The 56203-nt window shown below is 63.3% G+C and carries 51 protein-coding genes and 1 pseudogene (1 of these 52 cut by a window edge); 25 read left to right on the forward strand and 27 right to left on the reverse strand.

Annotated features, from left to right (window positions below):
• The first annotated feature begins 10 nt into the window (after positions 1-10).
• Both AC1MHZ_RS12050 and AC1MHZ_RS12055 read left to right on the forward strand, forming a co-directional pair.
• Positions 11-2665 (forward strand): DUF4118 domain-containing protein, encoded by a 2655-nt coding sequence (locus AC1MHZ_RS12050; RefSeq protein ID WP_482966392.1) that lies wholly within the window; start codon positions 11-13, stop codon positions 2663-2665.
• Positions 2662-3357, forward strand: coding sequence for a response regulator (locus tag AC1MHZ_RS12055; protein WP_084854691.1), 696 nt, complete (start codon positions 2662-2664; stop codon positions 3355-3357). The genes AC1MHZ_RS12050 and AC1MHZ_RS12055 overlap by 4 nt, the downstream gene beginning before the upstream one ends.
• Before the next feature lie 102 nt (positions 3358-3459).
• Here AC1MHZ_RS12055 and AC1MHZ_RS12060 read toward each other — a convergent pair whose 3' ends face one another.
• Both AC1MHZ_RS12060 and AC1MHZ_RS12065 read right to left on the reverse strand, forming a co-directional pair.
• Complete coding sequence (locus tag AC1MHZ_RS12060) at positions 3460-3636, reverse strand: DUF3077 domain-containing protein (RefSeq protein WP_416767663.1); 177 nt, start codon at positions 3634-3636, stop codon at positions 3460-3462.
• A gap of 68 nt (positions 3637-3704) precedes the next feature.
• Positions 3705-3945: pseudogene (locus AC1MHZ_RS12065) on the reverse strand (hypothetical protein).
• Between the two features lie 859 nt (positions 3946-4804).
• On the opposite strand from AC1MHZ_RS12065, the gene AC1MHZ_RS12070 reads away from it, so the two are divergent.
• Positions 4805-5533 carry a carbon-nitrogen hydrolase family protein gene (locus AC1MHZ_RS12070; protein ID WP_324818297.1) on the forward strand — a complete coding sequence of 243 codons (729 nt, stop codon included), beginning with the start codon at positions 4805-4807 and terminating at the stop codon, positions 5531-5533.
• Between the two features lie 536 nt (positions 5534-6069).
• Positions 6070-7080, forward strand: a complete 1011-nt coding sequence (locus tag AC1MHZ_RS12075; RefSeq protein WP_368830119.1) for a serine hydrolase domain-containing protein — start codon at positions 6070-6072, stop codon at positions 7078-7080.
• A 205-nt stretch (positions 7081-7285) separates the two neighbouring features.
• On the opposite strand, the gene AC1MHZ_RS12080 is transcribed toward AC1MHZ_RS12075, so the two are convergent.
• Positions 7286-7525, reverse strand: coding sequence for a hypothetical protein (locus AC1MHZ_RS12080; protein ID WP_043209625.1), 240 nt, complete (start codon positions 7523-7525; stop codon positions 7286-7288).
• 371 nt (positions 7526-7896) lie between these two features.
• Positions 7897-8358: a GFA family protein gene (locus AC1MHZ_RS12085; protein ID WP_368830120.1), complete on the reverse strand. Its 462-nt coding sequence runs from the start codon at positions 8356-8358 to the stop codon at positions 7897-7899.
• A gap of 286 nt (positions 8359-8644) precedes the next feature.
• Between AC1MHZ_RS12085 and AC1MHZ_RS12090 the strand changes: the two genes are divergently transcribed.
• Both AC1MHZ_RS12090 and AC1MHZ_RS12095 read left to right on the forward strand, forming a co-directional pair.
• Positions 8645-9655, forward strand: coding sequence for an aldo/keto reductase (locus AC1MHZ_RS12090; RefSeq protein ID WP_324818284.1), 1011 nt, complete (start codon positions 8645-8647; stop codon positions 9653-9655).
• 72 nt (positions 9656-9727) lie between these two features.
• Complete coding sequence (locus AC1MHZ_RS12095; RefSeq protein ID WP_368830121.1) at positions 9728-10138, forward strand: SRPBCC family protein; 411 nt, start codon at positions 9728-9730, stop codon at positions 10136-10138.
• Between the two features lie 141 nt (positions 10139-10279).
• Here AC1MHZ_RS12095 and AC1MHZ_RS12100 read toward each other — a convergent pair whose 3' ends face one another.
• Positions 10280-10735: a winged helix-turn-helix transcriptional regulator gene (locus tag AC1MHZ_RS12100; protein ID WP_324818279.1), complete on the reverse strand. Its 456-nt coding sequence runs from the start codon at positions 10733-10735 to the stop codon at positions 10280-10282.
• Positions 10736-10881: 146 nt separating this feature from the next.
• Between AC1MHZ_RS12100 and AC1MHZ_RS12105 the strand changes: the two genes are divergently transcribed.
• Positions 10882-12135, forward strand: a complete 1254-nt coding sequence (locus tag AC1MHZ_RS12105; RefSeq protein ID WP_324818276.1) for an MFS transporter — start codon at positions 10882-10884, stop codon at positions 12133-12135.
• A gap of 40 nt (positions 12136-12175) precedes the next feature.
• Here AC1MHZ_RS12105 and AC1MHZ_RS12110 read toward each other — a convergent pair whose 3' ends face one another.
• The 7 genes from AC1MHZ_RS12110 to gloB form a co-directional block, all read right to left on the reverse strand.
• The gene (locus AC1MHZ_RS12110) at positions 12176-13786 is read right to left on the reverse strand and encodes an ABC transporter ATP-binding protein (RefSeq protein ID WP_482966393.1); all 1611 of its coding nucleotides are present in this window, start codon (positions 13784-13786) and stop codon (positions 12176-12178) included.
• Position 13787: 1 nt separating this feature from the next.
• The gene (locus AC1MHZ_RS12115) at positions 13788-14807 is read right to left on the reverse strand and encodes an ABC transporter permease (protein WP_084854701.1); all 1020 of its coding nucleotides are present in this window, start codon (positions 14805-14807) and stop codon (positions 13788-13790) included.
• Position 14808: 1 nt separating this feature from the next.
• Positions 14809-15882 (reverse strand): microcin C ABC transporter permease YejB, encoded by a 1074-nt coding sequence (locus AC1MHZ_RS12120; RefSeq protein WP_084854702.1) that lies wholly within the window; start codon positions 15880-15882, stop codon positions 14809-14811.
• Between the two features lies 1 nt (position 15883).
• Entirely contained in the window at positions 15884-17725 is a 1842-nt protein-coding gene (locus tag AC1MHZ_RS12125; RefSeq protein ID WP_482966394.1) for an extracellular solute-binding protein, read from the reverse strand.
• Positions 17722-19551 carry an extracellular solute-binding protein gene (locus AC1MHZ_RS12130; protein WP_482966395.1) on the reverse strand — a complete coding sequence of 610 codons (1830 nt, stop codon included), beginning with the start codon at positions 19549-19551 and terminating at the stop codon, positions 17722-17724. Before AC1MHZ_RS12130 ends, AC1MHZ_RS12125 begins: the two co-directional genes overlap by 4 nt.
• A gap of 225 nt (positions 19552-19776) precedes the next feature.
• Complete coding sequence (locus tag AC1MHZ_RS12135) at positions 19777-21201, reverse strand: lytic transglycosylase domain-containing protein (protein ID WP_368830125.1); 1425 nt, start codon at positions 21199-21201, stop codon at positions 19777-19779.
• 100 nt (positions 21202-21301) lie between these two features.
• The gene (gloB, locus tag AC1MHZ_RS12140; protein WP_084854745.1) at positions 21302-22069 is read right to left on the reverse strand and encodes a hydroxyacylglutathione hydrolase; all 768 of its coding nucleotides are present in this window, start codon (positions 22067-22069) and stop codon (positions 21302-21304) included.
• 83 nt (positions 22070-22152) lie between these two features.
• On the opposite strand from gloB, the gene AC1MHZ_RS12145 reads away from it, so the two are divergent.
• From AC1MHZ_RS12145 to AC1MHZ_RS12160, 4 genes are all read left to right on the forward strand, one after another.
• Entirely contained in the window at positions 22153-22911 is a 759-nt protein-coding gene (locus tag AC1MHZ_RS12145) for a class I SAM-dependent methyltransferase (protein ID WP_084854706.1), read from the forward strand.
• Between the two features lie 32 nt (positions 22912-22943).
• Positions 22944-23390: a ribonuclease HI gene (gene rnhA / locus AC1MHZ_RS12150; protein WP_084854707.1), complete on the forward strand. Its 447-nt coding sequence runs from the start codon at positions 22944-22946 to the stop codon at positions 23388-23390.
• 183 nt (positions 23391-23573) lie between these two features.
• Entirely contained in the window at positions 23574-24329 is a 756-nt protein-coding gene (dnaQ, locus tag AC1MHZ_RS12155) for a DNA polymerase III subunit epsilon (protein WP_324816617.1), read from the forward strand.
• Between the two features lie 115 nt (positions 24330-24444).
• Complete coding sequence (locus AC1MHZ_RS12160) at positions 24445-26706, forward strand: Orn/Lys/Arg family decarboxylase (protein ID WP_482966396.1); 2262 nt, start codon at positions 24445-24447, stop codon at positions 26704-26706.
• On the opposite strand, the gene AC1MHZ_RS12165 is transcribed toward AC1MHZ_RS12160, so the two are convergent.
• Positions 26690-26908 carry a hypothetical protein gene (locus AC1MHZ_RS12165; RefSeq protein ID WP_368830128.1) on the reverse strand — a complete coding sequence of 73 codons (219 nt, stop codon included), beginning with the start codon at positions 26906-26908 and terminating at the stop codon, positions 26690-26692. The two genes, AC1MHZ_RS12160 and AC1MHZ_RS12165, sit on opposite strands and share 17 nt — an antisense overlap.
• Positions 26909-27063: 155 nt before the next feature.
• On the opposite strand from AC1MHZ_RS12165, the gene AC1MHZ_RS12170 reads away from it, so the two are divergent.
• Positions 27064-27624 (forward strand): NADPH-dependent FMN reductase, encoded by a 561-nt coding sequence (locus tag AC1MHZ_RS12170; protein WP_084854711.1) that lies wholly within the window; start codon positions 27064-27066, stop codon positions 27622-27624.
• 115 nt (positions 27625-27739) lie between these two features.
• On the opposite strand, the gene phnX is transcribed toward AC1MHZ_RS12170, so the two are convergent.
• Together phnX and AC1MHZ_RS12180 are read right to left on the reverse strand one after the other, a co-directional pair.
• Positions 27740-28567 carry a phosphonoacetaldehyde hydrolase gene (gene phnX / locus AC1MHZ_RS12175; protein WP_084854712.1) on the reverse strand — a complete coding sequence of 276 codons (828 nt, stop codon included), beginning with the start codon at positions 28565-28567 and terminating at the stop codon, positions 27740-27742.
• Positions 28568-28604: 37 nt separating this feature from the next.
• Positions 28605-29711, reverse strand: coding sequence for a 2-aminoethylphosphonate--pyruvate transaminase (locus AC1MHZ_RS12180; RefSeq protein WP_084854713.1), 1107 nt, complete (start codon positions 29709-29711; stop codon positions 28605-28607).
• Positions 29712-29823: 112 nt separating this feature from the next.
• On the opposite strand from AC1MHZ_RS12180, the gene AC1MHZ_RS12185 reads away from it, so the two are divergent.
• The 7 genes from AC1MHZ_RS12185 (at position 29824) to AC1MHZ_RS12215 (ending at position 37590) form a co-directional block, all read left to right on the forward strand.
• Entirely contained in the window at positions 29824-30687 is an 864-nt protein-coding gene (locus AC1MHZ_RS12185; protein WP_324816612.1) for a LysR substrate-binding domain-containing protein, read from the forward strand.
• Between the two features lie 151 nt (positions 30688-30838).
• On the forward strand, positions 30839-31867 hold the full coding sequence (locus AC1MHZ_RS12190; RefSeq protein WP_482966397.1) for an AraC family transcriptional regulator: 1029 nt from the start codon (positions 30839-30841) through the stop codon (positions 31865-31867).
• 167 nt (positions 31868-32034) lie between these two features.
• A complete protein-coding gene (locus AC1MHZ_RS12195; protein WP_482966398.1) occupies positions 32035-33681 on the forward strand; it encodes an AMP-binding protein in 1647 nt (548 codons plus the stop codon).
• A 12-nt stretch (positions 33682-33693) separates the two neighbouring features.
• A complete protein-coding gene (locus AC1MHZ_RS12200) occupies positions 33694-34461 on the forward strand; it encodes an SDR family NAD(P)-dependent oxidoreductase (protein ID WP_084854717.1) in 768 nt (255 codons plus the stop codon).
• A gap of 12 nt (positions 34462-34473) precedes the next feature.
• Positions 34474-35667 carry an acetyl-CoA C-acyltransferase gene (locus AC1MHZ_RS12205; protein WP_084854718.1) on the forward strand — a complete coding sequence of 398 codons (1194 nt, stop codon included), beginning with the start codon at positions 34474-34476 and terminating at the stop codon, positions 35665-35667.
• An 8-nt stretch (positions 35668-35675) separates the two neighbouring features.
• Positions 35676-36803 (forward strand): acyl-CoA dehydrogenase, encoded by a 1128-nt coding sequence (locus AC1MHZ_RS12210; RefSeq protein ID WP_084854719.1) that lies wholly within the window; start codon positions 35676-35678, stop codon positions 36801-36803.
• Between the two features lie 13 nt (positions 36804-36816).
• Complete coding sequence (locus AC1MHZ_RS12215; RefSeq protein WP_482966399.1) at positions 36817-37590, forward strand: enoyl-CoA hydratase; 774 nt, start codon at positions 36817-36819, stop codon at positions 37588-37590.
• A gap of 35 nt (positions 37591-37625) precedes the next feature.
• Here the strand turns inward: AC1MHZ_RS12215 and AC1MHZ_RS12220 are convergent, their stop codons facing one another.
• A complete protein-coding gene (locus AC1MHZ_RS12220; RefSeq protein ID WP_482966400.1) occupies positions 37626-42170 on the reverse strand; it encodes a hypothetical protein in 4545 nt (1514 codons plus the stop codon).
• Positions 42171-42495: 325 nt separating this feature from the next.
• Here AC1MHZ_RS12220 and AC1MHZ_RS12225 point away from each other — a divergent pair, with 325 nt between their 5' ends.
• The 3 genes from AC1MHZ_RS12225 (at position 42496) to AC1MHZ_RS12235 (ending at position 44019) form a co-directional block, all read left to right on the forward strand.
• Positions 42496-42900 carry a TraR/DksA family transcriptional regulator gene (locus AC1MHZ_RS12225; protein WP_084854722.1) on the forward strand — a complete coding sequence of 135 codons (405 nt, stop codon included), beginning with the start codon at positions 42496-42498 and terminating at the stop codon, positions 42898-42900.
• Between the two features lie 445 nt (positions 42901-43345).
• Positions 43346-43816, forward strand: coding sequence for a hypothetical protein (locus AC1MHZ_RS12230; RefSeq protein ID WP_084854723.1), 471 nt, complete (start codon positions 43346-43348; stop codon positions 43814-43816).
• Positions 43813-44019, forward strand: a complete 207-nt coding sequence (locus tag AC1MHZ_RS12235; protein ID WP_084854724.1) for a hypothetical protein — start codon at positions 43813-43815, stop codon at positions 44017-44019. Before AC1MHZ_RS12230 ends, AC1MHZ_RS12235 begins: the two co-directional genes overlap by 4 nt.
• Before the next feature lie 31 nt (positions 44020-44050).
• Here the strand turns inward: AC1MHZ_RS12235 and AC1MHZ_RS12240 are convergent, their stop codons facing one another.
• The 7 genes from AC1MHZ_RS12240 to AC1MHZ_RS12270 all read right to left on the reverse strand — a co-directional run bounded on the left by AC1MHZ_RS12240 (position 44051) and on the right by AC1MHZ_RS12270 (position 51209).
• The gene (locus AC1MHZ_RS12240; RefSeq protein WP_084854725.1) at positions 44051-44416 is read right to left on the reverse strand and encodes a Na+/H+ antiporter subunit G; all 366 of its coding nucleotides are present in this window, start codon (positions 44414-44416) and stop codon (positions 44051-44053) included.
• The gene (locus tag AC1MHZ_RS12245; protein WP_482966401.1) at positions 44413-44691 is read right to left on the reverse strand and encodes a K+/H+ antiporter subunit F; all 279 of its coding nucleotides are present in this window, start codon (positions 44689-44691) and stop codon (positions 44413-44415) included. The genes AC1MHZ_RS12240 and AC1MHZ_RS12245 overlap by 4 nt, the downstream gene beginning before the upstream one ends.
• Positions 44688-45176 (reverse strand): Na+/H+ antiporter subunit E, encoded by a 489-nt coding sequence (locus AC1MHZ_RS12250; protein WP_084854727.1) that lies wholly within the window; start codon positions 45174-45176, stop codon positions 44688-44690. The genes AC1MHZ_RS12245 and AC1MHZ_RS12250 overlap by 4 nt, the downstream gene beginning before the upstream one ends.
• Positions 45173-46852 carry a monovalent cation/H+ antiporter subunit D gene (locus AC1MHZ_RS12255; RefSeq protein WP_482966402.1) on the reverse strand — a complete coding sequence of 560 codons (1680 nt, stop codon included), beginning with the start codon at positions 46850-46852 and terminating at the stop codon, positions 45173-45175. Before AC1MHZ_RS12255 ends, AC1MHZ_RS12250 begins: the two co-directional genes overlap by 4 nt.
• On the reverse strand, positions 46849-47193 hold the full coding sequence (locus AC1MHZ_RS12260) for a Na+/H+ antiporter subunit C (protein ID WP_084854729.1): 345 nt from the start codon (positions 47191-47193) through the stop codon (positions 46849-46851). Before AC1MHZ_RS12260 ends, AC1MHZ_RS12255 begins: the two co-directional genes overlap by 4 nt.
• Positions 47193-50108: a monovalent cation/H+ antiporter subunit A gene (locus AC1MHZ_RS12265; RefSeq protein WP_084854730.1), complete on the reverse strand. Its 2916-nt coding sequence runs from the start codon at positions 50106-50108 to the stop codon at positions 47193-47195. The genes AC1MHZ_RS12260 and AC1MHZ_RS12265 overlap by 1 nt, the downstream gene beginning before the upstream one ends.
• Before the next feature lie 150 nt (positions 50109-50258).
• The gene (locus tag AC1MHZ_RS12270; RefSeq protein WP_084854731.1) at positions 50259-51209 is read right to left on the reverse strand and encodes a DMT family transporter; all 951 of its coding nucleotides are present in this window, start codon (positions 51207-51209) and stop codon (positions 50259-50261) included.
• Positions 51210-51292: 83 nt separating this feature from the next.
• Here AC1MHZ_RS12270 and AC1MHZ_RS12275 point away from each other — a divergent pair, with 83 nt between their 5' ends.
• The gene (locus AC1MHZ_RS12275) at positions 51293-51856 is read left to right on the forward strand and encodes a helix-turn-helix domain-containing protein (protein ID WP_482966403.1); all 564 of its coding nucleotides are present in this window, start codon (positions 51293-51295) and stop codon (positions 51854-51856) included.
• A 5-nt stretch (positions 51857-51861) separates the two neighbouring features.
• Here AC1MHZ_RS12275 and AC1MHZ_RS12280 read toward each other — a convergent pair whose 3' ends face one another.
• Positions 51862-52419: a cysteine hydrolase family protein gene (locus AC1MHZ_RS12280; protein ID WP_084854733.1), complete on the reverse strand. Its 558-nt coding sequence runs from the start codon at positions 52417-52419 to the stop codon at positions 51862-51864.
• Positions 52420-52501: 82 nt separating this feature from the next.
• On the opposite strand from AC1MHZ_RS12280, the gene AC1MHZ_RS12285 reads away from it, so the two are divergent.
• Complete coding sequence (locus AC1MHZ_RS12285; protein WP_084854746.1) at positions 52502-53485, forward strand: GlxA family transcriptional regulator; 984 nt, start codon at positions 52502-52504, stop codon at positions 53483-53485.
• A gap of 6 nt (positions 53486-53491) precedes the next feature.
• On the opposite strand, the gene soxR is transcribed toward AC1MHZ_RS12285, so the two are convergent.
• On the reverse strand, positions 53492-53950 hold the full coding sequence (gene soxR, locus AC1MHZ_RS12290; RefSeq protein ID WP_084854734.1) for a redox-sensitive transcriptional activator SoxR: 459 nt from the start codon (positions 53948-53950) through the stop codon (positions 53492-53494).
• Between the two features lie 87 nt (positions 53951-54037).
• On the opposite strand from soxR, the gene AC1MHZ_RS12295 reads away from it, so the two are divergent.
• Positions 54038-54418 (forward strand): antibiotic biosynthesis monooxygenase, encoded by a 381-nt coding sequence (locus AC1MHZ_RS12295; protein WP_084854735.1) that lies wholly within the window; start codon positions 54038-54040, stop codon positions 54416-54418.
• Here the strand turns inward: AC1MHZ_RS12295 and AC1MHZ_RS12300 are convergent.
• Both AC1MHZ_RS12300 and AC1MHZ_RS12305 read right to left on the reverse strand, forming a co-directional pair.
• Entirely contained in the window at positions 54397-55167 is a 771-nt protein-coding gene (locus tag AC1MHZ_RS12300) for an alpha/beta hydrolase family protein (RefSeq protein ID WP_084854736.1), read from the reverse strand. The genes AC1MHZ_RS12295 and AC1MHZ_RS12300 overlap by 22 nt on opposite strands.
• Positions 55151-56203, reverse strand: partial view of a DUF3182 family protein gene (locus AC1MHZ_RS12305; RefSeq protein WP_368830135.1) — the 3' portion only. 60 nt of this gene lie beyond the right edge of the window; the window shows 1053 of its 1113 coding nt (coding positions 61-1113); the start codon falls outside the window, past its right edge; it ends in the stop codon at positions 55151-55153. The genes AC1MHZ_RS12300 and AC1MHZ_RS12305 overlap by 17 nt, the downstream gene beginning before the upstream one ends.

The raw sequence follows: 56203 nt of genomic DNA on the forward strand, positions 1-56203 counted from the left end.
AGGATGAAACATGAGTAACGCCACCCGCGCCGATGCGCTCTTGGCGAGCCTGCCGCGCGAAGGTCGCGGCAGGCTCAAGGTATTTCTCGGCGCCGCCCCGGGTGTAGGCAAGACGTTCGCCATGCTCCAGGCTGCCCACGCCCAGCAACGCCAGGGTATGCGGGTGCTGGCCGGGGTGGTGGAAACCCACGGCCGCGCCGAGACCGAAGCACTGCTCGGCGGCCTGCCGCAACAGCCTTTACTGCGCAGCGAATACCGCGGCGTCACCCTCGAGGAAATGGACCTCGATGGCCTGCTCAAGGCCACTGCATCCCTGGTGCTGGTCGACGAGCTGGCCCACACCAACTCCCCTGGCAGCCGCCACGCCAAGCGCTGGCAGGACGTCCAGGAATTGCTGGCCGCCGGTATCGACATCTACACCACGGTCAACGTCCAGCACCTGGAAAGCCTCAACGACAAGGTCCGCGACATCACCGGCGTGCAAGTGCGCGAAACCGTGCCGGACTGGGTGCTGCAGGAAGCCTTCGAACTGGTGCTCATCGACCTGCCGCCCCGCGAGCTGCTGGAGCGCCTGCGCGAGGGCAAGGTCTACGTGCCGGAGCAGGCGAGGGCGGCGATCGATGCCTTCTTCTCCCAAACCAACCTCACCGCCCTGCGCGAGCTGGCCATGCAGACTGCCGCTGCCCAGGTCGACGCGGACCTTGCCAGCGGCTACCGCCAGCGCGGCCAGGAGGCTCCGGCCTTGCGCGGGCGGTTGCTGGTGGGCGTCGATGGCGACGAGCAGGCCGAGCGCCTGGTACGTCATGCCAGCCGGGTTGCCCAGCGCCGACACTTGCCGTGGAGCCTGGTGCATGTCGACAGCGGCCGGCTGCGCGACGAGGTCGCTCGGCAACGCTTGCAGGCCGCGCAACAGCTCGCCGAACGCCTGGGCGGTGAAGTGGTGGTGCTGCGTGCCGGTGAAGTGACCCGCACATTGATCCAGCACGCCATCGAGCGCCGTGCCAGCCTGGTGCTGGTCGGCCAGTCCCGTGATCGCCTGCGTCGGCGTCTGTTCGGAGGCGGTGTGGCGATGCGCCTGCTGCGCGAAAGCCACGGCCTGGAAATCAATGTGCTCGATCGTGACGGCCAGCCCGAAAAAGCAGGTGCGGCGGCCAAGCGAGTGTGGGTGTGGCGCCATTATCTCCTGGCGTTGCTGGCGACCGTGCTGGCGGCTGGCGTGTCGTGGGCCGTGTCGAGCCTGTTGCCGCTGCCCAACATGTCTCTGGTGTTTCTCGTCGCGGTGCTGCTGGTGGCGGTGCGTAGCAGCCTGGGGCCGGCCCTGGCCTGTGCGGCCTTGTCGTTCCTGAGCTACGACTTCCTGTTCATTCCGCCCACCTTTTCCTTCAGCATCCAGCGTGAAGAAGACGTACTGACCCTGGTGTTCTTCCTGCTCATGGCCGCCCTCACCGGCAACCTGGCCACCCGTCAGCGCCGGCAGCTACAGGCCTTGAAGGAAACCCAGGCCGAAACCACGCAATTGCTCGACCTGTCGCGCCGGCTGACCGTGGCCACCGACCGCCAGGCCGTGTTCAGCGCAGCTGGCCAGCATCTGGACGGTTGGCAGGACATGCAGGTGTGCCTGCTGGAGCGCGACAGCGACCGCCAGCTGCGTGCCGCCAGTGGCCACGAACCGCAACTGACCGACAACGAGCGCGCCGCTGCCGAATGGGCCTGGCAACACGGCCAGGCTGCCGGGCATGGCAGCGACACCTTGCCCGACGGGCGTTGGTGGTGGTGGCCGTTGTCGGTGGAGGACCAGCCCCTGGCCCTGCTCGGTGTGCGCCCACGCGCGGATGCTTCCCTGAGCACCCAGCGCCGTCGCTTGCTCATGGCCTTGGGGCAACCCCTGGCCCAGGCCCTGGCCCGCGCCCGGCTCGGCGAGCAGCTGGAGGCCGCGCGCCTGCATGGCGAGACCGAGCAATTGCGCAGCGCCTTGCTCGCCTCGGTGTCCCACGACCTGCGCACCCCCCTGACCGCCATGCGCGGCAGCATCGACAGCCTGCTGGCGTTGGGCGACGCCATCCCCCCGGATGACCGCCGCGAGCTGCTGGAGGGCACCCGCAACGAAGCCGAGCGCCTGGATCGCTATATCCAGAACCTGCTGGACATGACCCGCCTGGGCCACGGCACCCTCAAGCTCGCCCGTGACTGGGTAGCCCCGGCCGACATCGTCGGCAGCGCCCTCAACCGCCTGCGCGTAGTCCTGGCGCCCCTGCGCGTGCATACCGACGTCCCCGCCGAACTGCCGTTGCTGTTCGTTCACGCAGCGTTGATCGAACAGGCCCTGATCAACGTGCTGGAAAATGCCGCGCGCTTCTCGCCTGCCAACGGCCGCCTGGAACTGCGCGTCGCCCTCCAGGACGAGCAACTGTGCTTTGCCGTCAGCGACCAGGGCCCAGGCATCCCGGTGGCCGAGCGCGAGATGATCTTCGACATGTTCTACACCGCCGCCCGCGGCGACCGTGGCGGGCAGGGCACCGGCCTGGGCCTGGCGATCTGCCAGGGCATGATCGGTGCCCACGGCGGCAAGATCCTGGTCGACGATGGCATCGATGGCCAGGGCACCTGCATCACTCTATGCTTGCCGCTGCCCCCTCAACCCGAACCTGAAAGCGAAGCCTCATGAGTCAATCCGCCACCCTGCTGGTCATCGACGATGAACCACAGATCCGCAAGTTCCTGCGTATCAGCCTGGCCTCCCAGGGCTACAAGGTGCTCGAAGCCGCCACCGGCAGCGAAGGCCTGGCCCAGGCGGCGTTGGCCAAGCCGGACCTGGTGGTGCTCGACCTCGGCCTGCCGGACATGGACGGCCAGCAGGTATTGCGTGAGCTGCGCGAATGGAGCACCGTGCCCGTGCTGGTGCTGTCGGTGCGTGCCAGCGAAGTGCAGAAGGTCGACGCCCTGGACGGCGGTGCCAACGACTACGTGACCAAGCCCTTCGGCATCCAGGAGTTCCTCGCGCGTGTGCGCGCACTGCTGCGCCAGGCCCCCCAGACGGGCAGCGCGCTGTCGTCGGCGAGCTTCGGGCCACTGGTGGTGGATTTCGCGTTTCGCAAGGTGACGCTTGACGGCGCCGAGGTGGCGCTGACGCGCAAGGAGTACGCCTTCCTGGCCCAGCTGGCCGGCCATCCCGGGCGGGTGATCACCCAGCAGCAATTGCTCAAGGACATCTGGGGGCCGACCCATGTGGACGACACCCACTACCTGCGCATCGTCGTGGCGCATGTGCGGCAGAAGCTGGGGGATGATCCGACGGCGCCGCGGTTCATCATCACCGAGGCGGGTGTGGGTTATCGCCTGGTTGCGCCGACGGCTTGACTGGGGCTGCTTCACAAACCGATTATCAGCGGTGCACTAGACCCGGCGCATCATTCCCAGCTTCGCATCATCCATCAGCGCCTTGGCCAGAGCCGCCAAGTACTACGACGCCCAAACCAGCTGAGGTTTGTCTTCCATCACCCCGGTGAGGGTCATATCCCGCACATACCCCATCAACTCCGAAGCCTGCTCGCGTGCATAGTGGCAGGGAATGCCAGGCTCAATGCGCCCCATCGCTGGCAAGCCAGCTCCTACAGGTGTGGCGGTGTCTCTGAACATAGCGCAGGACCGGTGGGAGCCGGCTTGCCGGCGATAGGGCCAGCCCAGACAACGAACAACTCGATCTATCAATGCAGCGTCCGCGGCCCTGCCGGTACCTGCATCTGGTTCAACGCCGACTCAAGCAACACACGCAGCGCTTCAAGCTCATGCATCGAGGCCATCATCAGCATCGAGACGGGTGACTTGGGCAGCAGCTGAATCGCCTGATGCGCCACGGGCTGCGCGCACAGGGCATACTCCGAGGCCTGGATGATCGTGTCTTCGAGGGTGGTGGTTCTGGGGTGGATCGGGAACGATCTTCGACATTGCAGATTTCCTTTCAAGATGCGGCCACCTGCCTGCTGTCAAACAGAGGGTGGTAACTGTACGTGGGTTGACAGACCGGCGGAAATTGCAAAGTTCTGGCGCACGCAAGCGTGCCCACACGTACAGTCGCCATAAAGGCTGCTGCATGCAATTTACCGTTACGGCCTGTCAAAGCCGATCGCTGATCTCAGCGACATGCCGAGACTAGAGCGCCGCCAGAGCGACCGCAACGGAAAAAAGCGACAGGAGTATGTTTGGGAAATGGACTACAGGGAAGGGGGGAAGTCTGATTTTTACTGTTCAGGTCCGACTCGGAATTGGTGCGCTTGGTAGGACCGTAGCTCCATAGGGTGGGCTGCTTTCGACCCATTGCGGACGTTCAGTAAGTTGTGATGCTGGCGTAGCGCCAGCCTAGCACTTCGCTGGCGGTGCGACATCACGCCCAAGCGTCGAAATCGTGGTCAATGCACAGAGGGTCGATCATTAGCTGCCAGCATTCTAAGTAGCTGATGCGTGCTCGTGCTGCTCTGTCAGGCAGGAGCTCGCCCCTAGGAAATGATGAATTGCCATTTTTGTAGCGCTGGATCCGCCGTGCTGCGAACCATTGCAAAATTTCACAATTTAGTTTGCTGCCCTCCCCGTGTTTGCTGCCATATTCTCGCGAAGCCGCCTAGGGGCTGTGGGTAGCCTTGACGGGAGCACCAAGCAAAATACTGTTTCACTCATACGGATGGGCTCAGTAGTCATCGCAGCCATGAGGCGCCAAGACGCTTCCAGGCTGCGAGAAGTACAACAACCGGTTTTCAAGTTCTGTTTGATATGTGAATAATTCTGCCAAAACATAATCAATGGGAAAGTCATGAAACTTGTTGTCGCACAAATATCTTCCTACAAAGGAAAAATTGAACAGAACATTTCAAAGCATGTCACTGTAATTGAAAAGGCAGTGAGGTATAGAGCGGATGGTGTAATTTTTCCTGAACTATCGCTGACTGCTTACGAACCCTTGCTTGCTGAGGACTTGGCAATCCAGATCGACGATCCCAGACTTGAGGCGTTTCAGAAACTGAGTGACCGCTCTGGGGTTTTTATTGCCGTAGGTGCTCCACTGCGTGTAGCGCAGGGCATCGAGATTGCCATGTTAGTATTCCAACCCGGGTTGGAACGAGTCAACTACTCCAAGCGCTTCCTTCACCCCGATGAGCTAGCCTATTTTGCCGCTGGTAGCGATCAGCGCGTGTTCTCAATCGCCAATGAAGTATTGGTTCCTGCTATTTGCTACGAGTCTTTACAGGATATTCACGCGCAACAGGCGTCAAAAGCGGAGCCAACAATTTACTTTGCTAGCGTTGCCAAAACACCAAAGGGAGTGGCTGCGGCATACAACCATTACCCGCAAATTGCTCTGCAATACGGGATGGCCGTCGTAATGGCCAATTGTGTGGGGCCAGCGGACAACTTTATCGGTGCTGGGCGTTCTGGGATCTGGAGTGCTGAAGGTAATCTACTTGTTCAAGCTGACGAGTCCGGTGAAGCACTAGTTATATATGACTCACTTGCTGGGGAAGGTAAGATTATTTACATCTAGAGCTCTACTCAATCCGAGAATGACACTGAGAGAACTGAGAACCTGCATGTCAGACCAAATGGTTTGCAACTACTTAGATGGATACCTTGACTTCGGCGGAAGGGCGGCGCAGGTGCGGGCGCATACGGAGTATTTTCGCCGAAGGGAAAGACCTCTGATGTTGATCGTTATGTTTAAAAATATGCGGTTGCGCCCGGCGTGAGTGCGTGCGTGAAACAGGGCTCGACCGAAGACCTTGTTCTAATTACAAGGGCGCGTCCCGTGAGGCCATCCGTTGTGCCTCAACAGGGAAGGCGCCATAGAACGGTAGGAATTTCTCGAAGAGAAGAATAACGATGAGCGAAGAGGGTTTCAGGACAGCGGCTCAGGTGGGACACGGATTTTCACCCACTTACATTCACTGGAGAGGTCCGCTCGGCAGCCTTGTGCAGCAGGGGTACGTGCACTTGTGGACGGTAGAGAGCTTATAGTTGGGTAGCTTAAGCCCTGGGCTCCCAAGGTAATATTTTCGGAATATGCTAATTGAGAAGCTGATCGTGCTCGATGAAAAAATAAGATTTGATATAGATGAAATAATAAGCTCCCAAATGGAGCTTCAAAGAGTGCCCGGCCTAGCTCTAGGGATTTTCCATAATGGCGAACCATTGTTAAAGAAAGGGTATGGCAGCTCAAATATTGAGCTCGGCGTAAATGTTAGCTCTCAGACTTTGTTCCAGTCGGGTTCAATTGGGAAGATATTCACAGCCGCATGCATTCTGCTTTTAGTTGAAGATGGAGTGCTTGATCTTGATGCCGAGATAACTACATATTTTCCAGATGCGCCTGCCACATGGGGCAATATCGCATTAAGGAATTTTCTGAATCACACATCAGGCCTTGAAGATGGTGAGCTTGATCTTCAGCATGAATATACTGATATCGAGCTACTGCAGAAAATTTATACGTGGCCAATGAAATTTGAAGCAGGCACTGGCTGGGAATACAGCAATGGTGGCTACGAAATATTGGGAGTACTTATAAAACTTAAGACCGGCGAGCATTTTGGAAAGTTTTTAAAGAACAGAATTTTTGAACCGGCAGGCATGAGTGCGGCGCGAGTTATAAGCGACCGAGATATCATATTTAATAGGGCTGCAGGCTATGAGTGGGTGGGTGATGAGCTAAAAAACCAAAACTGGGTTTCTCCGTATCTGAATTCCACTGGGGATGGGGCTTTGTACTTATCGCTTAATGATTACCAAGCATGGGATAAGGTGGTCTCTGAAAGAAAAATACTTAAGCCCGAAACATGGGCCGTTGCGCTACAGCCAACCAAGGCTCAGGGCGGTGCAATTTATCCATATGGGTTGGGTTGGGAAATATATGATGTACATAGCGGTTGTGAGGTGATAGGGCATGATGGGGCGTGGCAGGGTTTCGTTACGGGACTAAGGCGATACGAAAGCCATGGGCTGACGTTTGTTGTCCTAACTAATGCTGCGGACACAGATGTTGACTTAATTCTTGAAAAATTAATTGAGCGAGTCTTGCCTGATATACAGGTCTAGGAGTTTTCTAACGTGAGTGAAGGGAACTCAATTACAGCTCAGGTATAGAATGATTTTTTGAAGCCGCCGGTTTCGTAGATACATCGAACGGCCGCAAAGGCTCGATAGCTGCCGGTCGGCTTAATGACCTATCACGACCGAGACGCTGTGAAATTCTGGATCAGCAATATGCTTGTCTCCCGGGTTAAGCTTTGAACGATGGTGGTCAGAGTGATGAACGGACCCGCAGCCATTCTTCCCAGCAATCCTCTGGAACGATATCCTCATAACCCCGATCTTTTTCTAACGCGAAGGCAGCACTGAAGGGCACTGCCATCGCGGTGGCATTATCTCGAATCTCAAGCACCTCAGCTTCGCTGAGCGCAGAGCCTTTCCGATCCTCCGCCGCCTTTAGCAGAGTGACAAGCGCCGGTATAAAAATCAGACATAACGGGTCTGTAGACAAAGGTTAGCCTCATGCGGGTAGTAATAGAAATCAGTGGTGCTGATTGTAGGAGCTGAGCAAAAAATGCAAAGCGAGTACCGATCACGGCTGCATGAATATGGCGTACCGCTAGGGGGCGTCAGCGGCCACTCGCGAAGAGGCGCTTTAGACCCGTAGCTGCCATCGCCGAGGGCAGCAAACGGCCAAAAGCGAACGACTTCGAGTGAGCTGACTATCGGTCACTCACTACCGGCCACTTCCGAATGCGATCATAATGTAGCTTCCGCATCAGGGCTTGAATGGATCGATCCAGCCAGGCCGAAGTCTTGTCTCATATTTTTTGCGTACGTAGGCGAGCGACTCTGCGCATCCCATTTTCGCTTCTATAGCGCCTATGCATCCCCGCCAATCTCCACCGGCATTGCCTCGTATCGCACCCATCCTGCAACCCCGGAGCCCCCGCCTACACGGTCTTTAGGATGAGTCCGGCCCTCATTGACAGGCACCTCTGGGAAATCAAATGGGCTCATTCCCTCAATACAGGCCACATTAACGCCATACTGGTCGGGCGCAGAACGGCGCTGGTGGAAGGTGTAGATGCCACACTTAGAGCAGAAGTAGTGCTTCGCTTCGCGTGTGTTGAACTGATAAAGCGTGAGCACCTCTCCCCCTTGGGTAATAGTGATGTCGCCCAGGTTAGCTGATACCACCACGGCACCACGCATACGGCAGAGGGAGCAGTTACATCTACGTGCTGTACGCGTGCCATCGGTCAAGCGCAATGAGAACTGTACCGCCCCGCAATGGCAGGCCGCCCGGTAGACAGGACGATCATCGTCTATTTCATCAGCCATAACGTTCCTCTACTTGTTGAGAAGTCGAAGTGGATGTTCACGGGTCAGGGCCCAGTGACCTCTGGGGTTTTGAAATGCCAATAACCAGAGAGGCATCTTATAAGGGCTCCTCGGCCTTCGGCAGTCAGTGATATTTCGGTTTGCTCATGATAAACCTCGGCTTGGAGGGTGTTGCTTGAAAGGTCTGAAGTCTGGCCAATTATGACTTGGACGGTCTTGGTGGGCGAGGCATAGGATTGCAGCCACTGGAGTTCACAACGACTCCCCACCAAAGGAAAACACTGCAATGAACCTCAAGTCCCTCATCGCCAACCCACTGGGCTTCGGTACCGCACCATTGGGCAACATGTTCCGTAACGTGCCTGAAGACGAAGTACAAGCTACCGTCGACGCTGCCTGGAACAACGGCGTGCGCTACTTCGACAGCGCGCCCTTCTATGGCGCCGGCCTCTCCGAAACCCGCTTGGGCAATGCCCTGGTCGGCCGCCCTCGTGACGAGTACGTGCTCAGCACCAAGGTCGGTCGCATCATCCTCGACGAACTGGAAGATCCTACCAGCCGCGAGCTGGGCGAGAAGAGCGGCCTGTTCGAACACGGCAACCGCAACCGCATCGTCAACGACTACAGCGCCGACGCCACGCTGCGCTCCATCGAGGACAGCCTGCGTCGCCTGAAGACCGACCGCCTGGACATCGTCTGGATTCACGACATCGCCCAGGACTTCTACGGCGACGAATGGCTGAGCCAGTTCGAAACCGCCCGTACCGGTGCCTTCCGCGTACTGACCCGTCTGCGCGAAGAGGGCGTGATCAAGGCCTGGGGCCTGGGTGTGAACCGCGTCGAGCCGATCGAGCTGACCCTGGACCTGGAAGAAGCCCGTCCGGACGGCTTCCTGTTGGCCGGCCGCTACTCGCTGCTGGACCACGACCGCGCCCTGCAACGTGTCATGCCGCAAGCGGTGGAGCAGGGTGTAGGCATCGTCGTGGGTGGCCCGTACAGCTCGGGTGTCACCGCCGGCGGCGAGCACTTCGAGTACCAGAAAGCCACCCAGCCGGTGCTGGCCAAGCTCGAGCGCATCCGTGCCGTGGCCCGTGCCCATGGTGTGGATGTGAAGGCGGCTGCCCTGCAGTTTGCCCTGGCCCATCCGGCCGTGGTCTCGGTGATCCCCGGTGCCACCCGCCCGGCACACGCCAACGAGGACCTCGCGGCACTGAGCGCCGTGATCCCGGCGGCCTTCTGGAACGAGCTGCGCCAACAAGGGTTGATCAACGCCCTGGCCCCGGTGCCTGCCGTTTAACCGATGTTGCAGGGCCGCATCGCGGCCCTGTCTACCCTGAATCAATTGGGGCCATGCCCCGGGAGAATCATCATGGCAACTGCACAAGCGTCCATCACCCTGCCAGCCGATGCCAAGCGCGTTTGGCAACTGATTGGCGGTTTCGACGCGCTGCCCGACTGGCTGCCGTACATCCCTGCAAGCGCCCTGAGCGAAGGCGGCCGCGTCCGTACCCTGAAGACCGTGGATGGCGAGACCATCATAGAGCGCCTGCTGGACTTCAACGAAGCTGGCCGCAGCTACCGCTACACCATCCTCAAGGGCCCGGCGCCGGTGCGTGACTACCAGGCGACCCTGCGCGTGGTAGCCGAGGGCAGCGGTTCTCGTGTGGAATGGTCCGGTTCGTTCGTGCCGGTGGGTATCAGTGATGCCGAAGCGACCGCGCTGTACACCTCCATCTACCAGGATGGCCTGGCGGCGCTGAAGCAGACATTGGAAGGTTGATGGACGATTGGGGCCGTCAAACGGCCCCAAGCCTCAGCAGCTTGGACGATTGGGGGCAGCGTCCGCTAATGGCCGAAAGCAACCCGTCGCCAGTCCCGTCGAGCCACGGCTTACCATGCCTCGCCGTTGATTCAGGATTTATCAGTCGTCCCGTTTGACTACCCGCCGATGACAATCCTCTGGCCCCAGCTCCCTTCCGCTTCGAGATCGAACGGCGATCGTTTCAATCGGCTCCGCCATCAAATTGTCCAATAGCACCGAATGGCTCTCCCCTGAGCAATACAAAAATCGCTCCCCCCATTGCCGCATGCTGATTACGATTGGGAATGCCGCTCGTCCCATTTCGGTGAGCACGTATTCCTTGTAAGCGCTTCCATCCGATGCCGGCTGAATCTCAAAAACCCCCAGTTCGACCAATGCCTTGAGCTTCACTGTGAGAATGTTTTTGGCCACGCCGAGCCGCTTCTGGAATTCGCTGAATCGTCGAACGTCATCAAACGCTTCTCGGATGATCATCAACATCCAACGATCTCCGATAGCCTCGAGCGTCCGTGCCACGGGGCATTCGCTGCGCGCCAGCAGTTGCTGTTTGGCCATGGTTCTCCACGAGCAGGTTGGTGGTCAAAGAGTGATCTGACAACAGAGACGAAAAAGCTTCATCTCCAGTGGTTGTATTTAACAACCAGATTGGTTAGAAAGCAACGAACTGGTTTTCTTTCGAAACCTATTCAGAGGATGGAGCGATGCCGTACGAACCTGATTCGCCCGTAAAGCGGGCGGCAGCCGAGGGCGCTGCTGGCGGACACAACAGGACGTGCCAGGAGGGTTCCAACACCTCCTTGAGCAATTACCAAACCTTCCTCTTCGCTATTACGTGCGCTATGGCCGTGGCCAACGTCTATTTTGCCCAGCCATTGCTGGAGTCGATGGCCACGAGTCTGTCGGTGCCTGCCAGTACCATCGGTGTTGTCGTTACTGTCACTCAGGTCGGTTATGCGGTTGGGCTGCTTTTCATCGTCCCGCTGGGGGACCTGCTGAACCGCAAGAAACTCATTCTCACGCAAATGCTTCTGTCTGCCGTGGCTCTGTGTGCCGTTGGCATGGCGCAGGAATGGGGCGTTCTGCTCGGAGCAATGGTGCTGGTGGGGCTCATGGCAGTGCTGGTGCAGGTGGTAGTGGCTTACGCAGCTACGCTGGCAAGTCCGGAGCAGCGCGGGCAGACGGTGGGTACCGTGACCAGCGGCGTCGTGCTGGGCATTCTGCTCGCGCGCTTCGTTTCCGGTGCGATGGCTGATTTGGCAGGGTGGCGCAGCGTCTATTTTGTTTCAGCTGCTTTGATGACAGGCATGGCATTGGTGCTGTGGCGTACGCTTCCGGCGGCCGCCACGCCTACCTTGCAAAGTGGCTATCTGGCATTGTTGCGCTCAGCATTTCAACTGTTCCTGAGCGAGCGCACGCTCCGCGTCCGAGGGACGTTCGCGCTTCTCATTTTTGCCGCGTTCAGTGTGCTGTGGACCTCTATGGTGCTGCCGCTCAGCGAGCCTGACCTGGCCCTTTCACATACCCAAATTGGGCTCTTCGGTCTGGCCGGTGTGGCCGGGGCGCTGGCTGCGGCGCGAGCCGGACGGCTGGCCGACCAGGGGCTGGGCAATCGCACCACGGGCATCGCTCTGGCGTTGCTGACATTGTCGTGGCTGCCCACCGCATTCGTGCACAATTCGCTGCTGGCGATGATCGCGGGCGTCGTGCTTCTGGATTTCGCCGTACAGGCCGTGCATGTTACCAACCAGAGCCTGATTTTTGCCGCTCGGCCCGATGCGCAAAGCCGCCTCGTGGGAGCCTACATGTGCTTCTACTCAGCAGGCAGCGGGTTGGGTGCGATCGCGGCTACCTATACATATGCGCAAGCCGGCTGGGTAGCCGTCTGTATATTGGGTGCAGCTATCAGCGCTACGGCGTTGCTTTACTGGGGCTGGCTTGAGCTGACCCCAAGATAACGCCCAGGCCTGGGGGAGGCGAGTATCATGAGATACAAGCCTACGCAACCGGAACCGCCACCAAGAATGCCGCCTCCAACAACTGCCGCGTATACGGATGCTGCGGCGCCTGGAAGATCGCCTGCGCATCCCCTTGTTCCACCACGTGCCCATGCTTGATCACCATCAGCTGGTGGCTGAGTGCCTTGACCACCGCCAGGTCATGGCTGATGAACAGGTACGTCAGGTTGTACTTGTGCTGTAGATTGCGCAGCAACTCCACCACCTGCCGCTGTACGGTCCGGTCCAGCGCCGAGGTCGGCTCATCCAGCAGAATCAACGCAGGCTTGAGTACCAGCGCTCGGGCAATGGCGATGCGCTGGCGCTGGCCTCCGGAGAATTCATGCGGGTAGCGGTGACGCGTTCGCGGATCCAGCCCCACTTCCTCAAGCGCGGCGATGATCGCGGCTTCTTGTTCGGCAGGCGTGCCGATGCGGTGAATTCGCAACCCTTCACCGACGATATCGGCCACGCACATGCGGGGGCTGAGGCTGCCGAAGGGGTCTTGGAACACCACCTGCATCTCGCGGCGCAGGGGGCGAACCTCCTTCTGGCTGAGCCCTTCGAGATTCTGGCCATGGAAGCGGATCCCGCCGCGGCTGGCGATCAGGCGCAGGATGGCAAGGCCCAGGGTGGACTTGCCCGAGCCGCTTTCACCCACGATGCCAAGGGTCTGCCCCTGGGGCAGGCTGAAGTCGATGCCATCCACGGCTTTGACGTGATCGACGGTGCGCCGCAGCAGGCCTTTCTTGATCGGGAACCACACCCGCAGGTCCTCGACTTCCAGCAGCGGCGACCCCACCGGGTTTTCCGCCGGCGCGCCGCTGGGCTCGGCATTGATCAGCATCTTGGTGTAGTGATGCTGCGGCGAATGGAACAGCGTCGCGCAATCGGCCTGTTCGACGATCTTGCCGCACTGCATCACGCACACCCGGTGGGCAATGCGCCGCACCAGGTTCAGATCATGGCTGATCAGCAGCAAGGCCATCCCCAGGCGTGCCTGCAGTGCCTTGAGCAGGTCGAGGATTTTCAACTGCACGGTCACGTCGAGCGCGGTGGTGGGCTCGTCGGCGATCAACAGCTCCGGCTCGTTGGCCAGCGCCATGGCGATCATCACACGCTGGCGCTGGCCGCCAGACAGCTCGTGGGGCAGGGCCTTGAGGCGTTTGTGCGGCTCGGGGATGCCGACCATCTCCAGCAGTTCGAGGGTTCGCGCGGTGGCCTCCTTGCCGGTGAGGCCTTTGTGCAGCAGGAGGATTTCGTTGATCTGCTTCTCGATGGTATGCAGCGGGTTCAGCGAGGTCATCGGCTCCTGGAAGATCATCGCGATACGGTCACCGCGAATGCGCTGCATGGGTTTCTCGCCCAGTTGCAGCATGTCCTTGTCGCCATAGCGGATGCTCCCGCTGGGGTGGCGCGCCAGCGGGTAGGGCAGCAGGCGCAGGATGGAGTGGGCGGTGACGGACTTGCCTGAGCCGCTTTCGCCGACCAGGGCCAGGGTTTCGCCCTTGCGGATGTCGAAGCTGATGCCGTCGACCACCCGATGCACGTGCTCGCCGGTGACGAATTCCACGGCGAGGTCGCGCACTTCGATCAGGTTCTGTTCGCTCATGTCATTTCCTCGGGTCGAAGGCATCGCGGGCGGATTCGCCGATGAACACCAGCAGGCTCAGCATGATCGCCAGCACGGCGAAGGCGCTAATGCCGAGCCACGGCGCCTGCAGGTTGGACTTGCCCTGGGCCACCAGCTCGCCCAGCGAGGGTGCGCCGGGCGGCAGGCCGAAGCCGAGGAAGTCCAGGGCGGTGAGGGTGCCGATGGCGCCGGTGAGGATGAAGGGCATGAAGGTCATGGTCGAGATCATGGCGTTGGGCAGGATGTGCCGGTACATGATCGCGCCGTTGCGCATGCCCAGGGCACGGGCGGCGCGCACGTACTCGAGGTTGCGCCCACGCAGGAACTCGGCGCGCACCACGTCCACCAGGCTCATCCAGGAGAACAGCAGCATGATGCCCAGCAGCCACCAGAAGTTGGGTTGCACGAAGCTGGCCAGGATGATCAACAGGTACAGCACCGGCAGGCCCGACCAGATCTCCAGAAAGCGTTGGCCGGCCAGGTCCACCCAGCCGCCGTAGTAGCCCTGCAAGGCGCCAGCGATCACGCCGACGATGGAACTGAGCACGGTGAGCGTCAGGGCGAACAGCACCGACACGCGGAAGCCATAGATCACCCGCGCCAGCACGTCGCGACCCTGGTCGTCGGTGCCCAGCCAGTTGTCCGCCGAGGGCGGGGCGGGGGCGGGGACCTTGAGGTCGTAGTTGATGCTCTGGTAGCTGAACGGGATCGGTGCCCACAGCACGAAGCTGTCCTTCGCGGCCAGCAGCTCGCGGATATAGGGGCTCTTGTAGTTGGCCTCCAGGGGGAATTCGCCGCCGAAGGTGGTCTCCGGGTAGCGCTTGAAGGCCGGGAAGTACCACTGGCCGTCGTAGCGCACGGCGATGGGCTTGTCGTTGGCGATCAGTTCGGCGCCCAGGCTCAGGCCGAACAGCACGATGAAGATCCACAGCGACCACCAGCCGCGGCGGTTGGCCTTGAAGCGCTCGAAGCGCCGGCGATTGAGAGGGGAGAGTGCCATGTCATTGCTCCCGGCTGGCGAAATCGATGCGGGGGTCGACCAGGGTGTAGGTCAGGTCGCCGATCAGCTTCACCACCAACCCCAGCAGGGTGAAGATGAACAGGGTGCCGAAGACCACCGGGTAGTCGCGGTTGATCGCTGCCTCGAAGCTCATCAGGCCCAGGCCGTCGAGTGAGAAGATCACCTCGATGAGCAAGGAGCCTGTGAAGAAGATGCCGATGAACGCCGAGGGAAAACCGGCGATCACCAGCAGCATGGCGTTGCGGAACACATGGCCGTACAGCACCCGTGGCCGGCTCAGGCCCTTGGCCTTGGCGGTGATGACGTACTGCTTGTTGATCTCGTCGAGGAAGCTGTTCTTGGTCAGCAGGGTCATGGTGGCGAAGTTGCCGATGACCAGCGCGGTGATCGGCAGCACCAGGTGCCAGAAGTAGTCGAGCACCTTGCCGGTGGTGGAAAGCTCGTCGAAGTTGTTGGAGGTCAGGCCGCGCAGGGGGAACCAGTCGAAGTAGCTGCCGCCGGCGAACAGCACGATCAGCAGGATGGCGAACAGGAACGCCGGGATGGCGTAGCCGACGATGATCGCCGAGCTGGTCCAGACGTCGAAGTGGCTGCCGTGGCGCACGGCCTTGGCGACCCCCAGGGGGATCGACACCAGGTACATGATCAGCGTGCTCCATAGCCCGAGCGAGATGGACACGGGCATTTTTTCGATGATCAGGTCGATGACCTTGGCGTCACGGAAGAAGCTCTCGCCGAAGTCCAGCTGGGCGTAGTTCTTGATCATGATCCACAAGCGCTCGGGCGCCGATTTGTCGAAGCCGTACATGCGCTCGATCTCGGCGATCAGGGCCGGGTCCAGGCCCTGGGCGCCGCGGTAGTTGGAACCGGCCACGGCCACTTCGGCGCCGCCGCCGGCGATACGGCTGGTGGCGCCTTCGAAGCCTTCGAGCTTGGCGATCATCTGCTCCACCGGGCCACCGGGGGCGGCCTGGACGATGATGAAGTTGATGATCAGGATGCCGAACAGGGTCGGGATGATCAGCAGCAGGCGGCGCAGGATGTAGGCGAGCATGTCAGTTCGCCTCGTCCTGTTGTGCCGCAGGCTCGGCCACCGCTGGGGTCACTTCGGGCTTGATCCACCAGGTGTTGATGCCGATGTCGTACTTGGGCGACACCTTCGGGTGGCCGATGTGGTTCCAGTAGGCCACGCGCCAGCTCTTGATGTGCCAGTTGGGGATCACGTAGTAGCCCCACAGCAGCACGCGGTCCAGGGCACGGGTATGCGCGATTAGGCTTTGCCGCGAGTCGGCGTTGATCAGTTGCTCCACCAACTGGTCGATGGCCGGGTCGCGCAGGCCGATGAAGTTGCGGCTGCCGGGGTTGTCGGCGGCGGCGCTGGTCCAGAATTCGCGCTGTTCGTTGCCGGGGGAGCTCGACTGCGGGTAGCCGCCGACGATCATGTCGAAGTCGCGCGAGCGCAGGCGGTTGATGTATTGCGAGACGTCCACGCGGCGGATGTTCAGCTCGATGCCGAGGTCGGCGAGGTTGCGCTTGAACGGCAACAGGATGCGCTCGAACTCGGTCTGGGCCAGCAGGAATTCGATGACCACCGGCTTGCCCTGGGCATCGACCATCTTGTCGTCGGCGATCTTCCAGCCGGCTTCCTGCAACAGCTTGTAGGCCTTGCGTTGCTGGTCGCGGATCATGCCGCTGCCGTCGCTGACCGGGTTGTGGAAGGGCTCGGTAAAGACCTGTTCGGGAATCTTGCCGCGCAGCGGTTCGAGGATCTTCAGTTCATCGGGCCCCGGCAGGCCCTCGGCGGCCATTTCGGAGTTCTCGAAGTAGCTGCCGGTGCGGGTATAGGCGCCGTTGAACAGCTGCTTGTTGGTCCACTCATAGTCCAGCAGCAGGCTCAGGGCCTGGCGTACGCGCACGTCCTGGAACACGGGGCGGCGCAGGTTGAAAATGAAGCCCTGCATGCCGGTGGGGTTGCCGTTGGCCAACTCCTCGCGGACCAGCCGGCCTTGCTCCACGGCGGGCACGTTGTAGGCCGTGGCCCAGTTCTTCGCGCTGGTTTCCAGCCAATAGTCGAATTGCCCGGCCTTGAGCGCTTCCAGCGCGACGGTGTTGTCGCGGTAGGAATCGTAGGTCATCTGGTCGAAGTTGTAGTGGCCGCGGTTGATCGGCAAATCCTTGGCCCAGTAGTCCTTGACCCGCTCGTAGCGCACCGAGCGGCCGGCTTTGACCTCGGCGACCTTGTACGGGCCGCTGCCCAGGGGGATCTCCAGGTTGCCACGGTCGAAGTCCCGGCCTTGCCACCAGTGCTTGGGCAGTACCGGCAACTGGCCGAGGATCAGTGGCAGCTCGCGGTTGTTCTTGTGCTTGAACTTGAACAGGACGCGCAGCGGATCTTCGGCGACCACCTCGGCGACGTCGGCGTAGTAGCCGCGAAACAGCGGGGCGCCCTTGCTCATCAAGGTATTGAAGGTGAACACCACGTCCTCGGCACGCATCGGGTGGCCGTCGTGGAAGCGCGCTTCGGGGCGCAGGTAGAAGCGCACCCAACTGTTGTCCGGGGCCTTTTCGATCTTGCCGGCCACCAAGCCGTACTCGGTGAAGGGCTCGTCCAGGCTCTGGCGCATCAGGGTGTCGTAGATGATGCTCACGTCATCGGCCGGCACGCCTTTGTTGATGAAGGGGTTGAGGCTGTCGAAGCTGCCGAAGCTGGACTGGCGGAAGGTGCCGCCCTTGGGCGCGTCGGGGTTGACGTAGTCGAAGTGCTTGAAATCGGCCGGGTACTTGGGCGGCTCATCGTACAGGGTGAGCGCATGCTGCGGTGCGGCCATCGCGGGCAGGCTCAGGCAGGCGAGCAGCAGGCTACCGGCCAGCCGGCGCAGAGGGTGCGTTGGCATCATTGGGCTTTCTCCGAGGTCTTGAGCCACCAGCTGTTCAGGCCCAGGGTATAGGGCGGCGTGGTGACGAAGGCGAACCGGTTGCGGTAGGCCAGGCGGTGATTGTCGAGATACCAGTTGGGGATCATGTAGTACTGCCATGACAGCACCCGGTCCAGGGCGCGGGCGGCGGCGACCTGGTCGTCACGGGTGCGGGCGGCGAGCAGGGTGTCGAGCAGGTGGTCGACCACCGGGTCCTTCACACCTGCGTAGTTCTTGCTGCCCTTGACCGAGGCCTGGCTGGAATGGAAGTACAGCCATTGCTCCAGGCCTGGGCTCAAGGTCTGGCCCAGGGTCATGAGGATCATGTCGAAGTCGAACTGGTCCAGGCGCTGCTTGTACTGGGCACGATCGACTGTGCGCAGGCGCGCGTCGATACCCATGCTGGCCAGGTTCTCCACGTAGGGCTGGAGGATACGCTCCAGGTTCGGGTTGACCAGCAACAGCTCCAGGCGGAACTGCTGGCCCTTGGCATTGACCAGGCGCTGGCCGTCGAGCTTCCAGCCGGCCTTGGCGAACAGCGCCAGGGCCTGGCGCAGGGTCTTGCGGTCGATGCCGCGGCCATCGGTGTGGCTGACCCGGTAGGGCTCGGTGAACAGCCTGGCCGGCAATTCGTCACGGAACGGCGCCAGCAACAGCCATTCCTTGCCTGTGGGCAGGCCGGTGGCGGCGAATTCGCTGTTGGGGTAATAGCTGGTCGAGCGGCGGTAGGCGCTGCTGAACAGGGCGCGGTTGGTCCATTCGAAGTCGAGCATCAGCCCCAGGGCCTGACGCACCCGTGGGTCGCTGAAGGCGGCCCGGCGGCTGTTCATGAACAGGCCCTGGGTCTGGGTGGGGATGCGATGAGGGATCTGCGCCTTGATCACTTCGCCACGGCGAATGGCCGGGAAGTTGTAGCCGTTGGCCCAGTTCTTGGCCTGATGCTCGATGTAGATGTCGAACTCGCCGGCCTTGAACGCTTCGAAGGCCACCGTGGCGTCGCGGTAGAACTCGTACTCGACGCGGTCGAAGTTGTACTTGCCACGGTTGACCGCCAGGTCCTTGCCCCAGTAGTTCTTCACCCGCTCGAACACCAGGCGCCGGCCAGGCTCCACCTGGGTGATGCGGTAGGGGCCACTGCCCAGTGGCGGCTCGAAGGTGGTGGCTTTGAAGTCGCGGCCTTTCCAGTAATGCTTGGGCAGCACCGGCATTTCGCCCAGGCGCAGGATCAGCAAGGGGTTGCCGGCGCGTTTGAAGACGAAGCGGATGCGCTTGGGCCCGAGGATGTCCACCCGCCGCACTTCCTGCAGGTTGGTGCGGTACATCGGGTGGCCTTCCTTGAGCAGGGTGCGGTACGAGAACGCCACGTCTGCCGAGGTGATCGGGTGGCCATCGTGGAAGCGCGCTTCGGGGCGCAGGTTGAACACCACCCAGCTGCGGTCCTCGCTGTACTCCACCGAGCGGGCGATCAGGCCGTAGCTGGAGGTGGGCTCGTCGCCGGAGGGGGCGTACTGGCCGGTGCCGACCATCAGCGGTTCGTTCAGCTCGTTGATGCCGTATTGCAGGAAGTTCGGCGTGCTGACCGGGCTGGAACCCTTGAACGTATAGGGGTTGAGGGTATCGAAGGTTCCGAATGCCATGGCCCGCAAGGTACCGCCCTTGGGCGCTTGCGGGTTGACCCAGTCGAAATGGGTGAAAGTGGCTGGATATTTGAGCGTGCCGAACTGCGCATAACCGTGGCTTTCGCTCACCGTCGCGACTGCGGGAAAGCTCAAGGCCAGGCTGAGGGACAGCAGGAGGGGACGTATCAAGTCGGCATCCGATCCAGGGGCGTTGGGCTTTGATCGGGCTACAGTAACAGCTTGTCTGGGATGGAAAAAGAGTATGTGGCGGGGGTTTTGGCGGCGGGGTTTGTGACGGGGTTTTCTCTGGGCTGCTTTGCAGCCCTTTCATGGCGCAGGCCACTCGGGGTGCGCCATACCTGTAGGAGCGGCCTTGTGCCGCGAAGGGGCGCGCAGCGGCCCCGGGCACTCGGATCAGTGCGACAGGTAGACGGTCAGTGTCTGCCCTGGCTTGAGGGCATGCCCGCTGCGCGGGTTCCAGCGCTTGAGGTGCTTCATCTCGACATTGAAGCGCTTGGCTACCGCATAGAGCGAGTCACCCTTGCGGACCTTGTATTGGGTAGAACGCTGCTTGGACGACGCGACGCGGTTGGCGGCACCGCTCGAACTGCCGCCGCGCAGGGCAAGCACCTGCCCGGCCTTGACGCGGTTGCCGGAAAGGCGGTTCCAGCGCTGCAGGTCACGTACCGAGACGCGGTGAGCCTTGGCGATGCTGCTCAGGCTGTCGCCACGCTTGACCCGATAGCTGCGCGCCTTCACCGGCGCCTTGGCCTCGGCCAGGGCGGCCTGGAACACCGCCTTGTTCGGTTGCAGGCTGACCAGTTCCTCAGGCTTGAGGTTGGACAGGCTGTCAGACAGCAACTGCGCCTTGGCGGTGGGCACCAGCAACTGCTTGGGTCCGTCCACGGTCATGCGTTTCTTGAAGGCCGGGTTGAGCTGGATCAGCTCGTCTTCGTCGATATCGGCGAACGCGGCGACCCGGGACAGGTCCAGGCGTTCGTTGATGGCGACAGCTTCGAAGTAGGGCTCGTTGGCGATCGGGCTGAGGTTCACGCCATAGGCATCGGGGGTCAGCACCACCTGAGAAAGGGCCAGCAGCTTGGGCACGTAGTCGCGGGTTTCCTGGGGCAGGGGCAGGTTCCAGTAGTCGGTGGGCAGGCCCAGGCGCTCGTTGCGCTCGATGGCCCGGCTGACCGTGCCTTCGCCGGCATTGTAGGCCGCCAGGGCCAGCAGCCAGTCGCCGTTGAACATGTCGTGCAGGCGGCCCAGGTAGTCCAGCGCGGCGTTGGTCGACGCGGTGATGTCGCGGCGCCCGTCATAGAAGTTGGTCTGGCGCAGCTTGAAGTGGCGGCCGGTGGACGGGATGAACTGCCACAGGCCGACCGCATGGGCGCGGGAATAGGCCATCGGGTTGTAGGCGCTCTCGATCGCCGGCAGCAGGGCCAGCTCCAGCGGCATGTCGCGTTCTTCGAGGCGCTCGACGATGTAGTGCAAGTAGAGGCTGCCGCGCTCGCCCGCGCTCTCCAGGAACGTAGGGTTACTGGCGAACCACAGGCGCTGTTGCTCGATGCGCGGGTTGACCCCGATATCGTCCTGCAGGGCGAAGCCCTGTCGCATGCGCTCCCAGACATCCTGCGGCGCCTGCTCGACTGGCTTGACCAGCAGGGGGGCAGGCTTGTGCTTGACCCGCGCCTGGTAGCTTGCGCGAACGCTGTCGGATTCGTCGTGCTGACGGGTGCTCTGGCAGCCCACCAGGGTGGCGGCCAGGGCCAGCGCACTGATTTGGGCCAGACGCGTCAGGGCGACGGATTGAGAGGTTCTGCGGCTACGGGAAGACATCGGCTGGGACAGGTTTCCGGGCGAAAAATTTCGGCGATTCTAGAAACCGGTCCCCGCGTGGTCAACCTTTGACCACGCTTTGCGATATATCGTGAGGTTATCAGAAGGTGTCTTTCCAAGACCTCAAGGCAGCAAAAACAGCAGCTTGGCTTGGATTGGAATGCCCCTTCCATTCGTCTGCTTTTTGTTTAACGGATGTTTCAGCCGTGCGAAGAAAGGGATTGGTAGCGCGTTCCAGAGCGATGGTGGATGGCAAAGTGATGCGATCGTTGGCGCGCAAGCGGGTAACGTCGTCGAACCGTTGACCCAGCTCGCGGTTCGAAGGTTCCACTGCCTTGGCAAAGCGCAGGTTGCTCAGGGTGTATTCATGGGTGCAGTACACCTGGGTTTCGGCGGGCAGTGCGGCCAGGCGCGACAGGGACTGGTGCATCTGCTCGGGGGTGCCTTCGAACAATCGGCCGCAGCCGCCGGCGAACAGGGTATCGCCACAGAACAGCAGCGGCGCACCGTAGTAGGCGATGTGCCCCAGGGTGTGGCCTGGCACGGCGATGACCTGGAAGTCCATGCCCAGCACTTGGACCCGGTCGCCGTCGTCCAGCGCCAGGTCGCGGGCCGGGATGCGCTCGTTGGCCGGCCCGCAAACCCGCGCCCCGGTCGCCTGCTTGAGGGTTTGCACGCCGCCGACGTGGTCATGGTGATGATGGGTCACCAGGATGTCTTCCAGCACCCAGCCGGGGTGGGCCTCGAGCCATTCGAGCACAGGGCCGGCATCGCCTGGGTCGACCACCGCGCAGCGACGTTTGGCAGTATCCTGTAACAGCCAGATGTAATTGTCGGAGAAAGCGGGAAGAGCATCGATCTGTATCATGTGCGTAACCGAATCGCCTGGCGTGAACATGAAGGCATCTTAACTGCGATGGCGCAGGGGGAGAACCTTCGAGGGAGAACGCAATGACCGACAAAGCCTTTGCCCAGGCCGATCCTGACTGGATCGAACTGACCTGCCTGGCCCGTGACTGGTTCGATGGGCCGCTGGGGCAGATGATGCTGCGCGAGGAGGAAAAACTCCTCGAGGACGAGCTTGGCCGCTTTTTCGGCGGCTTCCTGGTGCACTACGGCCCATGCGCCGAACCGGCGCCCAACGCGCCGCAGGTACAGCGTAACGTGCGCCTCGGTGCGCCGTTGCCGGGGGTGGAGATCGTCTGCGAGGAGCAGGCCTGGCCGCTTTCCGAGCACGCCGCCGACGTGGTGGTGCTGCAACACGGCCTGGACTTCAGCCTGTCGCCCCACAGCCTGCTGCGCGAAGCGGCCAGCGCGGTGCGCCCCGGTGGCCACCTGTTGATCGTCGGGATCAACCCTTGGAGCAGCTGGGGCATCCGCCACTGGTTCAGCCGCGGCGCCCTGCGCAAGGCGCGCTGCATCTCGCCTTCGCGGCTTGGTGACTGGCTCAACCTGCTGGGCTTCGCGCTGGAGAAACGCCGCTTCGGGTGCTATCGTCCGCCGCTTGCCTCGCCGGCCTGGCAACAACGCCTGGCCGGGTGGGAGCGCATGGCCGGCGGTTGGCAGGGCGCCGGGGGCGGCGTCTACCTGGTGGTGGCGCGCAAGATGGTGGTTGGCCTGCGGCCGCTGCGCCAGGAGCGGCGCGAGCCGATGGGCAAGCTGCTGCCGTTGCCGCTGGCCAAGGTCAACCGCCGCCATAGCGAGCCTTGAGGGGCCTGGCGTCGATAACACAGAGCGAGTACATGAGCGATAGCGTCGAGATCTACACCGATGGTGCCTGCAAGGGCAACCCGGGCCCGGGTGGCTGGGGTGTGCTGATGATTTACAAGGGCGTCGAGAAGGAGCTGTGGGGCGGCGAACGCGAGACCACCAACAACCGCATGGAGCTCATGGCGGCGATCCAGGGCTTGATGGCCCTCAAGCGCGAATGCGAGGTGGTGCTGACCACCGATTCGCAGTACGTGATGAAGGGCATCAACGAATGGATGGCCAACTGGAAGAAGCGCGGTTGGAAAACCGCCGCCAAGGAGCCGGTGAAGAACGCCGACCTGTGGCAACAGCTCGACGAGCAGGTCAATCGGCACAAAGTGACCTGGAAGTGGGTGCGCGGGCACATCGGCCACCCCGGCAACGAGCGCGCCGACCAATTGGCCAACCGCGGCGTCGACGAGGTCCGCACCAAGCGCTGAATCTTTGGGCATGGCAATGCGAGCCTTTGTGGGAGCGGGTTTACCCGCGAAGGATGCGGCGCTATGCCTGGCACGGACTTCGTCCGTGTTCGCGGGTGAACCCGCTCCCACACTAGCCCCCAACATTTCGGTTTGGGTTACAATCCCCGGCTTCGTCATGTGATGCAAGTTGGAGCCACCCGCGTGGAGCAGCAAGTCAACCGGTACGTCGTCCTCGATACCGAAACCACCGGTATGCCGGTCAGTGAAGGCCATCGGATCATCGAGATCGGCTGCGTCGAGGTCATCGGCCGGCGCCTGACCGGGCGCAACTTCCACGTCTACCTGCAACCGGACCGCGAGAGTGACGAGGGCGCGATCGGGGTACACGGCATCACCGATGCCTTCCTGGTCGGCAAGCCGCGTTTCGCCGATGTCGCCGAAGAGTTCTTCGAATACATCCAGGGCGCGCACCTGGTCATCCACAACGCGGCGTTCGACGTCGGTTTCATCAACAACGAATTCGCCCTGCTGGGTCAGCACGACCGTGCCGACATATCCCAGCACTGCACCATCATCGATACCCTGATGCTGGCGCGGGCCCGCCACCCGGGCCAGCGCAACAGCCTCGACGCGTTGTGCAAACGCTACGGCATCGACAACTCCGGCCGTGAACTGCACGGCGCACTGCTCGACTCGGAGCTGCTGGCCGACGTCTACCTGGCGATGACCGGTGGCCAGACCAGCCTGTCGCTGGCGGCTCACGGTGTCGAGGGCGACGAAGGCGGTGAGGGTGGCACCGGCAGTGAGATCCGGCGGATCGTCGGGCGCCAGCCGGGGCGGGTGATCATGGCCAGCGCCGAAGAGCTCGAGGCCCATGCCGAGCGCCTGGCGGCGATCGCCAAGTCGGCGGGTGCGCCGTCGATGTGGCAGGCGTTGACGGAGCCTGCCGCAGGCTGACGTTCAGCGTCTGGGGCCGTATAGCGGCCCCCAGGTTCTTGGCCCAACTCGCAGCCTGATCGGCCAGCTTCTACCCTGAAAGGACGGACCCGTCCTTCGGAGGTAGTACCGCGCCATGTACAAGGACCTGAAATTCCCCATCCTCATCGTCCACCGCGCCATCAAGGCTGACACCGTCGCCGGTGAGCGGGTGCGCGGCATCGCCGATGAGCTGGCCCAGGACGGTTTCGCCATTCTCGCGGCAGCCGACCAGGCAGAGGCCCGCCTGGTGGCTGCGACCCATCACGGCCTGGCCTGCATGCTGATCGCCGCCGAAGGCGTCGGAGAGGACACCCGCCTGCTGCAGAACATGGCCGAGCTGATCCGCCTGGCCCGCCAACGCGCACCGAACCTGCCCATCTTCGCCCTCGGCGAACAGGTGACGCTGGAGAATGCCCCCGCCGAGGCCATGAGCGAGCTCAATCAGCTGCGTGGCATCCTCTACCTGTTCGAAGATACCGTCCCTTTTCTCGCTCGCCAGGTGGCCCGCGCCGCGCACAACTACCTGGACGGCCTGCTGCCGCCATTCTTCAAGGCCTTGGTGCAGCACACCGCGCAATCGAACTACTCCTGGCATACGCCTGGTCACGGCGGTGGCGTGGCCTACCGCAAGAGCCCGGTAGGCCAGGCATTCCACCAGTTCTTCGGGGAAAACACCCTGCGCTCGGACCTGTCGGTATCGGTGCCCGAACTCGGCTCGCTGCTCGATCATACGGGCCCCCTGGCCGAGGCTGAAGCCAGGGCCGCGCGCAACTTCGGCGCCGACCACACCTTCTTCGTGATCAACGGCACCTCCACCGCCAACAAGATCGTGTGGCACGCCATGGTCGGGCGTGACGACCTGGTCCTGGTGGACCGCAACTGCCACAAGTCGGTGGTGCACGCCATCATCATGACCGGCGCCATCCCGCTCTACCTGTGCCCGGAACGCAACGAGCTGGGCATCATCGGGCCGATCCCGCTGGGCGAATTCAGCCCGGCGTCGATCCAGGCGAAGATCGACGCCAATCCACTGGCCCGGGGGCGAACGTCGCGCATCCGCCTGGCCGTGGTGACCAACTCGACCTACGACGGGCTGTGCTACCACGCCGGGCTGATCAAACAGGTACTGGGCACCCGGGTCGAGGTCCTGCATTTCGACGAGGCCTGGTTCGCCTACGCCGCATTCCACGAATTCTTCGCCGGCCGCTACGCCATGGGCACCCCGCGAGGCGAGGACAGCCCGTTGCTGTTCAGCACCCATTCCACCCACAAGCTGCTGGCGGCGTTCAGCCAGGCGTCGATGATCCACGTGCAGGACGGCAGCCTGCGGCAGTTGGACCGCGACCGTTTCAACGAAGCCTTCATGATGCATATTTCCACGTCGCCGCAGTACAGCATCCTGGCGTCGCTGGACGTTGCCTCGACCATGATGGAGGGGCCGGCCGGCACCTCGCTGCTGCAGGAAATGTTCGACGAGGCCCTGAGCTTTCGCCGAGCCCTGGCCAACCTGCGCGAGCACATCGCTGCCGATGACTGGTGGTTCAGCATCTGGCAGCCGCCAGCGACCGAGGGTGCCCAGCGCCTGGCCGCCGAGGATTGGCTGCTGCAGCCGGGCGCCGAGTGGCACGGCTTCGGCGAGGTGGAGCAGGACTACGTGCTGCTCGATCCACTGAAGGTCACCCTGGTGATGCCAGGGCTGACGGTGGGCGGCGCCTTGGGTGAGCACGGCATCCCGGCAGCGGTGGTGGGCAAGTTCCTCTGGGAGCGGGGGCTGGTGGTGGAGAAGACGGGCTTGTACAGCTTCCTGGTGCTGTTTTCCATGGGGATCACCAAGGGCAAGTGGAGCACCTTGCTCACCGAGTTGCTCGAGTTCAAGCGCCATTACGATGGCAACACGGCCCTGGGCCAATGCCTGCCGAGCGTGATGGTGGTCGACCCGTCACGCTACCAGGGTTTGGGGCTGCGCGATCTGTGCGACCAACTGCATGGGTGCTACCGGGCCAACGCCACGGCCAAGCAGCTCAAGCGCCTGTTCACCTGCTTGCCGGAAATGGCCATGACCCCGGCCCAGGCCTACGACCGGATGGTGCGCGGGGAGGTGGAGGCAGTGCCGATCGAGGCCTTGCTGGGGCGGGTGGCCGCCGTGATGCTGGTGCCGTACCCACCGGGTATTCCGTTGATCATGCCCGGCGAGCGCTTCACCGAAGCCACGCGTTCAATCATCGACTACCTGGCCTTCGCCCGGGCCTTCGACAGCGGCTTCCCTGGCTTCGTCGCCGATGTCCATGGCCTGCAGCGCGAGGATCATGGCCAGGGGCCGGTGTACACGGTCGACTGCATCAAGGAATGCGAATGAGCTCGACGCCACTGTGGGCCAACTCGAAACGGTCCTCGCCCAGGTGGCGGACGCGGTCGCCGACGGGCAGGCGGTAGGTCACGATCGGCGCACCGCGGCTGCTGCCGTCGGCCTGGAGGGTGGACTCCTGGTACTCATGCACGGGGTAGATACGGCCCTCGGCGTCACGTGCGTGGAATTGGCCGACCAGTATTGCTGCCATTTGCGGGAAAACCTCTGAAATTTTTGGGAAATAGCTGCAGGCATAGACCCGTGCAGGCGGCTGGAAGTTTTCTGTTGATGGCAAAAAAACTCTGGTGGCGGGGATCGGTCATCTATAACTACAACTTTCCCTAGCCAGCAGAGGTTGCAAACACCATGAGCCAGGTCTATTCGGTAGCGGTCGTCGTCGGCAGCTTGCGCAAGGAGTCCTACAACCGCAAGGTGGCCCGGGCCCTCGGAGAGCTGGCGCCGTCCAGCCTCGCCCTGAAGATCGTCGAGATCGGCGACCTGCCGCTGTACAACGAAGACGTCGAGGCCGAGGGTGCACCAGAAGCCTGGACCCGTTTTCGCGATGAGATCCGCCGCAGCGACGCGGTGTTGTTCGTAACGCCCGAGTACAACCGTTCGGTGCCGGGCGGCCTGAAGAATGCTATCGATGTCGGCTCGCGGCCTTATGGCCAGAGCGCCTGGAGCGGCAAGCCGGCGGCGGTGGTGAGCGTCTCGCCCGGCGCCATCGGGGGCTTTGGCGCCAACCATGGCGTGCGCCAGTCCCTGGTGTTCCTGGACATGCCGTGCATGCAGATGCCTGAGGCGTACATTGGCGGGGCGGCGAGCCTGTTCGACGAATCGGGCAAGCTCAATGACAAGACCCGGCCGTTCCTGCAGGCGTTCATCGACAAGTTCGCGGCGTGGGTGAAGCTCAACCGCGCCGTTTGACCTGATCGGGGCTGCTTTGCAGCCCTTTCGCGGCACAAGGCCGCTCTACAGGAAGCGCGATGTACCTGCAGGAGCGGCCTTGTGCCGCGAAAGGGCCGCAAAGCGGCCCCCGGCATTACGACGCCTGCGGCATTTCGCCCTTGGCCAGGCGACGATTGATGTCGGCGATAACTTCGGGCAGCTCGTTGATGGTGTCGATCAGGTAGTGCGGGCGGGAGCTTTCGAACATCGCGTGGATGCGCTTGCGCTCGCTTTCCAGCTTCTCGGCGCTCAGGGCGCGGTAGCCTTCCCAGGTCAGGCCCAGGGCGTTGCCCGAGCACACCAGGGCAACGGTCCACATGCCGGCGCGACGGCCTTCAAGGATGCCCGGCACGGTGTCGTCGACTTTCACGCAAGCCGCCACATCGTCGATGCCCAGGGCGATCACGTTGGCCAGGGCCTGCGCCGGCCATGGGCGGCCATTGGGGGTTTCGTCGGTGGCCACCACGTGGTCGGCGACATAGCCGTTCTGCTTGGCCAGCTCCACCACCTTGTCCATCACCACTTTCGGGTAGCCGGAGCAGGAGCCGATCTTCAGGCCGTCCTTGCGCAGGCCCGTGAGGGTGTCCAGGGCGCCGGGGATCAGCGCCGAGTGCACGGCGATCTTCTCGATCTGCAGCGGCATGAAGCGCTCATAGATGGCCGTGACATCGTCATCGGTCGGCGTACGGCCGAACACCTTGCGGTAGCGCTCGGCGATTTCGGGCACATTGCACAGGGTGCGGATGTGATCCCACTTGCCCATGCCCATCGGGCCACGGGCTTCTTCGATGGACACCTGGACGTCGAACTCGGCGAAGGCCTCGACGAAGATCTGGGTCGGGGCGAAGGAGCCGAAGTCGACCACGGTGCCGGCCCAGTCGAGGATGGCGGCTTGCAGCTGGGTGGGGTTGCTGTAGTTCATGTGCGCGGTTTCCTGGCAATTCGGGTCGGTCGTTGAGTTAGATGTCCAGCACTTCCATTTCCCGCAGCACTTCGGCTACGGCGTCGACGGCAGCTTGCATGCCTTCGGCTCCCACCACGCCGATGCAGCCGACGCGGAAGGTTTCCACCTGGGTCAGCTTGCCCGGGTAGAGGATGAAACCCTTGGCCTTGACCCGCTCGTAGAAGTCCTTGAACTGGTAGCGGGCGTCTTTGGGTGCATGGAAGGTGACGATGATCGGTGCCTGGATCTCGGCGGGCAGGAAGCTGCGCAGGCCGATCTTGGCCATGCCGTCGAGCAGGGTCTTGCAGTTATCGGCGTAGCGCTGGTGGCGCGCCGGCAAGCCGCCTTCCTCGTTGTATTGCACCAGGGCTTCGTGCAGGGCGGCGACCACATGGGTCGGCGGGGTGAAGCGCCACTGGCCGGTCTTGGCCATGTACGCCTGCTGGTCCTGCAGGTCCATCGCCAGGGAGTGGCTGTTGCCTTCGGCGGCGGCCAAGGCGTTCTTCTCAGCGAAGACGAAGCCCATGCCTGGCACACCTTCCAGGCACTTGCCGGAGGCAGCGATCAGGGCTTCGAACGGCACTTCGCTGGCATCGATCGGCAGGGCGCCGAAGGAACTCATGGCATCGATGACCAGGCGTTTGCCGTGGCGTTTGACCACCTGGGCGATCTCCGGCAGCGGGTTGAGGATGCCGGTGCTGGTTTCGCAGTGGATCAGCGCCACGTGGGTGACGGCGGGGTCGGCGGCCAGAAGGCGGTCGACATCGGCAGCGGTGGTCGGCTGGTCTTCGGCAGTCTCGAAGGTGCTGTAGGCACGACCCAGGACCTTGCAGATCTTCGCCAGGCGCTGGCCATAGGCACCGTTGATCAATACCAGGACCTTGCCATCGCGCGGTACCAGGGTGCCGATGGCCGCTTCCACGGCGAAGGTGCCACTGCCTTGCAGCGGGACGCAGTGGTGGGTGGCGTTGCCGTTGACGATGGCCAGCAGTTGTTCGCACAGGCTGGCGGTCAGTTGGTTGAAGTCGCGGTCCCAGGAGCCCCAGTCCACCAGCATAGCTTGGCGGGTGCGGGAAGAGGTGGTCAGTGGGCCGGGGGTCAGCAGGATCGGGGCGTTGCTCATTCCGTTATTCCTCACAAGCGGTGGGCTGAAACTACGGGGCCTAAGTTGCAATTTGCCGCTCCATCAATCAAATTGTTTGTTGTTATGCCAGCCATAAGTCAGGCCGATAGATATGAACCTGTTCCAGCTGCGTGCCTTCGATGCGGTGGCCCGTGAAGGCAGCTTCACCCGTGCTGCAGAGCGCCTGTTCATCAGCCAGCCGGCGGTGACCGGGCATGTGAAGGCCCTTGAAGAGCACTACCAGATCACCTTGTTGCGACGCACCGCACGGCGGGTGGAACTGACCGAGGAGGGCACGCGCCTGGCGGCCATCACCCGGGCGATGTTCAGCCTGGCCGAGGAAGCCCAGGCCATGCTCGAAGCCAACCGGCAGTTGCTGACCGGGCGCCTGGAAGTGGCGGCGGACGGGCCCCACCGGGTGATGCCGATGCTGGGCATGTTGAGGGCGCGCTACCCGGGTATCACCGTCAACCTGCGCCTGGGCAACGCCCAGGAAACCCTGGCGGCGCTGGTGTCCGAGCATGCCGACGTGGCGGTGCTGACCGAGGTCGAACCGCGTAAAGGCCTGTATCTGCAAAGCCTGGGCGAGTCGCGTATCTGTGCATTGTTGCCAGAGGGCCACCCGTGGGCGATCGGCGAGGGGGACCTGCCCCTGGCGGAGCTGGACCGGCAGATCATGGTGTTGCGCGAGCCCAGTTCGATCACCCGGCGTACCTTCGACCAGGCCTGCGGCGAAGCCAAGGTGCAGCCTCGGGTGCTGCTGGAGCTGGACAGCCGCGAGGCGGTCACCGAGGCGGTGGCGGCGGAGCTGGGGATCGGTATCGTGTCGTCGATGGAGGTGGCCCATGACCCACGGGTGGTGGCGCGGCCGCTGGCGGGGGACGGGTTGGTCAACCGGCACATGATCGGCTGCCTGGAGCGGCGTCGTGAGCTGCGGTTGATCCAGGCGTTCCTGGGATTGGCGGCGAGCTTGTGAGCCTGTGCGGGCCCTATCGCGGGACGAGCCCGCTCCCACAGGTGCACCGCTGCCGTTAAGGACAGCCCATACCTGTGGCAGCGGGCTCGTCCCGCGATAGGGCCCGCACTGGTAAGATCGGGGCTGAATAAACACAGGCGCTGGACGGCCAATGAGCGACAAAGACACCATCTCCATGCAACTGGTGCGCGAGGCACTGCTACAGACCTGCCCGGCCGGCCACCCCGATGCGCCCTTGCTGGCCCGCGCCGGCATCGACGCCGCCGAGCTCGAGCAGCCCGATGCCCGAGTCACCGCCGAGGCCTACGCCCGGCTCTGGCGCCTGTTGGCCCGGCGTTGCAACGACGAGTTCTTCGCCATGGACCCGCGCGGCCTGCGCACTGGGAGCCTGGCCTTCCTGTGTCGGGCGAGCATGGCGCAGCCAACCCTGGGCGCGGCGCTGGACACCGTGGTGAGTTTCCTCTCGCTGATGCTCGAAGACCTGCAACCGAGCCTGGTGCGTCAGCAGAGCCTGGCCGAGATCGTCATCTACGAGCCCCGTGACGAACCCCGGCGCGCCTTTACCTACTTCACTTTCTGGATGATCGTCCATGGCGTGGCCTGTTGGCTGGCCGGGCGGCGCATTCCGATCCTGGCCATCGACCTGCGTTGCGCCGAGCCGCCGTTCTGCGATGACTACCGGGTGATGTTTTCGGAAAACCTGCAGTTCGACCGGCCACGCACACGCATGATCTTCGCCGCCGATTGCCTGGATGTACCCTTGCGCCGCACGCCTGAGGAACTGCAACGGTTCCTGGCCGAGGCGCCGGGCAATATCCTGGTCAAGTACCGCGACCCGGCCAGTTTGGCCCGGCGTATCCGCCACGACCTGCTGGCGCTGGATCCAGCCGCCTGGCCCGATGCCGAAGCGCTCGCGCGCCAGCTGTGCCTGTCCGTCTCGACCCTGCGTCGCCGCCTGGCCGATGAAGGCCAGACCTACCAGGGGCTCAAGGACAGCGTGCGGCGTCAGCTGGCAATCGCATGGCTGGCCGATTGCGAGGTGGCCTTGGGTACCATTGCCGAGCGCCTGGGCTTTGCCGACAGCAGTTCGTTCTACAAAGCGTTTCGCAAGTGGTTCGGTTGCAACCCTGGGCATTATCGCGAGCTGATCGGCGCCTGTGACGTCAAGCCATTGCCTTAGCGTGTCATCGCCGGCAAGCCGGCTTCCACACATACGACGTCAGCGCTGGCCCTGCGGCCAAACCGGTCATCGCGATTGACAGGTTTGGCCATTGCCGGCCTGGGTGGTCGGCGCGAACATCGTCAGGCAACCAGTGCACTCCAATAAAAACAAGCAGGAGTCTGACGATGCGTGACTACGCTCAAGCCGCCCGTTCGTTCGATTACAGCCGGGCTGTCCAGCAGGCGCTGCAAGGCAGCCTCGAGGCCATGAACGCCTGTGTCGAATGTTGCGACCGCCATGTCGGTGGCGACCGAACGGCGTTGGTCTGGGAAGATCGCGACGGCAACAGCGCGCGCTACAGTTTCGAGCAACTGCAGGCCCTGGCGGCGCGCTTGGCCAATGTCCTCAAGGGCCAGGGTGTGGCAGCGGGAGACCGGGTCGCCGGCCTGATGCCTCGTACCCCTGAATTGCTGGTGACCATCCTCGCCACCTGGCGCCTGGGCGCGGTCTACCAGCCACTGTTCACGGCGTTCGGCCCCAAGGCGATCGAGCACCGTCTTGAGCAATCCCATGCCCGGGTGGTGGTCACGGATCGCCACAACCGCCCCAAGCTGGACGAGGTGCAGGGCTGCCCGACGATCATCACCGTCGGTGCAACGGCCGGTGAGCTGGATTTCCACACCGCTGTCGACACTGCCAACGCTGACTGCGAGCCGGTGCTGCGCACAGGCGACGACCCGTTCCTGCTGATGTTCACCTCAGGCACCACAGGCCCCGCCAAGCCGCTGGAGGTGCCGCTGCGGGCCATTGTCGCGTTCCAGGGCTACATGCGCGATGCCATCGACCTGCGCCCGGAAGACAACTTCTGGAACCTGGCCGACCCCGGCTGGGCCTATGGCCTGTACTACGCGGTCACCGGCCCGTTGTCCCTGGGCCACGCCACTACGTTCTACGATGGCCCGTTCAGCGTCGAGAGCTGCGCGCGGATGATCGACAAACACGACATCAGCAACCTGGCCGGGTCGCCCACGGCCTATCGCCTGCTGATCGCTGCCGGCAGCGAGTTCTCGGCGCCGATCAAAGGCCGCCTGCGAGTGGTCAGCAGCGCCGGCGAGCCGCTCAACCCGGAGGTGATCCGCTGGTTCGCCGACGAGCTGGACGTGACCATTCACGACCACTACGGCCAGACCGAGCTGGGCATGGTGCTGTGCAATCACCACGCCCTGGCGCACCCGGTGCATCCCGGCTCGGCGGGTTTCGCCATTCCCGGCCACCGCATCGTGGTACTGGATGAGCAAGGCAATGAACTGCCGGCCGGGCAACCGGGGATCCTGGCGGTCGACCGCGAGCAATCGCCATTGTGCTGGTTCGGTGGCTACCACGGCCTGCCGACCAAGGCCTTCGTCGGCAAGTACTACCTGAGCGGCGACACCGTCGAGCTCAATATCGACGGCAGCATCAGCTTCGTCGGGCGCAGCGACGATGTGATCACCACATCCGGCTACCGGGTCGGGCCGTTCGATGTGGAAAGCGCGCTGATCGAACACCCAGCTGTGGTCGAGGCCGCCGTGATCGGCAAGCCCGACCCCGAGCGTACCGAGCTGATCAAGGCATTCGTGGTGCTGGCCAAGGGCGTCGAAGGCAGCGCCGAATTGCAAGAAACCTTGCGCCAGCATGTCCGCCAGCGCCTCTATGCCCATGCCTACCCCCGGGAAATCGAATTCGTCAGCGAGCTGCCCAAGACCCCGAGCGGCAAGCTGCAACGCTTCATCCTGCGCAACCAGGAAATCGCTCTACAACAAGCCGCGCTGGCCGCCCGCGCCAGCGCCTGAAGGAACGACACCATGCACATAGCCAACAAACACTTCATCGTCAGCGGCGCCGCCTCCGGGCTCGGTGCTGCCACCGCGCAGATGCTGGTCGAAGCCGGCGCCAAGGTCATGCTGGTCGACCTCAATGCCGAGGCGGTCGCGGCCAAGGCCCGCGAGCTGGGCGAGCAGGCCCGCTTCGCCGTGGCCGACATCAGCGACGAGCAGGCCGCCCAGGCGGCGGTGCAGGCCGCCGTCAGCGCCTTCGGCAGCCTGCACGGGCTGGTCAACTGCGCCGGCATCGTCGGCGCCGAGAAGGTCCTGGGCAAACAAGGCCCCCATGGGCTGGCCAGTTTCGCCAAGGTCATCAACGTCAACCTGGTCGGCAGCTTCAACCTGCTGCGCCTGGCCGCCGCGGCCATAGCCGAGGGGCAGGCGGACGAAGGCGGCGAGCGTGGCGTGATCATCAACACCGCCTCCATCGCTGCCTACGACGGCCAGATTGGCCAGGCTGCCTATGCTGCCTCCAAGGGCGCCATCGCCAGCCTGACCTTGCCGGTAGCCCGTGAACTGGCGCGTTTCGGTATCCGCGTCATGACCATCGCCCCGGGCATCTTCGAAACGCCCATGATGGCCGGTATGACCCAGGAGGTCCGCGATTCGCTGGCCGCCGGCGTGCCATTCCCGCCGCGCCTGGGGCGCCCGCAGGAATACGCAGCCCTGGCGCGCCATATCATCGAGAACAGCATGCTCAACGGCGAGGTGATCCGCCTCGACGGTGCCCTGCGCATGGCTGCCAAGTAAGGAGAACCGCACATGACTCTCGCCAACGACCCGATCGTCATCGTCAGCGCCGTGCGCACGCCCATGGGTGGCCTGCAGGGCGACCTCAAGAGCCTGACCGCACCGCAGCTGGGCGCTGCCGCCATTCGTGCAGCGGTCGAGCGCGCCGGTATCGCCAGCGACAGCGTCGAGCAGGTGCTGTTCGGCTGCGTGCTGCCGGCTGGGCTCGGCCAGGCGCCGGCCCGCCAGGCCGCCCTGGGTGCAGGCCTGGACAAGCACACCACCTGCACCACCTTGAACAAAATGTGCGGCTCGGGCATGCAGGCGGCGATCATGGCCCATGACCTGCTGCTGGCCGGCAGCGCAGAGGTGGTGGTGGCCGGTGGCATGGAAAGCATGACCAATGCCCCGTACCTGCTGGACAAGGCCCGCGGCGGCTACCGCATGGGCCACGGCAAGATTATCGACCATATGTTCATGGATGGCCTGGAAGATGCCTACGACAAGGGGCGCCTGATGGGCACCTTCGCCGAAGACTGCGCCCAGGCCAATGGGTTCAGCCGCGAGGCCCAGGACCAGTTCGCCATCGCCTCGCTGACCCGCGCCCAGGACGCTATCAAGAACGGCCGCTTCGCCGCCGAGATCGTGCCTGTGGAGGTCACCGAGGGCAAGCAAACGCGCGTCGTCCGTGACGACGAACAGCCGCCCAAGGCGCGCCTGGACAAGATCGCGCAACTGCGTCCGGCGTTCCGCGAAGGCGGTACGGTGACCGCCGCCAACTCCAGTTCCATCTCCGACGGTGCCGCTGCGTTGGTGCTGATGCGCCGCAGCGAAGCCGAAAAGCGTGGCCTCAAGCCCTTGGCGGTGATCCACGGCCATGCGGCCTTCGCCGATACGCCGTCGCTGTTCCCCACCGCGCCGATCGGCGCCATCGACAAGCTGCTCAAACGCACCGGCTGGAACCTGGCCGAGGTTGACCTGTTCGAGATCAACGAAGCCTTCGCGGTGGTCACCCTGGCGGCCATGAAGCACCTGGACCTGCCCCATGAGAAGGTCAACATCCATGGCGGCGCCTGCGCCCTGGGCCACCCGATCGGCGCGTCCGGCGCACGGATCCTGGTGACCCTGCTGTCGGCCCTGCGCCAGAACAACCTACGCCGTGGCGTGGCGGCCATCTGCATCGGCGGTGGCGAGGCCACGGCCATGGCCGTCGAATGCCTGTACTGAGGTGAGCCATGCTGGTAACTGACGAGCAACAACAGATCGCCGACGCCGTCCGCTCATTCGCGCAAGAGCGCCTGAAGCCCTTTGCCGAGCAATGGGACAAGGAACACCGCTTCCCCCGCGAGGCCATCGTCGAGATGGCTGACCTGGGCCTGTTCGGCATGCTGGTGCCAGAGCAGTGGGGGGGCAGCGACACGGGCTACGTGGCCTATGCCATGGCCCTGGAAGAAATCGCCGCCGGCGATGGTGCCTGCTCGACCATCATGAGCGTGCACAACTCGGTGGGCTGCGTGCCGATCCTGCGCTTTGGCAACGAGCAGCAGAAGGCGCAGTTCCTCACGCCGCTGGCCAGCGGCCAGATGCTCGGGGCGTTCGCCCTGACCGAGCCTCAGGCCGGCTCCGACGCCAGCAGCCTGAAGACCCGGGCGCGCCGCGATGGCGACCACTATGTGCTCAGCGGCAGCAAGCAGTTCATCACCTCCGGGCAGAACGCCGGGGTGGTGATCGTCTTTGCCGTGACCGACCCTGAAGCCGGCAAGCGTGGCATCAGTGCTTTCATCGTGCCCACCGACTCACCGGGTTACCAGGTGGCGCGGGTCGAGGACAAGCTGGGCCAGCATGCCTCCGACACCTGCCAGATCGTGTTCGACAACGTGCGTGTACCGGTGGCGAACCGCCTGGGTGAGGAGGGCGAAGGCTACAAGATCGCCCTGGCCAACCTGGAAGGCGGGCGTATCGGCATCGCCGCCCAGTCGGTGGGCATGGCCCGCGCGGCGTTCGAGGTGGCACGCGACTATGCCAACGAGCGGCAGAGCTTCGGCAAGCCCCTGATCGAGCACCAGGCAGTGGCCTTCCGCCTGGCCGATATGGCCACGCGTATCGCCGTGGCCCGGCAGATGGTGCTGCATGCTGCGGCCCTGCGCGATGCTGGCCGCCCGGCGCTGGTGGAGGCGTCCATGGCGAAGCTTTTCGCCTCGGAAATGGCCGAAAAGGTCTGTTCGGACGCCTTGCAGACGCTCGGCGGATATGGCTATCTGAGTGACTTCCCGCTGGAGCGGATCTACCGCGACGTTCGGGTTTGCCAGATCTACGAAGGCACCAGCGACATTCAGCGCATGGTCATTGCGCGCAATCTTTGAAGGAGCAGTCTGCATGGCATTCGAAACCATCCTGTTGGACATCCACGGCAAGGTCGGCCTGATCACCCTCAACCGCCCGCAGGCGCTCAACGCCTTGAACGCGCAGATCGTCGGCGAGATCAACCAGGCCCTGGACCAGCTCGAGCGAGACCCGAACATCGGCTGCGTGGTGCTCACCGGCTCCGCCAAGGCCTTTGCCGCAGGTGCCGACATCAAGGAAATGGCCGAGCTCAAGTACCCACAGATCTACGTAGAGGACCTGTTCAGCGACGCCGACCGCATCGCCAACCGCCGCAAGCCAATCATCGCCGCGGTGTCCGGCTTCGCCCTGGGCGGTGGTTGCGAACTGGCGATGATGTGCGACTTCATCCTGGCCGCCGATAACGCCAAGTTCGGCCAGCCGGAGATCAACCTGGGCGTGTTGCCGGGCATGGGCGGTACCCAGCGCCTGACCCGCGCGGTGGGCAAGGCCAAGGCCATGGAGCTGTGTCTGACCGGGCGCCTGATGGGCGCCGAAGAGGCCGAGCGCGCCGGGTTGGTGGCCCGCGTGGTGCCACAAGCCGAGCTGCTCGAGGAGGCCTTGAAGGCCGCCGCGACCATCGCCAGCAAATCCATCCCGGTGAGCATGATGGTCAAGGAAAGCGTCAACCGCGCCTTCGAAATCACCCTGAGCGAGGGCGTGCGCTTCGAGCGTCGGGTGTTCCACGCAGCCTTCGCCACGGAGGATCAGAAAGAGGGCATGGCTGCCTTCATCGCCAAGCGCGAGGCGCAGTTCAAGGATCGGTGAGAACAGTCGGGGCGCCTGAAGGCGCCCCGGTCGTTTCAGACGTTGAAGAAGTACTGCTGCGCATCGGCCAGGGAAATCGGGCTGCGGTAGACCTCTTCGACCTGCCCGGTGTCCGACCGGTCGGCTTGCGCGCCTTGGGCGTACCGCTGCGCTGCCGGCTTGAGGTGGCCGGCGACGAAGGCACGTTTGTCGGCCTCGAGCGTGCGGTAGTGAAAATGCGCGACCCAAAGCAATGATTCGCCCTGGTAGATCCCATAGTCATCCAGGTAGTCCGCAGGCCTGCCCTTGACCCGGGCGAGCCGTTTGCGCGGGCTCTCCACGCGGACGGTCACAATGCCCTGATCGATGAGAAAGCGCAGCTCGGCCATTCGCGGTTTTTGTTCCAGCGCCGCTTTGGTGCGCAGCTCGATCGCCTTGCGGGTCAGTTGAGCGTCCAGGTCCTCCAGTTCCTTGATCGTTCCTGCGGCATCGCGGTTGCCACTGACCTCGTCCGTCTGGTTGTCCGTCGTCAGGTGCTGCTCGATCGCCTCGCGCAAGGTACGCAGGCGGTCGCGCTGATGGTGCAGCAATTCTTCGATCTCGATGGGCAGGTATTGGCTGAAGGTGCCGCCTTCCAGGCGTTGCAGTTCTTTGCGCGCGGTCTGCAGGCGCGCTTGGCTGTCCTTGAGCAGATGTTTGAGTTTGCGCACGGCAGAGGGTTTGGCAGGTGCCTGCGCCGCAAGCTCCACCCAACAATCGTTTTCCAGTTTGTAGCTGAGTGAACTGGCATTGTGTGGCGCAGTCGGGATATCGACGATGGTGTCGTCGTCAGGGCGGACATTGCCCAGCAGTACATCGCCTTCCTGGGTTTCGATCAGGCCTGGCACCTGCTTGCGCAGTTGGGTGACCGTGTTGCTGGGGAGCGTTGCGGCGTATTCGTCGAGCGTGGGTTGCAGTTCCTTGGCCGCGCTGTCGATGTCTTCGAACAGTTGGGTCAGGGGCTGCTGGGCTGTGTCCAGGTTCAAGTGGGCCTTGAGGTTGCCCAACCGGCGACGTGCTGTCTTGAAATGACCGTCGATGCTGATGGCCAACCGACTGACCACATCGTCATTGTGCTGCTCAAGGGCCAACAGTTGCTGGCGCTGGGCAAATGCCAGGTCAAGGCTTTCGCTACAGCGTTGCAGCCAATACTCGCTGTCGTCGTCGAGCGTTTCGAGCAGCGACAAGCGGTTGACGCAAGCCTCGATACGCGACCAGCGCCACGTCAGCGGTGATTTGACCAGCTCCCAACCGATCGAGGCTGCGTTGCGGTATTCGATGATCTTCGGTTGAGAACGGCTGGCAAGCCGCTGAAGTTGCTCCATGCCATCGACCAGGCTCTGGCTGTTGTCCAGCAACTTGTCCAGCAGCGGCAGCAACGTATCGATGCGCTGCCCCAGGCTGCGCTTGTCCGCCTCGGTCAGCTCGTAACCCCCGTGCTGCAGCTTGATCATTTCATCGATCTGTTCCCGGATGGGCGCATGCAGCCAGGACAGGGTTTCATCGATCTTCTTTGCGTAATGCAATTGCTGGGACAGGGCATAGGCGCGCTTGACCTTGTATTCGTGCAGCGGCTTGAGCGCATTGAATTGATTGATGCGTTGCAAGTGCTCTTGCCAGAACGTGGTGAAGCCCTCGAGCTTCGCCAGATAGTTGCGCAGGATGCGCTCAGGTGCCTTGCGGTGGGCCAGCCCTGCCGCCTTGTCGAGGTATTCGCGCTGGGTCTTCTGGTGGGTCACGTCCTGCTGGATCTGGGTCTGCAGCGCTGCCAGCTCTTGCTGGTTGGCGTTGCGCAGCTGCTCGACCCGGCGATGCAGCGGCATGCCCGCGCGCAGGCGCAGGCCCAAGTCCAGCTGCCAGCGACCGGCCTCGTCGCGTCGCAGCCAAGGGCCTTTGACGAGTTCGTCTTTGCTGTCGACGATGCGCGGACACTGTTGATTGGCATCGAATTCGACCTGGTAGACCTTGTCGTCGAGGGCAACCCAGCTTCTGTCTTTATAGAAATACAGGTCCTTTAGGAGGCCGTTGGGGATGGGCTTGCCCAACCGGGCCAGGGGGGTATCCGCGCAGAGTGCTTCCAGGTTTTTTCGCTGTACGGGGTCGAGCGTGCGCTTGGGGTTTGCCCAGGAAAAATCCAGGACCTGCTCGCGTGACGACACGGTCAGTGTGGGCAGGGCCGGTAGCAAGGCTGTAGCAGGGTCGGTACGAGACCGTCGCGAAGCGGCTTGGCGCAGCGCCTCGATGCGCTTGAAGGCATGGTTGAGCAGGAGCAATGCCAGGTTGACGAGAAACTCCACGAGAGCGGCGATCCGTTCGCCTGCACTCCGCTGTTGGTGTTCGCCCACCAGTTCGAGGAAGGCAGTTTCCAGTTGGATTGTCCAGATCGGCGCGGCCAATGGCTCGGCTGTGAAGGGCAGTACAGTATTGAGGAGCAGCCAGCCCAGGGATTTCCATCGTTCCCATCGGGCTTGGGCGCTGGTCTGGGCATGGGCTTGGAACTGGCTGATGGTTTCATCGATGCACCCTTGGTAGACGGCGTGGGCAGGATCGGCCAATGCAGGTTCCTGCGCCAGGGTGACCGGTGCGGGAGCGCCGAACGGGACGGCCCAGTCGTCTTCCAGGGGGTGGAACAGGTGGGGTTCGAGGAAGCCGCCATGGGCATAGACCTTGCGGTCCTGTTCAGGCAAGCGATCGAGCAGATCGTCTTGCAGTGCACCGGGGGCGGCGATCGCATCAAGCAGTGCCTGCCTGTCGTCGAAAGCCAGCAAGGGTTCGCTGTGCAACGGACGGTATAGCAGGCACGGCTGCGAGGTGGCGGTTTGTGCCTCGATCAGCCATGTGTTGAGCGGGTGGTCGGGGCTGGCATCCAGGCTTCTGAGCAGCCCGAACTGGCGCAGTTGCCAGGACGTGCTGCGTTGCGGGGTCTCGGCAAACACGTCACCGATACTTTTTATAGCGTCGAAGTCTATCGGTTTGCCCTGCAGGTTCAGCGCCATGGCAAGGGCGGGTAGCTGGGTGTGCAGTTGCCGTCTTAGCAACGATTCGCGACGCGACCGCTGCGACGGATCGTCCAATAGGGTGGCGCGCAACATGGCGGGGTAGTGTTTTGCGACATCCGCGTCGGTGATGAGGTTGCGCAAGTAGGTTTCATCGAACCAGTCCGGCACCGGCTTGCCGTCGAGGGCCTGCAGCGTGATCTTGCCTGGACGCAGCAGCCCCAGGTTGCTGATCGCCAGTTGGGGGAGCGTGAATGTTTCGATATGGGGTGTGTTGTCTGTGACGATGGTTTCGTGGACAGACAACGCGCCGATGGTCGTCTGGGCGTTGACGACCCTGAGCGCCGAGAGGTCCAGGTCGGCCTCGGGATGATCGTTCTGGATGCGAGCCAGAAGTTGTTGCGTGGCGAAGGTCTGGGCATCGGCCACGCCATCGAGCCAAGAGGTGTACTGGGCGTCATGGTAGCCTTGAGCGATTTGGGTCAGCTGCGTGCTGTAGCGCAACAGTTTTTTCGGGGAAGCTTCCTTCAGCCAAGAGGGCAGATGGCTCGCCAGGCGCTCGTGCAAGCTGGCCTCGGCCGGGCTGCACAGACCGAACATCGATGTCAGTCGGTCCAGGGCGACCGACATATCGGTTGCGCGGACCAGATCGTCCCCCTGCCAGGCGGTAAGCTGCGATCCGTGCAACTGCTGGCACAGCACGCCAAGTGCCTGGTTTTGGAAGTATGGCAAGGTCGGGGATACCAAGTGCACGTCCGGCCCGGAGACACCAGGCAACAGTGGCCAGGGCTTGGCGGCATGGCTCAGCAGCGTTTGGCGTGAAGGGAAGGACACCAATTTCCCGGTAGGGGTGTAGAGCAATGTCGTGCCCCGTTCGGCCGGGGCGTCACTGCGTTCGATCAAAAGGGCACTGGATAGCTCCGGGTCCAGTTGCCAGTTGCTCACGAAATCCATGCGCAGATTGCTGACCCGAACCTGAAAGGGTTCCAGGCTGGCTTGCGTGCGTGGGTCAGGATGCGCTTGCACCCATAGCGCTGTGCTCAGAGCCTCGGGAAGCAGCGTCGCGTCACGTTTGCCGTCCAGGACGGCCTGGGTGAACTGTTGCTGCAGGTAATCGCTGTACCAGTGCCAGGGCGTCTGTCCCTTGTCGTCGCTATCGCTCCAGAAGCTGATCAAGGCCTGTTGATACGCTTCCAGCATGAACGGGCCGCATTCATTGATCATGACTGTCAGAGGATCCAGATCCAGCGACAGCGCGTTCTTGGGGTCATGTTCCTGCACCGGGGAGACGTAGTCTTCGTGCGGCGTCAGGTTCAGCGTCCGGCGTAGGCAGTAGCGCTCGACGAGCACATGGCTCAATGGGCGGATAAAAGGAGGGGCCGACGCCGGCCCGAGGCTGACCAGAAACAGGTTGCGAGGGTCTGCGCTGGATGGCAGACGGCGTGTCAGCCATTGTTCGGCCAGCACCTGGGCGGCGATGTCGAGCAGGCTGGGACGGGCATTGAAGCGAATCGCTACCTGGCACTCCAGGCTTGGACTTGTGGGGCGTTGGGACGTGTTGCTCATGGACTGCTCCGGCTGTGAAACGGTCCATTAGCAAAGGCGTTTTCATGCCGCTGCGGTCGGTAGCCAGGTACTACTTTGCATACACCTCGCCTGGCTGTTGCACGTTACAGCGCAAAACCGACGAACTGTTGCCGTGGCGGTGGGCGCAATCGGGGGGATTTCGGTAAATTCACGGATCAATGGTGTTGCCCCTCGCGGCCTGCCGCCTTAGACTGCCGCCCCCTGTAAAAAGAGCCGGTTGGCGCTTTTAAGAATTTCGTTACCCACGCACGATCGTGGGTGACACCCGAAACGCCCAAAAGCCTATATTTTCATAGAGAAATCGATGACCAAGGAACAGTTGCTGGCCATGCCGGCCGATGACTACATGAACGCTGAACAGCTGGCATTCTTCACTGAGCTGCTGCAGGCGATGAAAGTCGAAACCCACGAGCGCATCGAGCTGAGCCGCAACACCATCGAAAGCCTGGATACGCCTTCGGACCCTGCCGATGTGGCCTCGGTGGAAGAAGAGCGCCACTGGCTGGTCAACGCCATCGAGCGTGACCAGCGTCTGCTCCCGCAGCTGGAAATGGCCCTAGGCCGTATCGCTGACGAAAGCTTCGGTTGGTGCGATGACAGCGGCGAACCGATCGGCCTGCAGCGCCTGCTGATCAGCCCGACCACCAAGTACTGCATCGAAGCCCAGGAGCGCCACGAACAGCTCGACCGCCACCAGCGTCAGGTCTGATCGCCACGGTTTCCAGAGGCCCCACGGAGCAATCCCTGGGGCTTTTTGCGTTTCTTTGTCCTGGCGGCAACTCTCTGTTCTTGCCTCCTTCAACAGCAAGAAATGCGCTGGCCCTCTCGACGGATTTCAGTCTTTTCGTGCATATTCTCCCCCTGTAATGTGCTGATGGATATCGAGGCTCGTTCTGCCGAGGGCCGGCGCTATCTGTTGCATCTTTTCCTGCAATTTTGTTGTCAGACATTACGTTCCCTGTAGGGAATACTGCCGAAAAGCCGTCTTGAGGTCTTGGCTGGCAAGCTTGAGTAATAATTCCTGCCTGCCGCATCGCCTACCTGTACAGACGTTTCGCGCATCGCTTGATTAGTCTTTCAGACATCGACTTGAAATGATCGCGTCCCCACGTATTGGGTTGGGGGTGCCTGTAACCGGTTCGAGGAATTCTTCATTGGCAGTCAGTACTCTGGATACCCACGCGTTGTTCGCCCTGGGCGATTTGCGGGCCAAGTTGGCCAAGCTGTTTCAAGGGCGTTTCATCTATGTGACCGAACAGAACCCGGATGGCCTGTACATGGCCGAGATCGACACCGATGACGCCTTGGTGGTCGATAACAAACAACACCTGGAATTGAAGGTCGGCGACCACTTTCGCGCTGCGGTATTGCCCAGTCGTGAGGGTGGCAAGCTGGAGCTGCGCTTTCGCGATATCAAGCTGAACGTCTATGGCGTCGGCGATTACGCCTTCGTCTCGGTGCCGGAAGGTGAAGGCATCGTGTTTCGCGAGGGCCATGGCGTGATGCTGGTGTTCGCCGCCCAGCAACAGGTGCAGGAAGGCCTGGGCAAGCTGCTCAAGGCGGTGACCGGCAAGGTCGCCAAATGGCGCAAGGGCGAGCTGACCACTTTCAAGGCCAGCGAATGAGCGACAAGGCGCCCACCGGTAGAGCGCATTTTCATCAGCAGCACCAGGCCCAGGCCGTGGCGCAGGCCGAGCGCCTGCTGGCCAGGCGTGAGGCGCTGGGGGCCGGCTGGTTGGCTTGGGTGGCAGGTGAGTTGTACCAGCTCAGCCCGCCCGAGTTCGCCGCCATGGTGCGGCGGGAGCTGCAACGCCTGACCCAGGGTTGAGGTATACCTGGCTTGCCCCAGGCAGCCAGCCTCAGTTGCCGTGGTCTCGCCCGCTGCTCACCTCTTCAGGCACCGGCTCGCCGGACATGCGCTTGCGAAACAGGGCCGCCCTGGCCAGCAGCAGCGTGGTCACTGGCACGGTAATGGACAGCAGGACCGGAATCAGCCAGGCATGCAGCACCGGGCCTTGCTTGATCCACGAGAAATACAGGATCGAAGCCAGGCAGACACACCAGGCGCCGAGGGTCGAAGCCAGGGCAGGTGGGTGCATGCGCTGGAAATAGTCCTTCAGGCGCAGCAGGCCGAGGGCGCCGATCAGGGCGAACAGGCTGCCGCCAAGCAACAACAGTGCAGTGATCAATTCCAGCCAGAATGGCAACACCAGGGTTTCGTTCATTCGATCACCTCGCCGCGCAGCAGGAATTTGGCCAGGGCGAACGAGCCGACGAAGCCGAACAGGGCGATCAGCAAGGCGCCTTCGAAGTAGGTATCGCTGGCGTAGCGGATACCCAGTACCAGCATGATCAACATGCCGAGGATGTACAGGTAGTCCAGCGCCAGGACCCGGTCCTGGGCGCTGGGGCCGCGAAACAGCCTGACCAGCGCCAGGGCCATGGCAGTGGCGAAGATGAACAGGCTGGCGAGAATGGCGTTGGCGAGCAGGCCAGTCATTCGAAAATCTCCATCAGCGGGCGTTCGTAGGTGTGCTTGAAGTGCTCGATGAAAGCTGCTTCGTCCTCCAGGTCGAACACATGCAGCAGCAGGACGCTGCGGTCCAGCGCCAGCTCCGACCAGACCGTGCCAGGTACCACCGTGGTGATCATCGACAACGCTGCCAGGCCATGGGCGTCACGCAGGGCCAAAGGAATATGCACGAAGGCCGAGCGTGGCGGGCGTCTGCCGGCCATGAGCACACTGCGCGCCACCAACAGGTTGGAATGAATGACATCGAGGCCTACCCGGCCGATCAGCCGGGCGACCACCAATGGCCGGCGCACATGGGCGTGCTGAGGGCGCAGCGGGGCCATCAGCACCGGCGCCAGGGTCGCAAGGACCGCCGCGAGCAGCAGGTTGCCTGGGCTGACCGACAGGTTCAGCAACAGCCACAAAACGAACAGCGACACGGACAGCAGCGGGGCGGGGAACAGTCGCTTCATGGCTGTACCTGCGCATCGAGGGTGGTTGGGCCAGGCAGCGGGCGGGTCGCCATCACGGCTTCGATATAGGTATCGGGTGCCTGCAGGCTGGCCGCCGTGTCCTGGGTGTAGCGCAGCAAGGGTTCGGCCTGGATGCTGAGCAGGATGCACAAGCCCAGCAAGAGGACGATAGGCAGGCATTCATAGCGGCGCAGCAGTGGCGAGGGGCGCTCCTCGGGCTTCCAGAAACGCTGGATGCCAACCCGCCCGAAGGCGATCAGCGAGGCCATGCCGGAGAGGATCAACAGGGCCACCAGGCCCCAGGCGGTAGCGGACAAGGGCTCATCGTTCGGCGTGCCCAGGCCCTGGGGGTTGAACAGCGCACTGATCAGGCTCAGCTTGCCGATGAAGCCCGACAACGGTGGCATGCCGATGATCAACAGGGCGCAGGCGATGAAGCTCAGGCCCAGGAAGGCCATGGTCCAGGGAATGACCTGGCCGATCACGGCCTTTTGTTCGTCGTCGAGGTTGATGCCCTTGGGCGGGTGTAGCGACTCCAGAGGGGGCGGGATGGCATCTTCCTCGTCGTCCAGGGGCGCTTCGTTGGCTGAGCGCGAGCGTTCTACCAGCTCGGCGAGCAGGAACAGTGTGCACAAGGCCAGGGTCGAGCTCACCAGGTAGAACAAGGCACTGCCGGTAAGGATCGGCTGGCCGAAGCCGACAGCCCCCAGCAGGGTGCCGGCCGATACCAGGATGCTCAGCGCGGCCAGGCGCTCCAAGCGCTGGGCGGCGAGGATCGACACAGCGGCGACCGCGAGGGTCGCCAGCCCGCCATAGACCAGCCACTGGCCGCCGAAATGCGCCGAGGCGCCGGCCTGGCCGGAAAACAGCAAGGTCCACAGGCGCAACACGGTATACAAGCCGACCTTGGTCATGATGGCGAACAGCGCCGCCACCGGTGCGCTGGCCGAGGCATAGGCCGGTACCAGCCAGAAGTTCAGCGGCCAGATGCCGGCCTTGACCAGGAATGCCGTGGCCAGGATCGCAGCGCCCGCGTGCAGCAGGCCCCGATCGGCTTCCGGCACCAGCGGGATCTTCAACGCCAGGTCAGCCATGTTCAGGGTGCCGGTTACGCCGTAGAGCATGGCGGCGCCGATCAGGAACAGCGACGAGGCGAACAGGTTGATGGCGATATAGTGCAGGCCCGCCTTGACTCGCGCCCGCCCCGAACCATGCAGCAGCAGGCCGTAGGAGGCGGCCAGCAGCACTTCGAAGAACACGAACAGGTTGAACAGGTCAGCGGTCAGGAAGGCGCCGTACAGGCCCATGAGCTGGATCTGGAACAGGGCGTGGAAGCTGGCACCTGCGCCATCCCAGCGAGCCCTGGCGAACAGCAGTGCACTGACCCCGACGATGCCGGTAAGGGTCAGCATCAACGCGCAGAGGTGGTCCACGACCAGGACGATGCCGAACGGCGCTGGCCAGTTGCCCGGCAGGTAGACACCGATGGATTCGGCCTGCCCCTGGCTGCGCACCCAGCCGAGCAGGGTGAGGGCGATGCCCAGGCCCGCCAGGGTCGACAACAGGTTCAGGCGGCCCTTGAGCGGGCGCCGCTTCTCGCCGAGCAGCAACATCAACGCTGCCGTCACCAGCGGCAGCAGGATCGGGGCGATGATCAGTTGGTTCAACCCGCTCATTCCTCACGCTCCCGGCCGTCGACGTGGTCGGTGCCGGTCAGCCCGCGCGAGGCCAGCAGCACCACCAGGAACAGCGCGGTCATGGCGAAGCTGATGACGATGGCGGTGAGCACCAGGGCCTGGGGCAATGGGTCGGTGTAGTTGAGCAGGTCCTGGGGCACGCCGTCCTTGATGATCGGCTCCTTGCCGATGAACAGGCTGCCCATGCTGAAAATGAACAGGTTGACGCCATAGGACAACAGGCACAGGCCCATGATGACCTGGTAGGTCCGTGGACGCAGGATCAGCCAGACCCCGGAGGCGGCCAGAACACCGATGGCCACGGCAATGACTTCTTCCATCAGGCGGCTCCTGCTTGGCTGGATTTGGACGGGTTGCCCGGGCGATGGGCGCGCACCGACTGGTGCGCCAGGGCGGTGAGGATCAGCAGCGTGGAGCCGACCACGACGGTGTAGACGCCGATGTCGAAGAACAGCGCGCTGGCCACGTGCAGGTCACCGAGCACCGGCAGGTGCAGGTGGGCGGTGTGGGTGGTCAGGAACGGGTAGCCCAGGACCATTGCCCCGGCACCGGTCAAGGTGGCGCATAGCAGCCCTGTGCCCATCCAGCGCAGCGGGCGCAGGCTCATCTGCGCCTCGACCCACTGGGTGCCGGCGACCATGTACTGGAGGATGAACGCCACCGACATCACCAGCCCGGCGACGAAGCCGCCGCCAGGCTGGTTATGGCCGCGCATGAACAGGTACATCGACACCAGCAGGGCGATCGGCAGCAACAGGCGCACCAGGGCCGCAGGCACCATCATGAAGCCAAGGGCGGTGTCGGTGGCGTGGCGCGGGTTGATCAGGTCGGTGACCACGTCCGGTGCCAGCTGGCGCTGCTGGGCAGGCAATTGCATGCTCTCCTTCGGCGGGCGGAAGCGCCGCAGCAGGGCGAACACGGTCAGAGACACGGCCACCAGCACGGTGATCTCGCCCAAGGTGTCGAAGCCGCGGAAGTCCACCAGCATGACATTGACCACATTGGTGCCGCCGCCCTGGGGCAGTGCCCGGCTCAGGTAGAACGACGAGATGTCGTTGGGCGTCGGCCGGGTCAACATGGCGTAGGAGAGCAGGGCCATCCCGCCGCCGACCAGCACGGCCAGCAACAGGTCGCGCAGGCGCCGCAGGCGTGCGCGCTCCTGGGTGCCCGCCAGCGGCGAGACACCTTCGATCCGTCGCGGCAGCCAGCGCAGGCCGAGCAGGATCAGCACCGTGGTCACCACCTCGACGGCGAGCTGGGTCAGGGCCAGATCCGGTGCCGAGAACCAGACGAACGTGATGCAGGTCATCAGGCCGCATACGCTGACCATGATCAAGGCTGCCAAGCGGTGATACTTGGCCTGCCAGGCCGCCCCGATGGCGCAGGCGATGGCGATCAGCCAGAGTGCGACGAACACGCCCGAACCCGGGATCTTTGGCCGGTCGCCCCAGCTCAGGCCGCTGTAGAGCATAGGCATGAGGCCGGCGATGAACGCGGCCAGGGTCAGCATGAACAGCTGCTTCTGCAGGCGCCGGGTGGTCAGCAGCCTTTCGATGCGGCGGGCCAGCAGCATCAGGTGTACGAGGCCGCGTTCGAACAGGCGCTTGCCGTTGAAGCGCTCGATCAGCGGCGGGTGTGGGAAGCGGCCGCGGCGCAGTTGTTCACGCAGCAGCAGGTAGAGCACGATGCCGCCGCTCATGGCGATCAGGCTCATGATCAGCGGGGCGTTCCAGCCGTGCCAGATGGCCAGGCTGTATTCAGGCAAGGTGCCGCCCACCACGGGCAGCGCGGCGGCAGCCAGCAGCGGGCCGACCGATTGCGCCGGGAAGATCCCCACCACCAGGCAGGTCAGTACCAGCAGCTCCACGGGAGCGCGCATCCAGCGGGGCGGCTCGTGGGGTGTGTGCGGCAGGTCCTGGGCGGTAGGGCCGAAGAACACGTCGACGGTGAAGCGCAGCGCATAAGCCACGCTGAAGGTGCCGGCCAGGGTGGCGATCACCGGCAATGCGGTCTCGACCCAGGCGGTGGACGAGATGAACACCGTTTCGGCGAAGAACATTTCCTTGGACAGGAAACCGTTCATCAAGGGCACGCCAGCCATCGAAGCGCTGGCCACCATGGCCAACGTGGCGGTGAAAGGGATCAGGCGGAACAAACCGCTCAGGCGGCGAATGTCGCGGGTGCCGCTTTCGTGGTCGATGATGCCGGCGGCCATGAACAGCGAGGCCTTGAAGGTGGCATGGTTGAGAATGTGGAACACGGCCGCCACGGCCGCGAGCGGGCTATTCAGACCCAGCAGCAGAGTGATCAGGCCTAGGTGGCTGATGGTCGAATAGGCCAGCAGCCCTTTGAGGTCGTTCTGGAACATTGCCGCGAACGCGCCCAGCAGCAAGGTCAAGGCACCGGCGCCGCCGACGATCCAGAACCATTCTTCGCTGCCCGAGAGCACCGGCCACAGCCGTGCCAGCAGGAATACGCCAGCTTTGACCATGGTGGCTGAGTGCAGGTAGGCCGAAACCGGAGTGGGGGCTGCCATGGCGTGGGGCAGCCAGAACTGGAAGGGGAACTGCGCGCTCTTACTCAGCGCGCCGATCAGGATCAACGGCAGCAGCACCGGGTACAGCGTGTGCTCGCGGATCAGCTGGCCGGCAGCCAGGACCTTGTCCAGGTCGTAGCTGCCGACCACATGGCCGAGCAGCAGCACCCCCACCAGCATGCACAGGCCGCCCGCGCCAGTGACCATCAACGCCATGTAGGCACCGCGGCGGGCATCGCTGCGATGGTGCCAGTAGCCGATCAACAGGAAGGAGAACAGGCTGGTCAGTTCCCAGAAGAACACCAGCTGGATCAGGTTGCCGGAGATAACAACCCCGAGCATGGCACCCATGAAGGCCAGGAAGAACGCGAAGAAGCGCGGCACCGGGTCCTGGGGAGACATATAGTAGCGTGCGTACAGCGACACCAGGGTACCGATGCCCAGCACCAGCAGGGAGAACAGCCAAGCGAAGCCGTCCATGCGCAGCACCAGGTTCAGGCCCAGGCTCGGCAGCCAGAGGAATTCCTCGCGAATCACGCCGCCGTGGGCGACCTGCGGGTACATCAACGCCACCTGGATGGTGCCAGCCAGGGCCACGAGCCCGGCAAGAATGGACTCTGCGTTACGTGCGTTGTGCGGCAGCACGGCTGCCAGGCAACTGCCCACGAACGGCAGAAGCAATAGCACTATCAAGGACATAGCGTTCTAATCTGGAGAAGTTTGACAAAGATCATACGTGCCGCACGGGTGATCACCAACACGCAAGCGGCTGCACGATCCTCTAAATGCGGCGTGACAAGCTGTTTTTTTATAACAGTTTTTTTCAAAGCATAGCCGCTGACCAGCGCTTCACAGGCCCGGTTCGCGCTCTGGATGGTCTTCGCGTTCCTGTACCACCGGGGCCTGGCTGGCACGGCGGATTTTCAGTTCGCTGACCACGACGGCAATCACGATCAGCAGGCCTCCGAGCAGCGCGACGCCCGGTAGGCGCTCGCCGGCGATGCGGCCGACGACGCCCGCCCAGACCGGCTCGCCGGCATAGATGAGGGTGGCTCGGGTGGGCGAAACGGATTTCTGCGCCCAGTTCATCGCCACCTGGATCACTGCGCTCATCGCCCCCAGGCCAAGGGCGCTGCAAAGCAGCAGCCAGGAGAAACCCGGCAGGGCTTCCTGGGTCGGAACGATCATCAGGAAGGCCAGGGCCGAGGCGGTCGCCAGTTGCACCACGGTGACCCGGCGCACATCGACCTGGCCGGCATAGCGGCTGATGAGAATGATTTCGCCAGCGATCGCCACGGCACTGACCAGGGTAACCAGCTCGCCTTCGCTGAAATGCAAGGTGCCACCGTTCGGGCCGGCCAACAGCACCAGCCCGACGAACGCCAGGCAGATGCCAAGGCTTGGCATCAGGCCGGGGCGGCGTCCGAGTACCAGCCATTGCAACAGTGGTACGAAGGGCACGTAGAGGGCCGTGATGAAGGCCGACTGGCTGCTGCTGATGGTTTGCAGGCCCATGGTCTGCAAACCATAGCCGAGCATGATCGATACACCGATGAGCATGCCGGCCTTGAGCTCCGTGAAAGTCAGCCCCGGCAGCGAGCGGGCCGACACCAGGCCGACGAACACGGCGGCCGCGGCAAAGCGCAGACCGACGAAGAACATCGGGCCACTGACGGTCATGACATTGTGTACCAGCAGGAAGGTGCCACCCCAGAGCATGGTGATGAATACCAGCACCAGTTCCGCCTTGCTCAGACGCAAGGAGACGGCGGATTGGGTGGGCAGGCTGGGCTGGCTCATGGGCTTGCTTACTCGACAGGGGCGGCGCACAATCGCCGCAAAGTGGGCAGTATACTGCGCAATCCCTACCTGTGAGCAATATAGTGCACAAAGATTCTTCGCACCGGGCATCGGTGCTGCAACATGTCAGCCAGAACGTTCGCCAGTTACGCAGCGTTGCCGGGCTGAGCCAGACGGCACTGGCCGAGCGCTCTGGGGTCAGCCGGCGAATGCTGGTGGCCATCGAGGCGGGCGAAAAGAATGTCAGCCTCACCACCCTCGACCTGATCGCCGAAGCCCTGGGTGTGGCGTTCAGCACACTCATCCAGGCCCCTGATCGCCGTGACCCCAGCCGCATCGATGAGCTGGCCTGGGCCGGCGAGCATGCCGGCAGCAAGGCCATCCTGCTGGGCAGCAGCCCGGCCCGGCGTGAAGTCGAGCTTTGGGAATGGACCCTGGCGCCGGGCGAGTCCTACGCCAGTGAGGCCGACGCCGAAGGGTGGAGCGAGCAGATCTACGTGGCCGCAGGCTGCCTGACGTTGATCATCGAGGGGCGTGAACGGCGCTTGCAGGCGGGCGAGTTCCACGTATTTCCCAGCAACTGCCGGTACGTGTATCGCAACGATGCCAGCGAGCCCACGCGGTTCGTGCGTAACGTCGTGATCTGAGCGCTTCAGCGGCGATATTCGGCGAGCAGTTGCTCGGTGCTCTCGACCCGGGCATAGGCGAAGGCCAGCGCCGCCATGGAGGCCGCCTGGACCTGCGCTGCGGGTACCTGCTTGCCGGCGAAGTCCAGGGGCAGGGTCGCGCAGGCATCATGGGCTACTGCCACTTGATAGCCATGGTCGGCCGCCGCGCGGGTGGCCGCGTCGATGCACATGTGGCTCATGCTGCCGACGATGGTCAGGGCCTGGACATCATGCTGGTCGAGCAGGGCCTTGAGGTTGGTGTCGCGAAAAGCATTGACCTGGTGCTTGGTGACCACGGCTTCGCCGCTGGCCGGCGCTACCTTGTGATGGATCTGCGCACCGTCCGAGCCCGGCGTGAAGAATGGCGCGTCGGCGCTTTCGAATTCATGGCGCACGTGCACCACCAGGTCGCCCCGGCTGCGGGCCGCGTCCAGCAGGCGGGCAGCGTTGTCGGCGGCGCTCTCGGCACCGTCGAGGGTCCACTTCCCACCGGGGAAGTAGTCGTTCTGGATGTCGATGATGATCAGGGCCTGCTTGCTCATGCTGCCTCCTGTGGCAGTAGTGGTTGGTTGAGGATAGTTATAGGCTTGGGCGATGTTCCCTGGGATTGGCGCGATCGACACAATGACGGCAAAAACTGACAGCTCCGCTACCCTGGAAATCGGTGTTCTTGTCTATCCAGGGGCGCAAGGTGCCGCCGTGCACGGCCTGACGGACCTGTTCACGGTGGCCAACCGGGTCGCCGCCGAGCTGGGCGAAGGCAACCTGCCACGCCTGCGTGTCAGCCATTGGCAGCTCGACGATGAAGGGCGGCTGCAGGTTATCCACGACAGCCTGGCGCAACCTCGCCATGCGCTTCGTGCCCTGGTGATCCCGCCGAGCCTGGAATCGGCACCGGCCCCTGCGTTGCTCGAGCGTCACCGTACGGCCCTGTGGCAATGGCATGGGCAGGGCACCGTGCTCGCCTCGGTGTGCATCGGGGTGTTCTTCATTGCCGCCAGCGGGCTGCTCGATGGACGAGCGGCGAGTACCCACTGGAACTATGCGCAGGCACTGGGTGAGCGCTTCCCCAAGGTGCGGGTGGAGGCCAACCAGCCGTTGCTCGATGACGGCGACATCGTGACGTCTGCCGGCCTGATGGCCTGGACCGAGCTTGGCCTGCGCTTGCTGGAGCGTTTCCTTGGTGCGACCCTGGCCCGGGAAACTGCCCGTTACCTGGCCGTGGAGCCGTTGGCCAGCGCCTTGCCGGGCGCGCGTTTCAGCCCGCGGTTGGACCATGGTGACGAAGCGGTGCTCAAGGTCCAGCATTGGCTACAGGGCAACGGGGCGCAAGAGGCCGACCTGGCCAGCATGGCGTTATGCGCAGGCCTCGAGCCACGGACCTTCCTGCGCCGCTTTCGCGCGGCCACCGGGCTGCGGCCGACCGAGTATTGCCAACAGGTGCGTGTGGTGCGGGCCTGCCGCTTGCTGGAGTTTACCCGACGCAGCGTGGACCAGATCGCCTGGGGCGTGGGCTACCAAGACCCGGGTGCGTTTCGCAAGGTGTTCCAGCGTATCGTCGGGTCGACCCCCAGCGATTACCGGCGACGCTTCATCGCCCAGCCCTGACATCTCCTAATGGGCGGGTGGATGCGGCCCGGGGCCTTGCTCGGCCAGGCGGTCGTGATGATTGCGCAAGGGGCACTCCTTCAACGACAGGCAGCCGCAGCCGATGCAGCCGTCCAGCTGATCGCGCAGCAAGATCAGTTCGTCGATCCGCCGGCTGAGATCGTCACGCCAGCGCGCCGATAGCCGGCCCCAGTCTTCGGCGCTGGGCGTGTGGTCCCTGGGCAGGGTGTCCAGGGCCTGGGCGATGTCGGCCAGGGCGATGCCCAGGCGCTGGGCCATCTTGATCACCGCCACCCGGCGCAGCGTGGCCCTGGGATAGCGGCGCTGGTTGCCCGCATTGCGGATACTGTGGATCAACCCCTTGGTCTCGTAGAAATGCAGCGCCGTGACGGCAACGCCGCTGCGTGCGGCCAGTTGGCCGACGCTCAGCAGCTTTTCTTCGCAAGAGGGCGTTTTGCCTGGCATGGGAAGAAATTCCTTGACCTTGACTTAACTCGAGGTTTTACCCTGCAAACCATCGCGCTGCAAGCGTCCGGAGCAAGGAGACAGTCCATGGCGGCCCAGCCCACTACCTTATGGTTCACCCAGATGATCGAATACGAAGTGCCAACGACCCAGCAGCAGGCGCTGGCCGAGGCATTGGTGGTGCGCAGCGAAGCGTTGGCAGCGCGTTGCGAGGGGCTGCTGGCGGTCAGTATCCAGGCCAGCGACGATGGCAGTCGGGTCTTGCAGTACCTGCAATGGCAATCACGCCAGGCGTGGGCCGCGGCGGCAGATTGCTTCGTGGAGGAGCCGTTCCTCGACTTGCTGTGCCAGCACCAGGCGCGGGGCATCAATTTCGCTGCCTACCAGACCCTGCGCAGCCTTGTGCGGGGCGCCGATGGCGAGTTGCAGTGCCAGGTGGGCGAGCCTCAGGCGTACCAGGGAGCGTAATGCGGATAACGGTCCAGGCGTGCGCCTATGACCATCTCCTCGATCCAGGACGCGAGCATGGCGCTGTAGGCCTTCTGGCATTCCTCGCTGGAAAGGGCATGGTCGGCGCCGTCGACGATACGGTGGGTCAGCGAGTGGGCCGCGACGAACGCCGAGCGATAGCTCATCAGCGTATTGTGCGGCACATAGTCGTCGTTTTCGGACTCGACCAGCAGCACGTCACCGCCGAACTCGGCACAGGCGGCCAGGGCCCGATTGTCGGCAGGGCCCAGGATACGCTGGCGATAGCTGTTCAGGCGTTGCCGATCCAGGGCTTGCTTGGGCGTTTCCCAGTCATCGTCCCAATACAAGGCCGGCACCCGCAGTGCCAGCCATTTGACAGGCCTCTGGGTAGTCAGCAGGGTCGCCAGGTAGCCGCCATAGCTGCTGCCGATCACGGCAATGGCCCCCGGGTCCACGGCTGGGTGGTTGGCTAGCTGGTCGTAGGCGGCCAGCACGTCGCCCAGGTTCTGCCGGCGGGTGACGGTCAGGCGCTGGCTTTCGGTCTTTTCGTGGCCGCGCAGGTCGAAGGTCATGCATACGCAGCCCAGCCCGGTGATGTTGCGTGCCCGGGCCAGGTCGCGTTGCTGGCTGCCGCCCCAGCCGTGGACGAAGAGAATGCCCGGCATCTTGCTGCCTGGGCTGACCACGGTGCCGGCGATGCGGTCGTCCTCGACCTGCAGCTCGACTGATTCACTCTGGATGGTCATGGTGGCGTATCCGTGCATACTTGCTGAGTTGTCCGAGTTCACTGTCGTTTCCCTGGTAGAAAAGTGTGGCGTCGGCAGGCAGTTCGGGAAGGCCGAAGACTTCATGGCTCGAGGCATGCACCCGTTGCAGGGCCGGGTCGTCGGCGAAGGCTTGCAGGGCCAGGATCTCGGCGCTGCTGGCCCCGCCCAGGCGCCAGGACTGTTCCAGCACCCCGCTGCGCAGGCGCTGCCGATGGTCTATGCCGCGGGCGATGTCATAGTTGCGGCGGGAGGCGACGAAGCCAGGAAAGTGCCGCTGCGCGGCGCGTTCATAGGCCATGGCCTGGTTGATGGCCAGGCGCACGTGTTCTTCAAGCGGTAGCTGCAGCAGGGACGTATAGCCGCCTCGCACCACGACCAGGTCAGAACCGCCATAGACCTCGGTGCCCTGATGATCGCGGGTCAGGCGCTGGGTGCCATAGTAGCTGCACACCTGGTCACCGACGCAGGCCTGGCCCACGCTATAGGTCTCGACGTCGTCCAGGTTCTCTTCCAGCACGAGCCCGACAAGCCCCAGTGTTGCGTCGTCCATCTGCGCCAGCAATGGCTCCAGGTCCTCGGCGTGCTCGACCACCTCCTGCCCACGCCCGGCGCAGGCCAGCACTGGCTTGACCCGGACCGGCCCCTCGCGCAGGAGCAAGGCCGCAGCCTGCCGGGCATCGGTCTTGCTGAACACCGTGTAGCCGCGCAACAGGGCGTCGCGGGCGTCGCGGGCGAACGCATCGGTCCAACCTGATGGGAAGCTCGCCCCGGTTGGCAGAGGGTGGGAAATAGCCTTGGTGGCCATGAAGGGGTGCGTGACCAGGCCGCCGAACAGGTCGTGCTCGTCCACGATTCCCAGGGGGCGGTAGCGCTGCGGGTCGACCAAGGTTTCGGTCGGCAGGTAGTAGTAGCGATCGTTGCTGCCTGGGGGCTGGTCAGGCGCGGCCTTGCCAATGCCGAGCAGGCGCGCCAGGTAGTCGACGAGCTTGAGGTGGACGGCGTGCTCGTGGTCGGG

Source organism: Pseudomonas sp. FA-1 (assembly GCF_056856075.1).

Excerpts from the sequence above, each read along its gene's own strand:
- soxR (WP_084854734.1), bottom strand. The coding sequence starts at position 53,950 with ATGCCAGGCAAAACGCCCTCTTGCGAAGAAAAGCTGCTGAGCGTCGGC.
- AC1MHZ_RS12205 (WP_084854718.1), top strand. The coding sequence starts at position 34,474 with ATGACTCTCGCCAACGACCCGATCGTCATCGTCAGCGCCGTGCGCACG.
- AC1MHZ_RS12110 (WP_482966393.1), bottom strand. The coding sequence starts at position 13,786 with ATGAGCGAACAGAACCTGATCGAAGTGCGCGACCTCGCCGTGGAATTC.
- AC1MHZ_RS12200 (WP_084854717.1), top strand. The coding sequence starts at position 33,694 with ATGCACATAGCCAACAAACACTTCATCGTCAGCGGCGCCGCCTCCGGG.
- AC1MHZ_RS12225 (WP_084854722.1), top strand. The coding sequence starts at position 42,496 with ATGACCAAGGAACAGTTGCTGGCCATGCCGGCCGATGACTACATGAAC.
- AC1MHZ_RS12085 (WP_368830120.1), bottom strand. The coding sequence starts at position 8,358 with ATGGCTGATGAAATAGACGATGATCGTCCTGTCTACCGGGCGGCCTGC.
- AC1MHZ_RS12285 (WP_084854746.1), top strand. The coding sequence starts at position 52,502 with ATGACGGCAAAAACTGACAGCTCCGCTACCCTGGAAATCGGTGTTCTT.
- AC1MHZ_RS12265 (WP_084854730.1), bottom strand. The coding sequence starts at position 50,108 with ATGTCCTTGATAGTGCTATTGCTTCTGCCGTTCGTGGGCAGTTGCCTG.
- AC1MHZ_RS12180 (WP_084854713.1), bottom strand. The coding sequence starts at position 29,711 with ATGAGCAACGCCCCGATCCTGCTGACCCCCGGCCCACTGACCACCTCT.
- AC1MHZ_RS12170 (WP_084854711.1), top strand. The coding sequence starts at position 27,064 with ATGAGCCAGGTCTATTCGGTAGCGGTCGTCGTCGGCAGCTTGCGCAAG.
- AC1MHZ_RS12240 (WP_084854725.1), bottom strand. The coding sequence starts at position 44,416 with ATGAACGAAACCCTGGTGTTGCCATTCTGGCTGGAATTGATCACTGCA.
- AC1MHZ_RS12125 (WP_482966394.1), bottom strand. The coding sequence starts at position 17,725 with ATGATGCCAACGCACCCTCTGCGCCGGCTGGCCGGTAGCCTGCTGCTC.
- AC1MHZ_RS12115 (WP_084854701.1), bottom strand. The coding sequence starts at position 14,807 with ATGGCACTCTCCCCTCTCAATCGCCGGCGCTTCGAGCGCTTCAAGGCC.
- AC1MHZ_RS12145 (WP_084854706.1), top strand. The coding sequence starts at position 22,153 with ATGACCGACAAAGCCTTTGCCCAGGCCGATCCTGACTGGATCGAACTG.
- AC1MHZ_RS12300 (WP_084854736.1), bottom strand. The coding sequence starts at position 55,167 with ATGACCATCCAGAGTGAATCAGTCGAGCTGCAGGTCGAGGACGACCGC.
- AC1MHZ_RS12105 (WP_324818276.1), top strand. The coding sequence starts at position 10,882 with ATGCCGTACGAACCTGATTCGCCCGTAAAGCGGGCGGCAGCCGAGGGC.
- AC1MHZ_RS12070 (WP_324818297.1), top strand. The coding sequence starts at position 4,805 with ATGAAACTTGTTGTCGCACAAATATCTTCCTACAAAGGAAAAATTGAA.
- AC1MHZ_RS12095 (WP_368830121.1), top strand. The coding sequence starts at position 9,728 with ATGGCAACTGCACAAGCGTCCATCACCCTGCCAGCCGATGCCAAGCGC.
- AC1MHZ_RS12060 (WP_416767663.1), bottom strand. The coding sequence starts at position 3,636 with ATGTTCAGAGACACCGCCACACCTGTAGGAGCTGGCTTGCCAGCGATG.
- AC1MHZ_RS12260 (WP_084854729.1), bottom strand. The coding sequence starts at position 47,193 with ATGGAAGAAGTCATTGCCGTGGCCATCGGTGTTCTGGCCGCCTCCGGG.
- AC1MHZ_RS12195 (WP_482966398.1), top strand. The coding sequence starts at position 32,035 with ATGCGTGACTACGCTCAAGCCGCCCGTTCGTTCGATTACAGCCGGGCT.
- AC1MHZ_RS12280 (WP_084854733.1), bottom strand. The coding sequence starts at position 52,419 with ATGAGCAAGCAGGCCCTGATCATCATCGACATCCAGAACGACTACTTC.
- AC1MHZ_RS12090 (WP_324818284.1), top strand. The coding sequence starts at position 8,645 with ATGAACCTCAAGTCCCTCATCGCCAACCCACTGGGCTTCGGTACCGCA.
- phnX (WP_084854712.1), bottom strand. The coding sequence starts at position 28,567 with ATGAACTACAGCAACCCCACCCAGCTGCAAGCCGCCATCCTCGACTGG.
- AC1MHZ_RS12120 (WP_084854702.1), bottom strand. The coding sequence starts at position 15,882 with ATGCTCGCCTACATCCTGCGCCGCCTGCTGCTGATCATCCCGACCCTG.
- AC1MHZ_RS12160 (WP_482966396.1), top strand. The coding sequence starts at position 24,445 with ATGTACAAGGACCTGAAATTCCCCATCCTCATCGTCCACCGCGCCATC.
- AC1MHZ_RS12250 (WP_084854727.1), bottom strand. The coding sequence starts at position 45,176 with ATGAAGCGACTGTTCCCCGCCCCGCTGCTGTCCGTGTCGCTGTTCGTT.
- AC1MHZ_RS12055 (WP_084854691.1), top strand. The coding sequence starts at position 2,662 with ATGAGTCAATCCGCCACCCTGCTGGTCATCGACGATGAACCACAGATC.
- AC1MHZ_RS12255 (WP_482966402.1), bottom strand. The coding sequence starts at position 46,852 with ATGAGCGGGTTGAACCAACTGATCATCGCCCCGATCCTGCTGCCGCTG.
- AC1MHZ_RS12220 (WP_482966400.1), bottom strand. The coding sequence starts at position 42,170 with ATGAGCAACACGTCCCAACGCCCCACAAGTCCAAGCCTGGAGTGCCAG.
- gloB (WP_084854745.1), bottom strand. The coding sequence starts at position 22,069 with ATGATACAGATCGATGCTCTTCCCGCTTTCTCCGACAATTACATCTGG.
- AC1MHZ_RS12215 (WP_482966399.1), top strand. The coding sequence starts at position 36,817 with ATGGCATTCGAAACCATCCTGTTGGACATCCACGGCAAGGTCGGCCTG.
- AC1MHZ_RS12185 (WP_324816612.1), top strand. The coding sequence starts at position 29,824 with ATGAACCTGTTCCAGCTGCGTGCCTTCGATGCGGTGGCCCGTGAAGGC.
- AC1MHZ_RS12190 (WP_482966397.1), top strand. The coding sequence starts at position 30,839 with ATGAGCGACAAAGACACCATCTCCATGCAACTGGTGCGCGAGGCACTG.
- rnhA (WP_084854707.1), top strand. The coding sequence starts at position 22,944 with ATGAGCGATAGCGTCGAGATCTACACCGATGGTGCCTGCAAGGGCAAC.
- AC1MHZ_RS12050 (WP_482966392.1), top strand. The coding sequence starts at position 11 with ATGAGTAACGCCACCCGCGCCGATGCGCTCTTGGCGAGCCTGCCGCGC.
- AC1MHZ_RS12245 (WP_482966401.1), bottom strand. The coding sequence starts at position 44,691 with ATGACTGGCCTGCTCGCCAACGCCATTCTCGCCAGCCTGTTCATCTTC.
- AC1MHZ_RS12270 (WP_084854731.1), bottom strand. The coding sequence starts at position 51,209 with ATGAGCCAGCCCAGCCTGCCCACCCAATCCGCCGTCTCCTTGCGTCTG.
- AC1MHZ_RS12135 (WP_368830125.1), bottom strand. The coding sequence starts at position 21,201 with ATGTCTTCCCGTAGCCGCAGAACCTCTCAATCCGTCGCCCTGACGCGT.
- AC1MHZ_RS12210 (WP_084854719.1), top strand. The coding sequence starts at position 35,676 with ATGCTGGTAACTGACGAGCAACAACAGATCGCCGACGCCGTCCGCTCA.
- AC1MHZ_RS12295 (WP_084854735.1), top strand. The coding sequence starts at position 54,038 with ATGGCGGCCCAGCCCACTACCTTATGGTTCACCCAGATGATCGAATAC.
- AC1MHZ_RS12100 (WP_324818279.1), bottom strand. The coding sequence starts at position 10,735 with ATGGCCAAACAGCAACTGCTGGCGCGCAGCGAATGCCCCGTGGCACGG.
- AC1MHZ_RS12165 (WP_368830128.1), bottom strand. The coding sequence starts at position 26,908 with ATGGCAGCAATACTGGTCGGCCAATTCCACGCACGTGACGCCGAGGGC.
- AC1MHZ_RS12235 (WP_084854724.1), top strand. The coding sequence starts at position 43,813 with ATGAGCGACAAGGCGCCCACCGGTAGAGCGCATTTTCATCAGCAGCAC.